This is a genomic window from Pseudomonas cedrina subsp. cedrina (genome assembly GCF_001983175.1).
GTDB lineage: Bacteria > Pseudomonadota > Gammaproteobacteria > Pseudomonadales > Pseudomonadaceae > Aquipseudomonas > Aquipseudomonas cedrina.
This window is the reverse complement of sequence record NZ_MNPW01000007.1, coordinates 1-56,701: the sequence shown is the minus strand read 5'-3', so window position 1 is coordinate 56,701 and position 56,701 is coordinate 1. Positions and strand designations below refer to the sequence as shown.

The window sequence follows — 56,701 nt, the reverse complement described above, 5'->3', positions numbered from 1 at the left end:
CAACTTCGACCAATTTCCCGCGCCGGTACCGGGGCAGGGCAGCACCGCTTTTCGTTACCGCCTGAACGACGACGGCGATACGCCGACCCTGTACCTGAACTCGTTGCTGCCGGGCAAAAGCACCCTCGCGCACAACCATGAGACCTGGGCGATCATTAGTGCGGTTGAAGGTCAGGAAATCAACTACGTCTACGCGCGCAATGACAATGGATGCGAGCCGGGTTTCACCACACTGACGTTGGAAAAGGAAGTGATCGTGCAGCCGGGTACCTCGATCGCGTTCCTGGGCGAAGACCTGCATGGCATCAAGGTTGAAGGCGAGCAGGCGACGCTGCACTTCCACTTGTATGGCTTGCCGCTCGAATCGCTGAACGGCCGTTATGGCGTGGACGCGGACGGACGCATCCTCAACTACAACGCGTCGCAGATGGCGCCGTCGATCCGGGCCTACGCTTAAACCCACCGCCGACCAACTGTGGGAGCTGGCTTGCCTGGGATAGCGCCGGTGTTGCAGTAATTCTTACTTACTTTGTCGGGACTTCAATGAGCCAGACCATCACCCCAAGTCAACTGCAGCAATGGCTGTTCGACGGACAGGAAATCGCCCTGTTCGACGTGCGCGAACATGGGCAATACGGCGAGGCCCACCTGTTCCACGGGGTGAACCTGCCCTACAGTCGCCTGGAGCTGGAAGTGCGCCGCCTGGCGCCGAACCCTCAGGTGCGGATGGTGATCTACGACCAGGAGGGTGGCGAGGTAGCGGCGCGCGCGGCCGAGCGTTTACAGGCGCTGGGCTACAGCCGTGTGCAGGTGCTGGACGGCGGTGCCGACGGTTGGCGGGCGGCGGGCCTGCAGTTGTTTGCCGGTGTGCACGTGCCGTCCAAGGCGTTTGGCGAATTGGTGGAAGAGGCCAGCCACACGCCGCACCTCACCGCGCGGCAACTGGCAGAGTGGCAGGCGCGTGGCGAGCCGCTGGTGGTGCTGGATGGGCGGCCGTTCGATGAGTACCGCAAGATGACCATTCCCGGTTCCATCTGCTGCCCCAACGGTGAACTGGGCTACCGCGTGCATGAGCTGGTGCCGGATGACAGCACGCCTATCGTGGTCAACTGTGCCGGGCGCACCCGCAGCATTATCGGCGCCCAGACGCTGATTAACCTGGGGCTGAAAAATCCGATCTACGCCCTGGAAAACGGCACCCAGGGCTGGTACCTGGAAGACTTCCCGTTGGAACACGGCAGCACGCGGCGGTATGCCGACCACGTCAGCGCCGACCTGGCCCAACAGCGCCACGCCGCGCGCCAGTTGGCCGAGCGGGCAGGGGTAGTGAATGTGTCGGCGGCTCAGGTGCGCCAGTGGGCCGATGATACCGAGCGCAGCCTGTTCCTGTGTGATGTGCGCAGCGCTGAAGAGTTTGCCGCCGCCAGCTTGCCGGGCGCGCAACACGCGCCGGGCGGGCAGTTGATCCAGGCCACCGACTTGTACATCGGCGTGCGTCAGGCGCGTGTGGTATTGGTGGACAGTGACGGCGTGCGTGCGCCGATTGTCGCCAGTTGGCTGCGCCAGTTGGGGCATGAGGCCTACGTGTTGAGCGGCGGTATCGACAGTGGCCTGGCATTGCCGGTTGTGCCGCCGGTGGCGTATGAGCCGTTGCCGCTGATCAGCCCTCAGGCCTTTGAGGTGAAGGATGTCAACCTGATCGACCTGCGCCCGAGCAGGGTCTATCGCAAGGGGCATATCCCCGGCTCCCGCTGGTCAATCCGTTCACAATTGAAAACCGACCATCGCCCGTTGGTGCTGGTGGCGGACGATCCCGCATTGGCGGCGTTTGCCGCCGAAGGCCTGTCGGCACAGTTGCTCGACGGCGGTTTCGCTGCCTGGGTCGCCGCTGGCCTGCCGGTGAGCCATGACCCGCACACCCCGCCCGATGCACAGTGCATCGATTTTCTGTTCTTCACCCATGACCGCCACAGCGGCAACAAGGACGCTGCACGCCAGTACCTGGCCTGGGAAATCGGCTTGCTGGCGCAGATGAGCGAAGCGGAAATCGCCAGTCTCAAGCCGCTGGCCGCGCCCTCGCGAGTGCGTACCCGGCTGGTCCATGCGGCACGCACCGGGAAAGGCCAGGGCGGCCGCGCAGTCAACGTGCCGGTCACGCGGTTGAGCACGGTGCTCTTCGACAACCTGGCGCAGATGCGCGACGCCCGCGCCCGCCGTGACAGTGAGCGGGTGCTGAGCTATGGCGCGCGCGGCAACCCGACCTCCCACGCTCTGGAGGACTTGGTCACCGAGCTGGAAGGTGGCTACCGCACGCGTCTCTACGGCACCGGTCTGGCCGCTGCCGCCCAGGTGTTCCTGGCGTACCTGCGCCCCGGTGATCATGTGCTGATCACCGATGCGGTGTATTCGCCGGTGCGCAAGTTGGCCCGCGAGTTCCTGCGACCGTTTGGTATCGAAGTGAGCTATTTCTCGCCCGATGGCCAAGGGCTGGAGGCGCAACTGCAAGCCAATACCAAGCTGGTCTACGCCGAAGTTCCGGGCTCGCTGCTCTATGAGTTGTGCGACCTGCCGGCGATTGCCGCCCTGTGCAAGCCACGCAATATCCTGCTGGCCGTGGACAACACCTGGGGCTCGGGCTATCTGTACCGACCGCTGGCGCTGGGCGCGGATATTTCCATCATGGCCCTGACCAAGTACCTCGGCGGCCATAGCGACGTGATGATGGGCAGTGTCTGCACCACCCAGGCGGCCTGGCCGGCGCTGGGCAGGATGAGCGATACCTTCGGCAACGCCGTGAGCGCCGACGATGCCTACCTGATCTTGCGCGGCGCCCGTACCCTGGCCTCCCGCCTGGATGTGCACGAGCGCCAGGCGTTGGACATTGCGCTGTGGCTACAGGCGCAGCCCCAGGTCAAGCGCGTGTTCCACCCGGCGCTCCCCGCGCATCCGGGGCATGCGCTGTGGCGCCGCGACTTCACGGGCAGCAATGGGTTGCTGTCGTTCGAGCTGGCCAATGCCGACGCGGGCTCTATCGAGCGCTTTATCGATGGCCTGCAACTGTTTGGCCTGGGCGCTTCCTGGGGTGGCTATGAAAGCCTGGTCACCGTGGCCGATACCCAGGACCGCGACAGCGCGGCGGACCGGGCGCTGAACCCGGTGGTACGCCTGCATATCGGCCTGGAGGACGTGGCGGCGTTGATCGAGGACCTGCAACGCGGGTTTGCCGTCGCAGGCGGGGTTTTCGACGCCGTTCTGTGACCGACAGGTTCTGTAATAAAAACGCCATTGCACTGGGGATTGGATTCACAACGGGCTATTTTGGTGCATCTCAATAACTAGAGTAGCCATGGATGAAATACCAACCCTTCAGCCGCACCTTGATTGCCACAGCCCTGGTGTTGACGGTCAGTGGTGTGCAAGCCGCTTCCCAGGCCCCGGTGGCCGGTGAAAACGGCATGGTGGTGACGGCCCAGCATCTGGCCACTCATGTGGGCGTCGATGTGCTCAAGGCCGGCGGCAATGCCGTTGATGCGGCGGTGGCCGTGGGTTATGCGCTGGCGGTGGTGTACCCGGCGGCGGGTAACCTGGGCGGCGGCGGTTTCATGACCGTGCAGTTGGCGGACGGGCGCAAGACCTTCCTCGACTTCCGAGAGAAAGCGCCGCTGGCCGCCACCGCCAATATGTATTTGGACAAGGATGGCAACGTCGTCGAAGGCCTCAGCGCCAAGGGCCACCTGGCCGTCGGCGTGCCAGGCACTGTGTCGGGGATGGAACTGGCCTTGAGTAAATACGGCACGCTCAAGCGCGCCCAGGTCATCGCCCCGGCCATCAAGCTTGCGGAAAACGGCTTCGCCCTGGAGCAGGGTGATATCGACCTGCTGCACACCGCCACTGGCGAATTCGAGAAAGACAAGGACATGCGCGGGATCTTCCTGCACAACGGCCAACCGATGCAGGTCGGCCAGAAGCTGGTGCAGAAGGACCTGGCCAAGACCCTCAAGGAAATCTCGGCCAAGGGCAGCGACGGCTTTTATAAAGGTTGGGTCGCCAAGGCCCTGGTGGATTCCAGCCAGGCCGGCAAAGGCATCATTACCCAGGCTGACCTGGACAAGTACAAGACCCGCGAGCTGGCGCCCATCGAATGCGACTACCGTGGCTACCACGTGGTTTCGGCGCCACCACCGAGCTCGGGCGGTGTGGTGATCTGCCAGATCATGAATATCCTTGAAGGCTACCCGATGGCCGACCTGGGCTATCACTCGGCCCAAGGCCTGCACTACCAGATCGAAGCGATGCGCCACGCCTATGTGGACCGTAACAGCTACCTCGGCGATCCGGATTTCGTGAAAAACCCGATCGAGCACCTGCTGGACAAAAACTACGCGGCGAAACTGCGCGACGCCATTGACCCGAAAAAGGCCGGTGACTCCCAGGCGATCAAGCCCGGTGTGTCGCCCCATGAAGGCAACAACACCACCCACTATTCCATCGTCGACAAATGGGGTAACGCGGTTTCGGTCACCTACACCCTCAACGACTGGTTCGGCGCCGGCGTGATGGCGAGCAAGACCGGGGTGATCCTCAACGATGAGATGGACGATTTCACCGTCAAGGTCGGTGTGCCGAACATGTATGGCCTGGTCCAGGGTGAAGCCAACGCCATTGCGCCGGGCAAGGCGCCACTGTCGTCGATGAGCCCGACCATCGTGACCAAGGATGGCAAGGCGGTGATGGTGGTGGGTACGCCAGGTGGCAGCCGGATTATCACCGCGACCTTGCTGACCATCCTGAATGTGATCGACTACAAAATGAACATCCAGGAAGCGGTGGACGCGCCGCGTTTCCACCAGCAATGGATGCCGGACACCACGAACCTTGAGACCTTCGCGGTCAGCCCGGACACCCAAAAGATCCTGGAAAGCTGGGGCCACAAGTTTGCAGGTCCCCAGGACGCCAACCACCTGGCGGCGATCCTGGTGGGCGCGCCTTCGCTGGGTGGCAAGCCGGTGGGTAACAACCGTTTCTATGGCGCGAACGACCCGCGTCGCAACACCGGGCTGTCGCTGGGCTACTAACGGCTGAAGTGGGCAAAACCTGTGGGAGCTGGCTTGCCTGCGATGGCGGCGGGTCAGTCAGCAGTTGTGTGATTGATACAACGCCATCGCAGGCAAGCCAGCTCCCACAGGTAGCGCCGTGTCAGGGCTGCATTAGTCGTTTTACGGCTGAAAACGCCATGGCGCGGCGCTCTTCCCAATCCCCCCCGATGACCAGCACCGCTTGCCGGTGCTGCTGCAGCCACGCCAGGCTGTCCTGGAAAAACGCGCGGCGGTCGGCCAGTTCGGGTTGGCAGCGTTGCCCGTCGGCCGTCCACTCCACATCTTCCGGCGACAGCAGCAGGTGCAGGTCGTACTGCCGCGCCAGCAGTTCGCTGTCGAGCCATGCGGGGCAGTCGCCGAACAGGGTCTGGCTCCAGAGTTTGTTGGCCAGCAGATGCGTGTCGAGGATCAACAGGTCGGGGTGTGTGGCGCGAGCCTCGTCTTCCCAGGCCAGTTGGCCACGGGCGATGGCGGGGATGTCGGCCAGGGTGGTGTCACGTTGATGATGATCGATGAAATGACGCACATATTCACCGACCATCAACCCGCCGAAGTGTGCCTGCAACTGCGCCGCCAGCCAGCTTTTACCGCTGGATTCGGGGCCGGCCAGTACCACCACCTTCATGCCTGCAACGCCGGGTCGGCGCGCCATTCACGCCAGCCTTGCACGGCGATCACGGTGAACAGCGCGTAGAGCGCGGCGGTGAGGTAGAGGCCTTTGTAGAGGAACAGGCCGACGAAAATCACGTCCACGGCAATCCACAACGGCCAGCATTGCACGCGCTTCTGCGCCATCCACATTTGCGCCACCAGGCTGAAGCCGGTGAGGGCGGCGTCGAGCCAGGGCTGGGCGGCATCCGTCCAGTGGGCCATGGCGGCGCCGAGCAACAGGCTGCCCAGGGCGCCCGCCGCCAGGCTGGCGATGATCGCCGGCACGCCGAGGCTGGTGACCTCGCGCCCTTGCCTGACGGCACCGGCGCGGGTCCATTGCCACCAACCGTAGACTTGCAGCGCGGCGTACACCACTTGTAGCAACATGTCGGAATAGAGTTTTACGTCGTAGAACACCCAGGTGTAAAGCAGCACCATCACCAGGCCGATGGGCCAGCACCAGGGGTTCTGTTTGACGGTCAGCCACACGGCGATCACCCCCAGGGCAGCGGCGAAGAGTTCAAGCCCGGACATGGTGGTTCCTCGGGACGGTGGGAGAGGGCGCAGATTGTAACCAAAGAAAGGTGGAGGTAGGAATGATCGTTCCCACGCTCTGCGTGGTAATGCATCCCGCGACGCTCTGCGTCACAGCCTCAAGCGCGGACGCGGAGCGTCCCGAGCGGCATTCCCACGCGAAGCGTGGGAACGATCCCACATTCAGACCTTGAACTGGCGCAGCAGCCCATCGAGCTGTTCGCTCAGGCCGCGCAACTGCGCGCTGGCCACGCTCGACTGCTCCGCCGCCAACGCCGTGCTGTGGGACAGACTGGCAGCCTGGGTGACGTTCTGGTTGATGTCTTCCACCACGTGGGCCTGCTGCAGGGTGGCGCTGGCAATCGAGGCGTTGAGGCCATTGAGATTGCGCAAGGCCTGGCCGATGGCGGTGAGGCTGGCCCCGGCCTGGCCGGCCTGTTCGATGGTCAGTTGCGATGCGCTGTGGCTGTCGCTGATCACCTTGACCGCCGCTTCCGAGTGACCTTGCAGGCGTTCGATCATGCCCTGGATCTCGGCGGTGGACTTTTGCGTGCGCTGGGCCAGCAGCCGTACTTCATCGGCGACCACGGCAAAGCCACGGCCTTGTTCGCCGGCGCGTGCCGCTTCAATCGCCGCATTGAGGGCCAGCAGGTTGGTCTGGTCGGCAATCGAGCGAATAACTTCAAGCACACTGCCTATCTGGGTACTTTCAGCGGACAGGGTACGGATCACGTCCACCGCGTTGCTGATGGTGCCGGAAAGCTGGTCGATCTGCTGCAGGCTGCCGTCGATATTAACCTGGCCCTGTTGCGCCTGGGCCTGGGCATCACGCATTTCGCTGGCGGCGTGTTCGGCGTTCTTGGCCACGTCTTGCACGCCGTAGGTGACTTCGTTGATCGCAGTGGCCACCAGTTCCATCTGCTGGGACTGCTGCTGGCTGCGGTCGTGGGCCTGGGTCGCGTTGTTGCCCAGCTCCTGTGACGACTGGCCCAGGGCGTTGGCGCAGACCTGCAACTGGCCGACCACCTGGCGCAGCTTGGCGGTGAAGCTGTTGAAGTGTTGCGACAGTTGGGTGACTTCGTCCTGGCCGTGGGTGTCGAGGCTGCGGGTCAGGTCGCTTTCACCGCTGGCGATATTGCCCATGGCATTCACCGCGGCCTGCAACGGCCGCACGATGCTGCGGGCGATCAGCGACACCAGCAAGGCCATCGCCAGTGCGATGCCCAGGCCGATAAACGAGGCTTTCCACACCTGCGCGCTGAACTCGGCCTGCACATCATCCACGTACACGCCGGAACCGATAATCCAGCCCCACGGCTCGAACAAGTGGATATACGAGGTTTTCGCCACCGGCGCGTCGGCGCCCGGTTTCGGCCAGCGGTAGTTGACGATGCCGGCGCCCTTGGCCCTGGCCAGGCTCACGAACTCGTTGAACACCGCAAAGCCGTCGGGGTCACGGATCGCCGAAAGGTTCTGGCCGTCGAGCTTGGGGTTGGCCGGATGCATGATCATCACGGGCGTGAGGTCGTTGATCCAGAAATAATCGTCATGGTCGTAGCGCAAGCCACGCACCGCACTCAGGGCTTGCTTCTGGGCGGCGTCGCGGGTCAGCACGCCGGTGGTTTCGAGGCCGTGATAAAACGTCAGGATCCCGCTGGCGGTCTCGACCACGTATTGGGTCTGCTGGCGCTTGGCCTGGTACAGGTCCGCATGGATCTGCTTGAGCATCAGCAAACCCAGGGCCAGCAGCATCAGCACGGCGACTATCAGGATCAGCCAGAGGCGCCGGCTGATCGACATATTGCGCAAACTGTTCATCGTCCTGTCACTCCGTGCTTTTTATAATTGTGGGCGCTGCATCGACTTTTCCGCCTTGTCTGATAGGCTTTCGGCCCGTATTCGGAAAACCTGAGTACTGTCTGATTTTTCACAAGATTTTTTGCCGGTCAGGGTTGCCACCCAACACCATGTCTTGTCGTCAGTGAACCATTAAAAAGATCAACGAGGCTTGCCGTGGAGCAAGACCTTAGGGGGAAGCATGGATTTTTGGACCGCCATTCAGGCAGTGATTCTGGGCATTGTGGAGGGGCTTACCGAGTTCCTGCCGATTTCCAGCACCGGCCACCAGATCATCGTCGCCGATCTGCTCGACTTTTCGGGCGACCGCTTCAACGCGTTCAATATCATCATCCAGCTGGGCGCCATCCTGGCGGTGGTGTGGGAGTTTCGCGGCAAGATTTTCGAAGTGGTCAAGGGCCTGCCGACCCAGCGCAAGGCCCAGCGATTCACCGCCAACCTGCTGATCGCCTTTATGCCGGCGGTGGTGCTGGGGGTGATTTTTGCCGACGTGATTCACCACTATCTGTTCAACCCGATCACCGTCGCCACCGCCCTGGTCGTGGGCGGCGTGATCATGTTGTGGGCCGAGCGGCGCGTGCATCAAGTGCACGCCGAAACCGTCGATGACATCACCTGGAAAGACGCGCTCAAGGTCGGCCTGGCCCAATGCCTGGCAATGATTCCGGGCACCTCGCGTTCGGGCTCGACCATTATCGGCGGCCTGTTGTTCGGGCTGTCACGCAAGACGGCCACCGAGTTCTCGTTTTTCCTGGCGATGCCAACCATGGTCGGCGCGGCGGTGTATTCGGGCTACAAGTACCGTGACCTGTTCCAGCCGGCGGACCTGCCGGTGTTCGTTATCGGCTTTGTGACCTCGTTCATCTTCGCAATGATTGCGGTCAAGGGCTTGCTCAAGTTCATCGCCAGCCACAGTTACGCCGCGTTTGCCTGGTACCGCATTGCGTTTGGCCTGCTGATCCTGGCGACGTGGCAGTTCGGCTGGATCGACTGGGCGGCCGCCAAGGCATGACGATCCAGCACCCGCGCCTCAAAGCGCTGATCTTTGTGCTGCTATGCGCGGCGCCGTTGGTGGGGGCGGTGTTGGTGTGGCAACGCGGCGAAACGCTGATCCCGCTGGCGGCCTATGGGGTGGTCAGCCTGGTCGCGTTCTTCCTTTACTGGAGCGACAAGCGCAAGGCCCGCACCGACAGTTGGCGCACCCCGGAAAACATCCTGCACGCCGTGGAGCTGGCGGGCGGCTGGCCTGGGGCGTTGATTGCCCAGCAGGTGTTCCGGCACAAGACGCGCAAGGTGTCTTACCAAGTGCTGTTCTGGGTGATCGTGTTGCTGCACCAGGTGTTCTGGCTCGACCAGTTGTTCCTGGGCGGCACCTTGTTATCCGTGCTCTAGCAATAACCCGACCTGCGTGCGCTTGGGCAGTTTGCTCACCACCAGTTGGTGCGAGCGCTGCAACAAGCCACGCAGTTCCTCGGCGCCCAGCGGGTAGGGTGTGTTCATGATGATCCATTGTGCGCGGGCCAGGTACGGCGCCGGGTGGATGCCCGGTCGATCGACGTGGCCGAGGAACAGGTCCTTGTCGACCTTGAACGCCAGCGAGTCACCCCGCAGGTTTTGCAGGGCGAACATTTTGTTGCCCGCAATCGAAAACACCCGCACACCGCCCCATTTGTAGTCTTCCCGCGCACCGGGCAGGCTGAGGCAGAAGGTGACGACTTGCGCTTCGCTCATGCTCATAACTGGCGGTCTCCGCAGCTTTTGAAGCCTTCTTCCAGGTAGTCGATCCAGGCGCGAATCGCCGGCAACACACCGCGTCGATGCGGGTACACCGCCTGGAGCCAGCCGCCCGGCAATGACCATTCGGGCAGCAGTTGCACCAGACGGCCGCTGGCCAATTCCTCTTCGCAATACATCATCGGCAGCACTGTAAAGCCCAGGCCCATGATCGCGCTGGCCTTGCGCACGATGAAGTCGTCAATGCCCAGGCGCGCCTCCATCGCCAGGTCATGGGAGTTGCCTTGCGGGTCGAGCAGGCGCACGTGGACCATGCGGTCGGCTTCCAGCGCGCCGAGGATTGGCAATTGCTTGAGGTCGTCGAGGCTGTCGATGCGGCGCCCGCGCATGAATTCGGGGCTGGCGACCAGCGCGGTCTGGGCCTGGCGCAGGCGTTTGGTCACCAGCAGCGGGTCTTCATCGCCCAGCTCACGCACCCGCAGCGCTACATCGATCCCTTCGGCGACCAGGTCCACGCGGCGATTGACCAAGGTCATTTCCAGCTGCACCAGCGGGTGTGCCGCCAGAAACCCGGCCACCAGCTCCGGCAGGATGTGCTGGGCCATGCCCACCGGGCAACTCACGCGCAGCCGCCCGCGAGGCTCGCTGGACATGCTTGCCACGGCTTCATCGGCCATTTCCGCCTCCAGCAGCATGGCCTGGCAATGGCGCAGGTAGCGCTCGCCCACGGCGGTGAGCGTCAACTGGCGGGTGGTGCGTTGCAGCAGCCGCGCGCCCAGGCGTTCTTCCAGCTCGGCGATGCGCCGCGACAGCCGCGACTTGGGAATCCCCAGCAGCCGCCCGGCCGCCGCGAAGCCACCGGCTTCGACGACTTTGGCGAAATAGTAGAGGTCGTTGAGGTCTTGCATGCGGGGCCTATTGTCCTGTGAGTGGGACAAACTATCGCATTACAGCCAGCTTATCGACCATTGGTTTCATGCGTAGCATCACCACCATCTGATCGCCACTCGCGATCCCACCTCGGAGACTTGCTCATGAAACTGTTGCACATCGATTCCAGCATCCTCGGCGACAACTCGGCTTCCCGTCAGCTCAGCGCCGGCGTGGTCAAGGCCTGGCAAGCGGCGCAGCCGGGCGTGGAAGTGACCTACCGTGACCTCGCCAGCGAAGGCATCAACCACTTTTCCGGCGCGACCCTGGGCGCGTTGGGCACCGCTGCGGAGTTGCGTGACGCCGCGCAACAGCATGAGGCCGACCTGAGCGCATCGTCGCTGGCCGAGTTCCTCGCCGCCGACGCCATCGTCGTGGGTGCGCCGATGTACAACTTCACCATCCCGACCCAGCTCAAAGCCTGGATCGATCGCATCGCCGTGGCCGGCCAGACCTTTCGCTACACCGAAGCCGGCCCGGAAGGCCTGTGCGGCAACAAGAAGGTCATCATCGTCTCCACTTCCGGCGGCCTGCATGCCGGGCAAGCATCCGGTGCTGCCCATGAAGGCTACCTGAAACTGCTGTTCGGCTTCCTCGGCATCACCGATATCGAAATCGTGCGCGCCGAAGGCCTGGCCTACGGTGACGAAGTGCGCAGCAAATCCTTGAGCGACGCCAACGCACTGATCAACGAGCAATTGTTCGCCGCCGCGTAAGGCTTGTGTAAATTCAGCCCTCCCTCGGTTTCAATCTGAAGCCGGGCGCCTAAACTCTGTATCCTGCTCGCTGAACGCGAGCGGCGTACGGAGTTTTTTCGTTTGCTCACGGTCTTGTTTAATGTGGCCCAGGTTGTGCAAGCATGGGTGTGCACCTGGGGCTTTTCTTTCGATTGGTCGGTTATCACGCAGCAAAGGTGGACATCCTCATGATGCGTCTTTGTGCAGTCATGGTTCTTTCCCTGCTCGGCGGCCTGGTTTCAGTGCACGCCGCGCCCGCGCCGCACCCGCATTGGAGCGTGGGGTTCCATCGCATGACGTTTCTTGATCCGCTGGACCTGCAGCCGATGAAGGCCGTCGCCTTTTACCCCTCCACCGGCCTTGAGCACACCACGCAACTGGGTGCCTATCATGTGGCCGCCAGCGAAGACGCCAAGATCGCCATCGGCCGTTTCCCGCTGTTGATGCTGTCCCACGGCAACACCGGCACGCCACTGGCCTTGCATGACCTGGCCACGTCCCTGGCGCGCAAGGGCTTTGTGGTGGTGGCCGTGCTGCACCCTGGCGACAACTACAAGGACCATAGCCGCCTGGGCACGGTGAGCAACCTGTATGGCCGGCCGATCCAGATTTCCGAGGCGATCACCGCCACTTTGGGCGACCCGATGCTGTCGCCGTTCGTCAACGTCAACCAGGTGGGCGTCATCGGCTATTCCGCCGGCGGCGAAACCGCGTTGATCCTGGCCGGTGCCAAGCCGGACTTCAACCGCCTGCGTCGCTACTGCCAGGAACGTCCCGAGGATCGCGATGCCTGCACCACCAAGGGCGAACTGGTCGTGGATCGCGACGATCTGCAGCCGCAATCCGACCCGCGTATTCAAGCCTTGATGCTGATGGCGCCGCTGAGCCTGATGTTCGGCCGTCACACTTTGGCCGACGTGCATGTGCCGGTGCTGCTCTATAGCGGGGATGGCGACAAATTGGTCGCTGTGGACAAGAACGCCGCCGCCCTGGCGCGCAAGCTGCCCGAACCGCCGGACTTCAAATTGCTGGCCGGGGCAGGGCACTTCGTGTTCATGGCGCCTTGCGACAGCGATCAACTGGCGGCGATGCCGGCGATCTGCACCGATGCCGATGGGGTCGACCGCGAAGGGATCCACCGTGACCTGATCTCCGAGGCCGGGCGTTTTTTCAGTCAGACCCTCGGGCAATCCACCCGCGCCGGTCTGCAGACGGCGGATCAGTAAGCGCGACGCTTGAGCAACAGGGTCACGCCCAGGGCGGTCACCGACAGCAGCGCCGCGCAGAAGAAGATCCAGCTGTAGCCGAGGTTCAGGGCCACGGCCCCCATCAACGGTCCGGCAATCGCCAGGGCCAGGTCAAAAAACACCGCATACGCACTCAGCCCCGCGCCACGGCTGCTGGCCGGGACTTGCCTGATGGCTTCCACGCCCAGCGCCGGGTACACCAGCGACAGGCCAAAGCCGGTCAGCCCGGCGCCGATCAACGCCACCCCGGTCGACGGCGCCAGCCAGAGCAGGGTGAGGCCGAGTGTCTCGATGCTCATGCAGGCAATCGCCGCGCGGAAACCACCGAAGCGGCTGATCGCAGAGATAAACACCAGCCGCGACAGGATGAAGCACACGCCAAACACCGTCAGGCAGTACGCCGCGCCGGCCCAGCCGCGATTGAGGTAGTACAGCGTGATAAAGGTGGTGAGGGTGCCGTAGCCAATCGAGGCCAGGCACAGGCTGGCGCCGAACGGTGCAATACGCCCGAACACCGCCCGGAACGGCAACCGCTCGCCGCGCACCACCGGCACCGACGGTTTGTGGCGGATCAGCACCAGGCCCAACGCCGCCAGCACAGAGAGTGCGATGCCCAGGCTGTTGTAGCCGTACTGCGCCACCATGACCACGCCCAAGGGGGCGCCAATGGCGATGGCGCCGTAGGACGCGATGCCATTCCACGAAATCGACCGTGCGGTGTGCTCGGCGCCAACCTGGCCCATGCACCAACTGATGGTGCCGACGCCGATCAAGCCCTGGGCCACACCCAGCAGCAACCGTGCGACGATCAGGATGCCCAGGCTCAACGACGGCAGGCTTTGCGCCAGCGTGGCGAACAACGTCAGCACGCCACTCACCAGGATCCCGGCCAACCCCAACACAATCGCACGCTTGGTGCCGACGTTATCCGACATCCTCCCGGCCATCGGCCGGCTGAGCAGGGTGGCCAGGTATTGGCAGCCGATGGTGACCCCGGCGACTACGGCGCTGAAGCCCAGTTGCTCATGCACATAGCCTGGGATCACCGCAATCGGCAGGCCGATGCAGATGAACGCGATGAAGGTGTAGAAGACGATGGAAACGATCTGCAGGGTGATCGAGATTGAACTGGGGGTGGCGGCAGGCATGGGCATTCGTTCGCGGGCGGGCGGTGAGGGCATCATGGCATAACCCGCCTTCCTGTAGGAGCGAGCTTGCTCGCGAAGAGCTTGAGGGCGCCGCCGTAAATCAGGTTTCCCGCGTTATCGTTGACGTTTTTCGCGAGCAAGCTCGCTCCTACAGTAGATCAATGCGCAGATGCAAAAAGCCCCGTCACACCGGACGGGGCTTGTTCTTGTCGCTTGCAGCTAAAAGCTATTGGCTGCCTTTAGAACACCACGCCTTGGCTGCGCAGGTAATCGTCATAAGTGCCGCTGAAGTCGATCACGCCACTTGGGCTCAGCTCGATGATGCGGGTGGCCAGGGACGATACGAACTCGCGGTCGTGACTGACGAAGATCAGCGTGCCCGGGTAGTTCTCCAGCGCCAGGTTCAGCGCTTCGATGGATTCCATGTCCAAGTGGTTGGTCGGTTCGTCCATGATCAGCACGTTCGGCTTTTGCAGGATCAGCTTGCCGAACAGCATGCGGCCTTGCTCACCGCCGGAGATGACCTTGACCGACTTGAGGATCTCGTCGTTGGAGAACAGCATGCGGCCCAAGGTGCCACGGATCACTTGCTCGCCTTGTGTCCACTGGCCCATCCAGTCGAACAGGCTCATGTCGTCTTCGAAGTCGGAGGCGTGGTCCTGGGCGTAGTAGCCCAGTTCGGCGGCGTCGGTCCACTTGATGCTACCGGCGTCCGGCGTCAGCTCGTTGACCAGGGTGCGCAGCAGCGTGGTCTTGCCGATACCGTTCGGGCCGATGATCGCCACGCGCTCGCCGGCTTCGACCTGGAAGCTGAAGTCCTTGAACAGCGGTTTGCCGTCGAAGCCCTTGGCCATGCGATCGACGATGACCGCCTGGCGGTGCAGCTTCTTGGTCTGTTCGAAACGGATGAATGGGCTCACGCGGCTCGAAGGTTTGACCTCGGCCAGTTGGATCTTGTCGATCGCCTTGGCACGGGAAGTGGCCTGCTTGGCTTTCGAGGCGTTGGCCGAGAAGCGGCTGACGAAGGACTGCAGCTCGGAGATCTGCGCTTTCTTCTTGGCGTTGTCCGACAGCAACTGCTCGCGGGACTGGGTCGCCACGGTCATGTACTCGTCGTAGTTGCCCGGGAACAGGCGCAGCTCGCCGTAGTCCAGGTCAGCCATGTGGGTGCACACGCTGTTCAGGAAGTGACGGTCGTGAGAGATGATGATCATCAGGCTGGAGCGCTGGGTGAGGATGTTTTCCAGCCAGCGGATGGTGTTGATGTCCAGGTGGTTGGTCGGTTCGTCGAGCAACAGCACTTCGGGATCGGAGAACAGCGCCTGGGCCAGCAATACACGCAGCTTCCAGCCTGGGGACACTTCGCTCATCGGGCCGAAGTGTTGCTCCAGGGGAATGCCCAGGCCCAGCAACAGCTCACCGGCACGGGATTCGGCGGTGTAGCCGTCCATTTCGGCGAATTCGGTTTCCAGCTCGGCCACGGCCATGCCGTCGTCTTCGCTCATTTCCGGCAGCGAATAGATGCGGTCGCGCTCGGCCTTGACCTTCCACAGTTCTTCGTGGCCCATGATCACGGTGTCGAGCACGGTGAATTCTTCGTAGGCGAACTGGTCCTGGCGCAGTTTACCCAGGCGTACGTTCGGCTCCAGCATGACTTGGCCACCGGACGGATCAAGGTCGCCGCCGAGGATTTTCATGAAGGTCGACTTGCCGCAACCGTTGGCACCGATCAAACCATAACGGTTGCCGGCGCCGAACTTGACCGAGACGTTCTCGAAGAGCGGCTTGGCGCCGAACTGCATGGTGATGTTAGCTGTGGAGATCAATTACTTTACCTATCAATGAGTTGCGAGCGTGGCGGCAGGAGCCTTCAGGCATGCGTCAACAGCGACATCAAGGCGCGAAACCCGGTCGCTGAGCAGAAATTTTGGATGTGTGTTGGAATTTGGCGCGCATTGTCGCATATGTCAGGCGACAGTTGTATGTCGAGCGAAGGAAGGTTTCGCCAGGGTCTCCGGCATCGCCAGCCATAACAGCGCCAGGGCCAGCGCCGCAACGCCGGCCAGGGTCAGGAAGGCCGCGTTGTAGCCGGCCTGTTGCACCACGAAACCGGCCAGGCTGTTGCTCAGCGCCGCGCCCAGGCCAAAGACGGTGGAAAGGGCGCCCAGGCTGACGTTGAAGCGGCCGGTGCCCTGGGTCAGGTCCTTGACGATCACCGGGAACAGCGCGCCGAAGATGCCTGCGCCGACGCCATCGAGCAGTTGCACGGCCACCAGCCAGTACGGGTCGCTGGACAAGGTATAGAGCACGCCGCGCAGCGGCAGGATCATGAAACCTGCCATCAGCAAGGGTTTGCGCCCCCAGATGTCGGCCTTGAGTCCGACCAGCCAGGCGATCGGCACCATCACCAATTGCGCGGCGACGATGCAGGCGGACGTCAGCGGCGTGGCCATCTGCAGGTTGATCCGGGACAGCTTCTGGCTGACCAGCGGCAACATCGCGGCATTAGCCAGGTGGAACAGGGCGCAGCAGATGGCAAACAACAACAGCGGGCGGTTCGCCAGCAACACACGAATGCCGGAAGGTTGTTCATGGTCGGTGTGATGGGCCGGGTCGAAGCCTCGGGCCACGTCATGGTCGATGGCCTGGGCCGACACGCAACTGATCGCGACGATACTGGCCAGCGCCATGAACGCCATCAGGTAGAACACCACCACGGGACCGAACAGGTAAGCCAGGCCGCCGGCCAACAGTGCCGCCACGGCATTGCCGGCATGGTTGAAGGTTTCGTTGCGCCCGGTACGGCGGGTGAAGGCGCGTGGGCCGGTAATGCCCAGCGAAATCGCACTGATCGCCGGCGCGAACACAGAGGCGGCGACGGCGCTGGCGGCCTGGGTCAATGCCACCAGGCTGAACGAACTGACGAAAGGCAGCAGCAGGCAACTGCCGGTTACCACGACGGCGGCCAGTGCAATCACCGCGCGCTTGCTGCGCGTGCGGTCGATCAGCGCGCCCGCCGGCCCCTGGGTGAGCAACGCGGCGATACCCGCCAGGGTCATGACCACGCCGATACTCGCCGGGTCCCATTGGTGCACGGCCAGCAGGTAGATGGCGAGGTAGGGGCCGAGGCCGTCGCGCACATCCGCCAGGAAGAAATTCAAGCTGTCCAACGACAACGCATTACGCAGGTCGGAGTGTCTGGCCACGGCGAGATCTTCAGAAACAGCGTTCAGGGGCTGAACACTCAGTGCGTTAATGACCCGCAAGCCCTGGGTTAAGTTTCGCGCGCGTCTCGGGGTTTTAATCTGCGGGCACTTGGCTTATTTTCTGAGCCCCGCTTTATTGAATATCCGGAGACGCAATGGACATGCCCTCAGCCCGACAGGCGATTGCCAGCAACAAGGACGCCTGGGACCAATCCGCCCACCTGCACACGACCACCGACACCTGGAACGCGCTGCGCAACAGCGTGAGCGACCCTGGCTTTTCATGCCTGGACCCGACCCTGACCGGCTTGCTGCAAGACATCGGCGTGGCCGGCAAGGACGTGGTGCAGTTGTGTTGCAACAACGGTCGTGAAACCCTCTCGCTGTTCGGCCTGGGCGCGCGCACCGCGGTGGGCGTCGACCAATCCCAGGGTTTCCTGCAACAGGCCCGTGAACTGGCCGCGCTTTCACCCCATGAGGCACAGTTCATCGAGAGCGATATCCACCAATTGCCGCAGGCGTTGCAGGCACGCTTCGATATCGCCTTGGTGACCATCGGCGTGCTGGGTTGGATGCCGGATGTGGCGCTGTTCATGCATCATGTTGCGAGCACCTTGAAACCCGGCGGTACGCTGGTGATGTACGAAACCCATCCGTTCCTGTAAGTGTTCGATCCTCGCGCGCCAGACCCCTTTCGGCCGGCCAGCTCCTACTTCCAGCGCGAGCCCTTCGTGCTGCAGGAATCGATTGTCTACGAAGGCGAAGGCGAAGGTGCCGGCCCCACTTCCTATTGGTACGTGCACACCCTGGGCGACGTGATAAATGCCGCCATCTGCGCGCAGTTGCAGATCGGCCACCTGCAGGAGTATCCCCATTCCAACCGCGAAGAGCTGTACGACCGCTACGAGCACCAGCCTGCGCAATTGCCGATGTGTTTCACCTTGACCGCCACCAAGCGTCCCGACTGAGACGGCTTTTTTCCAGGCGGAAAAATCCCGCCAGGAGCGACAGGCTAAGGGATCCACTGGAGTAGGTAGGCATCACCCTATAGACCGGAAAGTGAAGACGTTGGGAAAATACGCTCGCAAGTCGGATGGGGCGCCGATCAACCGCGACGCACGAAGGTGCGCATTGTTTGACCTGGGCCAGTACTGAATGCGAGCGGCCTGGGCATGCTTTCATCGGCGGCAATGAACACGAACTCATCGCCATCGAGGCGATAACTGGCCGGCAAGTGCTTGCCGACGTCATCGCCCATGGCGTCGACCCAGGTAATGCGCTTGGGCACGGTGCTGCTGTCCAGGTAAAACCGGCCGGCCAGCAATACCTCGCCATCGACGGTCTTCACTTCGAAGCGGTCGCCGGTGATAGTCGTGATGGCGCCAGGGGCAGTGTGGGCATCGACCGGGTTGAGCACGCCACTGTCTTCAAGTGAGGTTTGCTCCCAGGTACCTTGCAGGGCTTGAAAATCCGGGTCTTGAAAGGATGACATATAAGTTCCTTGTGACTACGGGGCCACAGGGGCACCAGATATAGGGATTGCTGCTGTTTACTTATTCTGCGGTTCTATTTCAATTACAAGCTATTGAGCTATTTTGCAGGATTTGGGAAGCGCTTCGCATTGGTCTGTTAGACGCGCTGATTATCGGGCTGGAATGACACCGTGTCATTAAAGTGAATTGTATTGCTGGTAGGTACCTCTACCGATTGTCGCGCCGGCCGAACGTGTCCGTTGTTGATTCGGTCATTATTTCTTGTGCGTGATTTTAAATAATGGATATCAACTCATCAGGGTATGAACTTTGAGTAACGCTCATCAGCTACATCAAGCTTTACCGTCGGATGAAATCGATCTCTTTGAGCTGTTCGGTGCCATCTGGAAGCAAAAGAAGCTGGTCATGGGTTGTACGCTCCTCGCCGGCCTTCTGGGAGTTGGCTATGCGTATCTGGCACCCAAGGTTTATCAGGTCAGCAGCGTGCTGCGCCCCGCCGCAATCAATGAGCTGGACGCCCTTAACCGCTCCGAGGTCTACAAGTTACCGCCGGCCGATGCGCTGGCCAAAGTTGCCGCGCAGTTGGACTCCTATGAAACCCGGCTAGGCTTCTTCAGGGCCAACCCCGGACTGTTCGGGGCTTTCCAGCAGCCGGGGCGTAGCCCGGAACAAAGTTTTGAGGCATTCAACAATAACGACGCTCACCTGGTGGTACCGGACCCCAAGAATCCGGACTCGCTCAACAATTACATCCGTCTGGAAATGCAATATCCCAGTGGCGTTGACGGGGCGGCAATTCTCAATGGGTTCGTGACCTACGCCATCACGCAGCAACGCGACCAAGTAGGCGCCGATCTCAAGGTCATCGTCAATAATCGCCTCAATGAACTTAAAGGCAAGATCGATGCGGCGCGCGCCAACTATGAAACGGGCAAGGCCTCGAGAATCGCCAAGTTGTTGGAGGCCGATGACGTCAAGCGTGCTCAGTTGCAAGACGAACTCAGCGCCTTGCGCCTGCAGATGCAAGCGCAACGTACCAGCCGCCTGGCCGAATTGGACGAAGCCATTTCCATCGCCAAGTCTATTGGTATTAAATATCCCACCACGCCTTCCGCGATGGCGGCCGAGGCGCGTACCGGTTCCGGCCAGGTGATGCGCACTGAAGTGACCAACCAGGCGATCCCTTTGTACTTTCTGGGCACCCAGGCGTTGGAAGCCGAGCGGGCCGCGCTGGCGCGGCGTACCAATGATGACTTCACCAACAACCGTGTTGCTGAAATCGGCAAGGAGTTGCGCATGCTTGAGGTCAACCGCGAGGTGGAAGTACTCAAGAGTCGCAAGAGTGAAGACATATTCCTGCAAGACGTTGAGCCTCTCTGGGCGGAGCAAGCGCGACTGCGAAGCCTGAATATCGACATGAGCGCCTTGAAGCTTGTAACTGTCGACAGGCAGGCCCAGGAGCCTTCGAGCCCGATCAAACCAAAGAAAACCTTGATCATCGCCTTGAGCCTGGTGGCAGGGCTGATGCTGGGGGTATTGATGGCCTTAATTTGGCATTTCGTCCAGGCGCGGCGCCAAGCCGGACCATTTTCCGCACAGGATGAGCGTCGGTTGCCACACCGATAGGCACAGCTGAATCTTTGTCCGTAGTGAGCGGGCTTGAATCGTCGCACCGCCCCCCAGCGCGGGACGAGCCCGCTCACTACAGCGTGCCCTGAAGTGCGTAGATGTCTGTGCCCGCCGAACACAACCACACCGCAGTTTTTCACAATTCTTGATTAACTTTTGGTTACAACTTATGGCTAAATAACTGCACAGGGCACGCGCCGGGTTGTCACTCAGCCGGTCGTGCCGATTGTGTGAATTGTGATTTCAGGTACTGCTATCCATACCTCGGCCGTTGTGGGCACGCAGGAGCAACCTGTTTTCTTCTGACGTGTGACGACATCTCTTGAAGCTCATCATCGTTGTTCTCTACCTTGCCTCGATCACGTATGTACACCTGCGTGGCCGGGTGCGGCACAAGCTGGGCCGGCAGCTCAGTGATCATTCGACTTTCCTGGCACCGATCAACTGTTTCCTCTACCTGTTCTCCAAGCTGCCCAGCCGACCTTATCTGTCGCCCAGCGACTTCCCCGACCTGAGCCCGCTGCAGGAGCATTGGGAGGACATTCGCCTGGAAGGCCAGAACCTGATGCGTGCAGGTGAAATCAAGCGTTCGCAGCAATACAACGACGTGGGTTTCAACTCGTTCTTCAAGTCCGGTTGGAAGCGCTTTTATCTGAAGTGGTACGGCGACAGCCATCCGTCAGCGATGAAGCTGTGCCCGCGCACCACTGAACTGGTGCAGCGTATCGGCTCGATCAAGGCCGCGATGTTCGCCGAGCTGCCGCCAGGCTCCAGGCTGGTGCGCCATCGCGATCCTTATGCAGGCTCGTACCGCTATCACCTGGGCCTGGACACACCCAATGATCCAGGCTGCTACATCAATGTGGATGGCGAGCATTACTACTGGCGCGACGGTGAGGCCGTGATGTTCGACGAGACCTACATTCACTACGCCGAAAACACCACGCAGCACAACCGCATCATCTTGTTCTGCGATATCGAACGCCCAATGAAGTACCGCTGGGCCGCGGCCTTCAATCGTTGGTTCAGCCGCACCGTGATGGCCGCGGCGGGTTCGCCCAACGATGCCGGCGACAAGACCGGCGGGCTCAACCGCGCGTTCGCTCGACTGTACAAAATCCGGTTGCGCGGCAAGGCGCTCAAGAAGCGCAACCGCGCACGGTATTACCTGGAGCAGTGGGCATTCTTCGCCGCGTTGCTCGCGATTTTCCTGCTGATCTGAGCCTGACCAGGGCGCCATTCACTCAGGCGGTTGAGCGCCCAGTTTGTCCCACATTTTTTGGCTGATTTTTTGGCGGTTGGCATACCCGGCCCAAGGATCGGCCTTCAAACCGTTCAAGCGCTCCTGCAGGTTGGCGACTGTCCACTGCTGGGCGCCGCTCAGCCCTTCGAGTTCCTCGCGACTGACCGGCACCGACACCGGCAAACCAGGGCGTGCGCGCACGGAATACGCCGCTACGGTACTGGCGCCCCGCGCATTGCGCAGGTAGTCGATAAATATCTTGCCCACGCGGTTTTTCGGCCCCGACGTGGCGGTAAAGCGCTCGGGCAATCGCTCGGCCATGAACTGCGAGACAGCCTTGGCGAAGGCCTTGACGGTGTCCCAGTTATCGCGGCGCGCCAATGGCACGACCAGGTGCAGGCCTTTACCGCCGCTGGTCTTGACGAATGTCTGCAGCCCCAGTTCGTCCAGTACCGACAGGGTCAGTTGCGCCGCTTCCACCATGGCTGCCCAGGGCAGTGCCGGGTCTGGGTCGAGGTCGAGCACAAACAGGTCCGGGGTTTCGATTTTGTCGGTGGTGGCGCCCCAAGTGTGCAATTCCACGGTACCCATCTGCACGGCGCCGATCAACGCGCGGGGGCTGTCGATTTCCATCAGGCGTGCATGGCCAGGATCAAGCGCCGGGTCCAGTTGCTTGATGTTGGGAATGGCCAGGCGTTCCGAGTGTTTCTGGAAGAACTGCTCGCCTTCGATGCCTTCCGGTGCCCTGAGCAGTGCAACGGGGCGATGCACCAGGAAGGGCAGAATCGATTGGCTGATGCTGTCGTAGAACTGCGCCAGTTGCTGTTTTTGCGTGCCGCTTTGCGGATCGATCACGCGGTCCGGGTGAGTGATCTTCACATCGGTGTCGGGTTGCTTGGCTGCTTTCATGGATTTGGCCGTTCGCGGTTGCTCATGAATGATCTGCGCGGCCGGTTTGTCGGTGCGCAGCGCGACAAACGCCGCCTGGCGGATGACGCCTTCGCGGGTCCACTCGGCGAATTGCACTTCGCCCACCAACGTCGGTTCCACCCAATGCACGCCATGCGTCTGGGCGCTGGTAAGCGGTTTCCCCAAGGGCGAAGCCTTGCGTTCAAGCGGCGTGAGTTGCGCGTAGATCGAGGTGAGCGCGGCTTGATCAAACCCGGTGCCCACGCGCCCGGCGTACACCAACCCGGAATCGTCATTCACGGCCAGCAACAGCGCGCCGAAACCACTGCGCGAACCCTTTGGCCGGGTGTAGCCGACGATCACGAATTCCTGGCGCAAGCGGCACTTGAGCTTGACCCAATCGGCACTGCGGCTGGACACGTACGGACTGCCCAGGCGCTTGCCGATCACGCCCTCCAGGGCCAGGTCGAAGGCGCTTTCGATAATGTCCCGGTGGTGAGCGGTAAAGGCTTCGGAGAAACGCAGCAATTTGCTTTTGTTGGCGCCCAAGGCCGCCTTGAGGGCGGCGCGCCGTTTCTCGACAGGCGCCTGGCGTTGGTCCTGGCCATTGAGGAACGGTGCATCGAACAGGTAGTAGACGATGTCCAGGCTGCGCCCGATATCAAAGGCGTTCTGCAGCGCCTGAAAGTCCGGCAGGCCGTCGCCGTTCAGGCTGACGACCTCGCCGTCGAGCCAGCTGTCCTTGAGTTTGAGGGCCTGCAACGCCTTGGTTTGGCGCGGCAGGCGTTCGGTCCAATCGTGACCGTTGCGCGTGAACAGGCGCACCTCGCCGTCGCGAATGCGCGCGAGCATGCGATAACCGTCGTACTTGACCTCATATTGCCAGGCGCCTTCCGGTGCGCGGTCAACCAGCGTGGCCAATTGCGGGGTGAACTGCTCGGGCAGGGCCGCCGTGTCTTTCCGGGCTCTGGCTCGGGGCCTGGGCTTGCTGGCCTGGGCAATCTGGTCATTGGGCTTTGGCATGGCTTAGGAGGCCTTGTTGGATTTCTTCGCGGCGGGCTTCTTGGTCGGTTTGCCTGCCAGGCTGCGCTTGAGCAGTTCCGTCAGGTCGATCACATCGGCCGACTTGCGCTCCTCGGTGTCATTGCCGGTTTCAACGTCCTCGATCTTGCCGGCCTTGGCCTTCTTGGCCACCAGCGCCATGATTTTTTCCTGGAAGCTGTCGCGGTATTCGTCGGGCTGCCACTCGGCGCTCATGTCTTCCACCAGGCGCTTGGCCATGTCCAACTCACCTTTGGCCAGGCTGGGTTTGGTCACGTCGCTGCCCAGTTCCAGTTCGTCCAGGCTGCGCACTTCGGCCGGCCAGCGCAGCATCACCAGTACCAGCGCCGATTCCAGGGGCATCAATGCCGCCAGGTGCTGCTTGGTATGCAGCACTACGTTGGCCAGGGCGACTTTATCGGTTTTTTTAAGGGTTTCCCTTAGCAGTGCGTAGACCTTGCCGCCGCGTTTATCCGGAGCGAGAAAGTAAGGCGTATCGATGTTCTGCAACGGGATCTGATCGCTGGCGACGAACCCGATGATTTCGATGGTCTGGGTCGATTTGGGGTGAGCCGCGCGAATTTCCTCCTCGCTGATCACCACATAGCGGCCTTTCTCGAACGCCACGCCTTTGACGATGTTTTCCTTGGTGATCTCCTTGCCGGTGGTCTTGTTGATGCGCTTGTAGCCCACCGGGTCCATGCTGCGCTTGTCCAGCCAGTCGAAGTCGACACCTTGGGAGGAGGTGGCCGAAACCAGCGACACCGGGATATGCACCAGGCCAAAACTGATGGCGCCTTTCCAGATTGCTCGAGGCATATGTGCGATTCCTTGAGTAGGGGCTGAGTTCTGGTGACTCGGACGCTGCGGGAAAAGTTTCCGCGGGCAGATGCGCGGACAGATCGTGTTACACCTGATGAGAAACTATTTAGTGTCGAAAGCCGAACCCAGGGCGTAGCGTGTTATCGAAAGCACGTACTCCTCGCCCCAGAGAGACTTTGTCATGAACAGTTGCAGGCGTCACATTGCAGCGCTGCTGTTGGGCCTGGCCCTGGTGCCGGTGGCATGGGCACAGAACCTGCCCGGCAACACCCACAACAACGCCAACAACGGCCCGATTCACCGGGCCAACCCCAACAGCATGCAGGGCACCCAGCCCAACGCACCGGCCATCCGCGGTATCCAGACCGGGCCGACCACACCCAGGCCGACCCTGGAGAACCGCGGTATCGGCAACGGTTACCCCCAGCGCGATGCCGCGCCCAGCCGTCCGGCCACCCAACCCAGAACCCCCACCTATGACGCCAGCGGCAATCGCCGGTAAGGACCCAGCCTTATGTTCCTACGCAAAACCCTGCTAGCCGCGCTGTGTGCAACCACACTGCTGCCGATGACCGCCGCTTTCGCCGCTGACGTCCAGCAGTTCCCCAGCGAACAAGGCAGCATTACCGCCACCCCGATCGCCAAAGGCCTCGACCACCCGTGGGCGGTGGCCTTTCTGCCGGACAAGCAAGGCTTCCTGGTCACCGAGCGACCCGGCCACCTGCGCTTCGTCAACCCGGACGGCAAGCTCTCCGCCCCGCTGACAGGCGTGCCCGAAGTGTGGGCCAAAGGGCAGGGCGGTTTGCTGGACGTGGTGCTGTCCCCGGACTTCAAGCAGGACCGCATGGTCTACCTGTCTTACGCTGAAGGTGGCGGCAAGGGCGGTACGGCCGGCACTGCCGTAGGCCGTGGGCGCTTGGCGGCTGACCTGAGTGGCTTGAGCGACTTCCAAGTGATCCTGCGCCAGGAGCCGAAGCTGTCCACCGGCAATCACTTCGGCTCGCGCCTGGCCTTTGACCGCGACGGCTACCTGTTCGTGACCCTGGGAGAAAACAACGACCGCCCCACGGCCCAGGACCTGGACAAGTTGCAAGGCAAGGTCGTGCGCATCTACCCGGACGGCCGCGTGCCGGATGACAATCCCTTCGTTGGCCAGCCCGGCGTGCGCCCGGAAATCTGGTCCTACGGCCAGCGCAACCCTCAGGGGCTCGCGCTGAACCCCTGGAGCGGCACGGTCTGGGAAAACGAGCACGGCCCGCGCGGCGGCGATGAGGTCAACATCATCGAGCGCGGCAAGAACTACGGCTGGCCATTGGCAACCCACGGCATCAACTATTCCCTGACGCCAATTCCCGAAGCGCAGGGCAAGACAGTGGAAGGCACGGTGCCGCCTCATCATGTCTGGGAAAAGTCGCCGGGTATCAGCGGCATGGCGTTCTACGATGCGGATCGCTTCAAGCCCTGGCAGCACAACGTGTTTATCGGCGCACTGGTCAGCCAGGAGTTGATTCGGCTGCAGTTTGATGGCGACAAGGTGGTCCACGAAGAGCGATTGCTGGGCGGCTTGAAAGCGCGGATCCGCGACGTACGGCAGGGGCCGGATGGCTTTTTGTATGTGCTGACGGATGAGGATAACGGTGTGTTGTATCGCGTTGGGCTGAATCAGGATTAAGCGGTATTTACCCTTTTGTAGTGAGCGGGCTTGCCCCGCGCCGGGGGGCGAAGCCGCCCTAACCGAGTCGCCGCCGAGTAACAGATAAAACCGAGTCGCCTGGTTTGGGGCGGCTTCGCCCCCCAGCGCGGGGCAAGCCCGCTCACTACAGGCCGAGTTCTGAAAGCCCTGGATGCTCATCCGGGCGTCGGCCCAGCGGCCAGTGGAACTTGCGCTCGCTTTCCTTGATCGGCATGTCATTGATGCAGGCGAAACGGTTGGCCATCAAGCCATTGGCGTCGAATTCCCAGTTTTCGTTGCCGTAGGAGCGGAACCAGTTGCCTGAGTCGTCGTGCCACTCATAGGCATAACGCACCGCGATGCGGTTATCGGTGAAGGCCCATAATTCCTTGATCAATCGGTAATCGAGCTCCTTGGCCCATTTACGGGTCAGAAAGCCTTTGGCCTCTTCGCGGTTATGCGCGAATTCCGCACGGTTGCGCCACTGCGTGTCGAGGGTGTAGGCCAGGGACACGCGTTCCGGGTCGCGGGAGTTCCAGCCGTCTTCGGCCAGGCGCACTTTTTCGATGGCCGACGCGCGGGTAAACGGCGGCAAAGGGGGGCGTTTTTCTGCGGTCGATGACATGGGGCAGTTCCTCCAGATTAAAAATTTTATCGAGCGTTGTGTTGGGCCGTGCTTTCAAAGTGCCAATAAGGTTCGGGCCATGCATTGCGCGTTATCGGCGGCGGTCGGGTCGCCCATCACCAGGGCGACGGTAATGGCGCCATCGATCAGGATCAGCAACTGCGCGGCCTGCCGTTCGGGGTCGGGGCTGCCATGTGCTTGACAGAGTTCAAGTGCGTACTCGAACAGTTTCTGTTTATGGGCCTTGGCCAGCAGGCGTACCGGGTTCTGCGGGTCGCCGGTCTCGCCGCTGGTATTGATAAAGGCGCAGCCACGGAAATCGGCGGTGCCGAACCAGGCCTTGAGGGCGCTGAACAGCGCCAACAGGCGCTCACCCGTGCCTTCGCTGCGTTCCACCTCATCGCGCAGCCACTGCAGCCAACGCTGATCGCGGCGTTGCAGCGCGGCGATCACCAATTCATCTTTGTTGGCGAAATAACGGTAAATACTTTTTCTCGAGACGCCGGCGGTTTTCACCAGCAAATCCATGCCGGTGGCGGCGATGCCATGGCGATAGATCAATTTTTCGGTGACGTCGAGGATAATGTCGCGGGTTTCATTGCCGGTCTGCTCGTTCATGTTGCGCACAGTAGAACGATCGTTCTTCTTGGTCAACCCCTCTTTTGCCGACCGCGCAGCGAGACCTGGGCACCCCCATGGTGTAAGCTCGGGACTTCCTCGGATTCGACCCATTGCGAGCCTTATGCCGTCGTTCTTCAAACGCTCTCTGTTGCCCAAACTGCGCGGTTTCCCCCTCACGCCCGAGGCGCTCGAGGTGCTGTCTGGCGCCGACGCGTATCGGCGCTGCCTGCTGGAAAAAATCGCCCAGGCCACCCAACGCATCTATATCGTCGCGCTGTACCTGCAGCAGGACGAGGCGGGGCAGGAGATCTACGATGCGCTGCACGCCGCCAAGGCTGCGCGGCCGCAGTTGGACATCGTGGTGGTGGTCGATTGGCTGCGGGCCCAGCGCGGCTTGATCGGGGCGGGCAAGCAGCCGGGCAACAGCGCCTGGTATCAGGCCATGACCGAGCAACACAGCACCGAAGTGCCGGTGTACGGCGTGCCCGTGCAAACCCGCGAGCTGTTTGGCGTACTGCACCTCAAGGGCTTTGTGATCGACGACACGGTGCTTTACAGCGGCGCCAGCCTGAACAACGTGTACCTGCACAAGTTCGACAAATACCGCTTCGACCGTTACCACCTGATCCACAACAAACCGCTCGCCGACTCCATGCAGCACCTGGTGGAGCACGGCCTGGTTGCGTCCAAGGCCGTGCATCGCCTGGACCTGCCGAATCCGCCGACCACCCGCAGCCTGCGCAACGACATCGGCGACCTGCGTAGCCGTCTCAAGCACGCGGCCTACGACACCACGGCCGGGCAATTGCCCAATGGGCATCTGTCGGTCAGCCCGTTGCTCGGGGTAGGCAAGAACAATCCGTTGAGCCGGGTGATCCTCGAACTGATCGCCAGCGCCCGGGATCAACTGACCATCTGCACACCGTATTTCAACCTGCCGCTGCCGGTGACCCGTGAAATCAACCGGGCCCTGGCGCGCGGGGTGAAGATAGACATCATCGTTGGCGACAAGACCGCCAATGACTTCTATATCCCGCCGAGCGAGCCATTCAAGGTGATTGCGGCACTGCCCTACCTGTACGAAATCAGCCTGCGCCGCTTCGCCAAGCGCCATCAGCCGATGATCGACAGCGGCCAGTTGAACCTGCACCTGTGGCACGACGGCGACAACACTTACCATCTCAAGGGCATGTGGGTCGACCAGCGTTACACCTTGCTCACCGGCAACAACCTCAACCCACGGGCGTTCCGCCTCGATCTGGAAAACGCCTTGCTGATCGACGACCCCCAAGGCCAGTGGCTCGAACCGCGGCGCACCGAGCTGGCGCAGATTTTCCAGCACACCACGCGCATCGAGCGGTACCTGGACTTGCAAACGTTGCCGGATTACCCGGAGGCGGTCGGCAAGTTCCTGCGCAGGGTCAGCCGGGTGCGGATCGAACGGTTGCTGTACCGCATCCTGTAACTACCCCTTTCAACGCCTGACAAATCCTTGTAGTGAGCGGGCTTGCCCCGCGCTGGGGGGCGAAGCCGCCCTAATACAGTCACCGCCGAGTTACAGATAAACCGAGTCGCCTGGTTTGGGGCGGCTTCGCCCCCCAGCGCGGGGCAAGCCCGCTCACTACAAGTTCTTACTGCGTCCTCAAAGCGTTTAGTTCAAGCCCAACTTGCCACGCAACATCGACAAATCTTCAGCCAGGGTGTTGACCGGGCCTACCAGGGCCTTGCGGTCGTTTTCCTTGACCTTGTCGTAGGTCTCGAAGCCGCCGTCCTTGGTCTTGTACTTGGCCAGGACCTTGTCCACGCTGGCGAAGTTCTTGTCGACCTTGGCCAGGAAGGCTTTGTCTTGCTTCTCGATCTGGCCACGGAACAGGTCGACGATTTTCTTCGCGCCGTCGATGTTGCCCTGGAAGTCATACAGGTCGGTGTGGCTGTAGCGGTCTTCTTCGCCGGAGATCTTGGTGGCGGCGACTTCCTCAAGCAGGGCCGCGGCGCCGCCGACGACTTTTTCCGGCGGGAAGGTCAGGCCGTCGACGCGGGTCTTGAGGTCGTTGACGTCGGTGTTGAGCTTGGCGGTCAGCGTTTCCAGGCCCTGGGTGCTGTTCTGCGAGAACAGTGCGTATTCGATGCGGTGGAAGCCGGTGAAGTCTTCGGCGGTCACGCCTTTCTCGTGGTCATCCACGCGCGAATCGATGGACGCGTCGAGGTCGCTGAACAGCTCGGCGATCGGCTCGATGGATTCATAGTGTACGCGGGTCGGCGCGTAGAGCTTTTTGGCGGTGGCCAGGTCGCCTCGGTTGATGGCATCGGTGAAGGCCTGGGTCTGGGTGACCAGCTCACCAATTTCTTCGGTGACGTAGATCTTGTAGTCCGACACCGGGCCTACCAGGTCCAGCGGCGCGGTCGCGGCGAAGGCCGCCAACGGGGACAGGGTGATTAACAACGACAACGCAATAGTCGACTTCTTCATGGGACGGTATCCGCTCTGAGGGTTGTTTTAGGTATTGGCAGGGGTGTGAAGGTGCGTTGGGGCCAGCAGTGTTCGCCCGATGAAATCATCCGGGCCCGTGACCCCCGGCAAACTGAAGAAGTACCCACCGCCAACCGGCTTGAGGTATTCCTCCAGGGGCTCGCCGTTCAGCCGGGTTTGCACGCTGATAAAACCTTTCTCCAGATCGGCCTGGTAGCAGATGAACAACAGCCCCATGTCCAGCTGACCGTTTTTGTTGACGCCATTGGAGTAGTTGAACGGCCGACGCAGGATCAGGTTGGCCTGGGTCTGCGGTGTGCGTGGGTTGGCCAGGCGGATATGGGCATCGAGCTTGGTCAACTTGCCTTGCGGGTCCTTGCTGTAGTCGGGCACCTGGCTTTCTTTGTCGCCGTCCATGGGCGCGCCGCTGGGCTTGATGCGGCCGATGATGCTCTCTTGCTCTTGCAGCGGGGTACGGTCCCAGCGTTCGACGAAGTTGCGGATGATGCGCACGGCCTGGTAGCTGCCGTTGGCGGCCCAGGCCGGCTCGTCGCTGCCAGGCTGCACCCACACAATCTGGTTCATCGCCTTGTCGTCGTTGGAGTTCGGGTTGGCCGAACCGTCGCGAAAGCCCAGGAAGTTACGCGCGCTCTGCGCAGGCTCTCCAGGCTTGGCCGGCGCCTGGGGCGGCACGCTGCCTTCCTGCTTCCAGCGCACCAGGAGCAGGTCCGGCAGGTTTTTCACGATGTCGCGCAGGGCGTGGATATTGGTGTCGGGGGTGTTGGAACTGAACTGCAGGCTCAGGTCGCCGTGGCACTGCGCCGGCTCCAGCGCATCGTTGGGAAAGCCGACCATGCGGATCAGGCGCTTGGGCTTGGCGGCGGCAAGGCCGAAGCGCTCATCGAACAGCGACTCACCGACCGACACGGTGATGGTCAGGTTGTCCGGCGTGACCACCGGGCCCAGAATCCCGGAGTCGGTGGGCGGCAGTTTCGGGTCCACTTGCGGCACGGTGCCGCCGGTCATCAGGAACGCAATGCGTTCGTTCAAGGTGCGGAACAGGCGCTCCAGGTCTGCACGGTCGCTGGCCAGCACATCGAATGCCACGACCATGCCGCAGGCCGGCCGCGGGGTCACGATGCCGCTTTGGTGGCGGCCGAAAAAATCGTGGTGGTCCTGGGTTTTGTCGCTGCGCGGTGCGGTAGTCACTTGCTCGGCTGCGGCCGCCATGGCCGGGCAGGCCAGGCTGCCGCCGGCAATCGCGGCACCGGTGGCGGCCATGCCCAGCAGGACGCGGCGGCGCTGGAGATCAAACTGTTTTGAATCGCTCATGGGTGCGGTCGTCTTCACTGCAGGCCGGAAAGGCCAAGGGCGGGGTCGATTCCATCGAATGCAACGGCCAGAGCCTTGGCCTTGTCGGCGATCTGCTTGCGCTGATCGGCGGTCACGCTGTCGTAGCGGCTGTACTGGCCGTCGACTTTCAAACCCTCCAGTTCGGCGTCGAAGGCCGCGAGTGCGCTGTCGATGTTCGTTAACAGGTCGGCGGCGGACTTGGTCAGCAGCGGGCGCATCAGGTCGACCACCTTGTGGGCGGCTTGCAGGTTGCCGGCGAAACCATTCAGGTCGACGTGGCTGTAGCGTTCCTCTTCACCGCTGATGGCGCGTACCTCGGCCAGGCTGTTGAGGTTGCGCACCACGATGCTCACCAGTTGCTCGGGAGGCAGGGGTTGGGCCAACAGTTGCCCTTTGAGGGCAGTGACGTCGGTTACCAACTGCTGCGCAATCGGGGCCAGGCCGTCGAGGCTGCGTTGTTGGAACAGGCTGTATTCCAGGCGGTGGAAACCACTGAAGGCCGGGTCCTGTTCGCGCTTCTCGAAGTAGTCGGCGCGCGCGTTGATCGCATTGTCCAGCTGTGCCAGGCGTTGCGAGGCGGGGGCGAGTCGCTGGTAAGCCTCACGTGCCGGTATGTAGAGCGTTTGTGCCTGGGCCAGATCACCCGCGTCGATGGCGTGCTGCAGGGCGGTCGCGGCCTTGATCAAGGCACTGCCCTGGCTGCTCAAGTACACGCGGAACTCAGACAACGGGCCGATAAACGCCACCATCGACGGCTTGGCCTTGGCCTGGGCGTCGGATGCGGCAGTCGGCGTCACGTGCAAGGTGCCGCGCGGGTTGCTCAACAGGCCGCAGGTGATCGCATAGTCGCCCGGCAGCAGGTTGGCGTTGATCACCTGGCTCAGGCCCGGGGCAATGTTTTCGCGTTCTTCGACCACCAGCACGCCGTCGAGGATTTCCCATTCCACCGCGCGATCGGAGCGGTTGATGATACGGAAGCTGGCGCGGCCGGCTGGCACGCTCAGCTCATTCGGCTCGCAGGCGTGGCCATGAATGGTCACGGCGATTTCATCGCGGTTGGCCTGGCGTTTACCGGCCGCCAGTTGCGAGGCGTAATAGAACAGGCCGCCGGCGGCGATCATCACGACCACCGAGCCCGCCACGGCCCAGCGCAGGGCGCGGGGCGGTGGCGCCGGTTGAGGAGTTGGGTTGGACAAGGTGCGGTCCTTACTGAGTGGAAACGGAAGAGGGCGTGGCGCCAGGCTTGGGCGGCGCGGCGGGCAGGAAGAACATCACCAGGGCCACCACCAGGTAAATCAGGTAGGCGCCGAGCGTGCTGAGGGTGGGGGCTTCCTGATAGCCGAACATGCCGGCCAGCACCGAGCCCAGCGGGCTGTCCATGGGCAGCGCGGCGCTGAAGTCGAAGAGCACGGTTTGCCAGTGGTTCCATACCCCGGCTTCGTGCAGCGCCTGCACCGAATTGGCCAGGATGCCGGCGGCCACCACAAGGATGAACAGGCCGGTCCAGCGGAAAAACGCGCCCAGGTTCAACCGCATGCTGCCGGTGTAAATCAGCCAGCCGACGATGACCGCCAGGATCAGGCCGAGCAGGGCGCCCATCGGTGCGCCCGGGCCTTCGCTCTGCTGGAACACCGCCAGCAGGAAGAACACGGTTTCCAGGCCCTCGCGGGCCACGGCGAAGAACACCATCAGGATCAGCGCGGTGACCTGGTGCCGGGAACCCGCCAGCGCCTGATCCAGGGATTGGTGCAGCGAATGCTTGATCGACCGCGCCACCTTGCGCATCCAGAACACCATCGAACTGAGAATGCCCACGGCGACCAGGCCGACGATGCCCTCGAACAGCTCCTGCTGTTTTTGCGGAAATTCGGCGCTGACCAACTCAAGCCCGCCACCCACCAGCAAGGCCAGCGCGGCCGCGAGAAATACGCCGACCCACACGGCCGGCATCCACTGGCCGCGGCCGGTCTGCTGCAGGTAGCTGGCGATAATGCCGACGATCAATGCGGCTTCAATGCCTTCGCGCAGCATGATGAGAAAAGGAACGAGCATTCGGCACCGCAGCAGAACTAGGTAGGGTGCTAAGTTGTAACATAATGATACTCATTGCTAAACGAGAAATATTGACTTTAGCTGAACGCAGGCTGAACGGCGGGCAATCGCGCAACGCCTACTCTTTTGCCGCATGACTGCCTAAGATGGCGGCATTTCCCGCTACACAGGGCACGGACCGCGCCAATGCCGGACAAAGACACCATCTCCATCCACCTTGTGCGCGAAGCCTTGTTGCAAAGCTGCGCGCCCGGTGCAGCCAGTGCCGAAGTGCTGTACAAGGCCGGTATCGATCCCCGACGGTTGACAGAGCCCACCGCGCGCGTGCCGGCCACGACCTACGCACGCCTGTGGCGCCTGCTGGCACGACGCACGGATGACGAATTCTTCGGCATGGACCCGCGCAAGCTCAAGTCCGGCAGCCTGGCGTTCCTCTGCCGCGCGGCCATTGCGCAACCGACCCTCGCCACCAGCCTGGAAACCGGCCTGGGGTTCCTGTCGCTGATGCTTGAGCAACTGCCCGCGCAACTGGTGCGCCAACAAAGCCTGGCCGAGATCGTATTGCTTGAGCCCGAGTCCGATCCCCGTCGCGCCTTCACCTACTTTACCTACTGGATGATTGTCCACGGTGTGGCCTGTTGGCTGGCCGGGCGGCGCATTCCGATCCTGGCCATCGAACTGCGCTGCCCGAGACCGGACTTTTGCGACGATTACCAAGTGATGTTCTCCGACAACCTGCGCTTCGACCGCCCGCGTACCCGCATGATTTTTTCCGCCGACTGCCTGGACTTGCCGATCAAGCGCAGCGCCGAAGAACTCAAACGCTTCCTTGCCCACGCGCCGGCCAACATCCTGGTCAAATACCGCGACCCCGACAGCCTGGCCAACCGTATCAAACACGACCTGCGCCACATGCCCCCCGACACCTGGCCGGAAACCGAAGGCCTCGCCACCAGCCTGTGCATCTCCGCCTCGACCCTGCGCCGCCGCCTGGCGGAAGAGGGCCAGACCTATCAGGGCCTCAAGGACAGCGTGCGCAAGGAGCTGGCGATTGTCTGGCTGGCGGAAGCGCAGATCAGCTTTGCCGAAATTGCCGAGCGGCTGGGGTTTGCCGATACGAGTTCGTTTTATAAGGCATTTCGCAAGTGGAGTGGGTCGAATCCGGGGCATTATCGGAGTTTGATTTTGAATGAGGTTGCGCGCGTTTAGTCCTAAGTTTGAAGATCAGAGATATAGACACCGTCGTCCTTCATAAAAGTCTGAAGAGCTTTCCCGCAACTTTTTAGGAAGCGAGCGGCTACTCGTGTGTGAAAGGTCATGCATAGTAATGGCGTGGTTCTCGCCGATGTTCACTGGGTTCTAGTTAAGGTGCAGCAGTGAATAATCAGTATGATCAATCATCATCCGTCTTTGAGGAACGCCTATGGGAAATGAAGCTTGTGATTGCTTTGTTGCATGCGTCGCATGCTGAGGATTTGATCATTTATTTATGAAGGTGAATTTATGAGACGTCTTATTGCATTGCCATTTGCTTTATTGCTGGGGTTGTCGTTTCAGGTATCGGCTTTGTGCTTGAATATCTCGGAGAGTTATAGCGGCATCATAGAGGGTGACATGCAATCAACAGCGCATGGCCCATTCACTATAACTTCTGCCGGTGGGTGTTCTGGAGCAAATATTAACGCCATGGTTTCTGCTGGCGGCTCCGGGCGTGCGCCTCTGATTTCAATCGAGCGAGAATCAGGAGGAGGATGGAGCCCAGTAGCGTCCAGCATAGGAAGTAGTGTTTCTTATGTGGGGTCGTTCGGTACGTATCGAGTTAGGCTAAAAAACCCTGACGCTATTTCAAAAGCCTATTCGGGAAACGTTAGATACAGTCGATAACCGGGGGGCGGTGTGCCAGGAAATGCTCTGGCACACCGTATTCCCGGCTCAAACAAACTCGTCTACCGCTAGGGTGTTTTTTGCAGAGTTGGCAAAATAGGCCAGCGCATTGATTGCCTGATTCGCACTTTTCATTCCCCCTAAAATGTAAGTGACGCTTTCTTGAGTCGAGTAGCGGTCGGTGCTGAAATACGCTAATTGGTCTTCGTATGTTTCACTGAAAAGAGCGATGGCGTTAAATTTGACGTCCTGTTTTGTTTGGTGACCATTTTCGTCGGATGCACCATCTCCTGATATAAACATCCCGAAAGTATTTACATCGATCAGGTCGGCCTCATACAGTCTGCGGCCTACTTTTTTAAGCTCATAAGTGCTAATGGACGTCATATCGTAATCCTTCAGAAACGCTTTAAGGTCAGCTATTTTTTCCTGCTGCTTAAGCTTCAGTGTTTCCGCCGCCTTGGACTCTTCCGTCAGCGTAAAAGCATTCGTCACCATCGCTGGATTTCTGATCACGCGAGCATCGGTTTGCTTCGATAACGCGGTCGGGGTGGTTGTCACTTGCATATCCGTCTCCTGCCTAGAGTAAGAACTACACCCCGGTTATCGACGCCCCGCATCCCAACATTAGCGTCCCAAAGCAGTTTCAGATCCCTCTGACAGATATGCCTGAATAACTTGCAGGCAACTTCCGAACCATCATCCCTGTAAAGCACCAAGCCAAAAAAAAAGCCCCGTGACCGAATGGCTCACGGGGCTAAAAATTGGCTGGATGCGACCAACCAAAGGAGCTCTTTACTTCACTTGGCGGTTGCCACAACCGTGTCCGGCTGCCAGCCGCCTCCCAACGCTTTGTAGATCGCGACAATCCCGCGATACAGATCCACTTCGGCCTGGGCCTGGGAATCCTCGGCGGCCAGGCGTTCGCGCTGGGCGTCCAGCAGCACCAGGAAGTCCACGGTGCCTTCGCGGTAGCGGATCGCGGCCAGGTCGGCGGCGGCGCGGCTGGACTCACTCTGACGAATCAACGAGACCAGACGCTGCTGGCGTTTGCCGTAATCACTGAAGGCATTTTCCGATTCTTCCAGCGCCAGCAGCACTTGCTGCTCGTAGGTTGCCAGGGCGCCATCCGCCTCGGCGTCCGCGCCGCGCAAACGCGCGCGCACGCTGCCCAGGTCGAAGGCTGCCCAGGTGATGCTCGGGCCAAGGGCCCAGGCGTTGGCGGCGGACGAGCCGATCTGCGAGCCACGCCCGGCGGTAAAGCCGAGGAAGCCGCTGAGGCTGACCCGAGGGAACAAGTCAGCCTTGGCTACGCCGATGCGCGCAGTGGCAGCCGCCAGTTTGCGTTCGGCGCTGAGGATGTCCGGGCGACGTTGCAGCAGTTGTCCCGGATCACCGATCGGCAAGGCCTTGGCGATGGCCGGCAGGTCCTTGGGGCTCAGGTCTACGCTGAGCTTGTCGGGACGCTGGCCGAGGAGGGTGGCGATGCGGTTGCGCTCGCGCACTTGTTCGGCTTGCAGTTGCGGCACGCTGGCTTCCACCGCGGCGAGGCGTGCGTTGGCGCGCTCCACGTCGAGTTGGTCGCCCACGCCGGCATCGCGCAGGCTTTCGGTAATGGTGCGTGAGTCCTGCTGGTTCTTCAGGTTGTCCAAGGCAATGCGTTCACGCAGTTGCGCGCCGCGCAGTTGACCGTAGGCGTCCACCAGCTCCGCGATCATGGTCACTTGCAACTGGTACAAATCCGCTTCGGCGGCCTGCTGGTCGGCGTCGCTCGCTTCCAGGTTGCGCTGGATGCGGCCGAACAGGTCCAGTTCCCACGCCATGTCCAGGCCGAGGTCGTAACGCTCGGTCTTGACGCGGCGGGTGGTCTGGCCGGGGATCTGGCCCTTGCCCTGGTCACTGCTGACGCGGCTGGTGATGGTCGGCATGGCGTCGTTGCTGGCGTCATCGCGGATCGCACGCGCCGCCCGCAGACGGGCAAAGGCTACACGCAGATCACGGTTGCCCTGCAGCGACTGAGTCACCAACTGGTTGAGGGTAGGGTCCTCGAACTGCTGCCACCAGATGCCTTCGAACCTGGCGTGATCGTATTGCTTGGCATCCGCGGCGGCGGTGATATTCGCCGCCTCCGGGGTCTGGCTTTTGTAGTCCGGGCCCACGGCACAGGCGCTCAGCGCCAGGACCAGCAAGCTCGGCATAAACACTTTCACACTCATTGCTGTGTCTCCAGCTTCAAGGCCTTGGCTGCTTTGCGCGCTTCCTGGCGCTCCACATAGCGACGGATCAATACGTAGAACACGGGTGTCAGCAACAGGCCGAAGAAGGTCACACCGATCATCCCGGAGAACACCGCCACGCCCATGGCATGGCGCATCTCGGCACCGGCACCGCTGGACAACACCAGTGGCACCACCCCCATGATGAAGGCGAACGAGGTCATCAGGATTGGCCGCAGACGCAGACGGCAAGCTTCCAGTACCGCCGCCAGCGGATCGAGGCCTTCCTCCTGTTTGTCCTTGGCGAACTCGACGATCAGAATCGCGTTCTTGCACGCCAGGCCCACCAGTACGATCAGGCCGATCTGGGTGAAGATGTTGTTGTCGCCGCCCGAGATGATCACCCCGGTAATCGCCGACAGCAGCGTCATCGGTACGATCAGGATCACCGCCAACGGCAGGCTCCAGCTTTCGTATTGGGCGGCCAGTACCAGGAACGCCAGCAGCACACAGAGCGGGAACACGAACAGCGCGGTGTTGCCCGAGAGGATTTGCTGATAGGTCAGGTCGGTCCACTCGTAGGTCATGCCGTTGGGCAGTTCATCCTTCAACAGTTTTTCGATCGCGACTTGGGCCTGGCCGGAGCTGTAGCCCGGTGCGGCGTTGCCGTTGATCTCAGCGGTGATAAAGCCGTTGTAGTGCATCACGCGGTCGGGACCCGAGGTGTCGCTGACCTTGATGAAGGTCGCCAACGGGATCATCTCGCCTTTGTTGTTGCGCACCTTCAGTTGGCCGATCTGGTCGGAGTCCTGGCGGAACTGCTGCTCGGCCTGCACGTTGACCTGGTAGGTGCGCCCGAAGCGGTTGAAGTCGTTGGCATACAGCGAGCCCAGGTAGACCTGCAGGGTGTCGAAGATGTCGCTGATCGCCACGCCATGGGTCTTGGCCTTTTCACGGTCGATGGCGGCATCGACCTGGGGCACGTTGACCGTGTAGCTGGTGAACAGCCCAAACAGCTCCGGCACGCCGCGGCTCTTGGTGATGACGTTCTGCACTTCTTTGTATAACTCGTCATAGCCGAGGTTGCCACGGTCTTCGATCTGCAGGCGGAAGCCACCAATGGTGCCCAGGCCCTGTACCGGCGGCGGTGGGAAAATCGCCATGTAGGCTTCTTCGATGTTGCTGTACTGGCCGTTCAGCGCACCGGCAATCGCACCGGCGGACATGCTCGCGTCTTTGCGCTCATCGAAAGGCTTCAAGGTCACGAACACGATGCCGCTGTTGGGGCTGTTGGTGAAACCGTTGATCGACAGGCCAGGGAAGGCAATCGCGCTTTCCACGCCGGGCTGTTTCAGCGCGATGTCGGACATGCGCTTCATCACGTTTTCGGTGCGGTCCAGGCTCGCGGCATCGGGCAATTGCGCGAAGGCCACCAGGTATTGCTTGTCCTGGGCCGGGACGAAACCGGTCGGGGTGTGGGCAAACCCGAAGAAGGTCAGCACCATCAAGCCGGCGTACACGAACAGGGCAATGCCGCTGCCGCGAATCACTCGGCGCACGGTACCCACGTAGCCATGGCTGGCTTTTTCGAAAAAGCGGTTGAAGGGGCGGAACAACCAGCCGCCGAAGATTTTGTCGAGAAACCGCGAGAAGCGATCCTTCGGTGCGTCGTGAGCGCGCAGCAACACGGCAGCCAGGGCAGGGGACAGGGTCAGCGAGTTGAAGGCCGAGATCACCGTCGAGATCGCAATGGTCAAGGCGAACTGTTTGTAGAACTGCCCGGTCAAGCCACTGATAAAGGCGGCTGGAATGAACACCGCGCACAGCACCAGCGCCGTGGCGATGATCGGCCCGGTCACTTCACTCATGGCTTTTTCAGTCGCGGGGAACGGCTCCAGGCCCAGCTCGATATTGCGTTCGACGTTCTCCACCACCACGATGGCGTCGTCCACCACGATGCCGATGGCCAGTACCAAGCCGAACAATGACAGGGCGTTGAGCGAGAACCCGAACAGGTGCATCACCGCGAACGTACCGATCAACGACACCGGCACCGCCACCAACGGGATGATCGAGGCGCGCCAGGTCTGCAGGAACAGGATCACCACCAGCACCACGAGAATCAGCGCTTCGAACAGGGTGTGCACTACCGCTTCGATGGAGCCGCGTACAAAGATCGTCGGGTCATAGGCGATGCGGTAATCCATGCCCGCCGGAAAGCCCTTTTTCAGCTCGGCCATCTTGCTGCGCACATCGTTGGAGATGTCGATGGCGTTGGAGCCGGGACGTTGAAAAATCGGAATCGCAACGGCCGGCTGGTTATCGATCAGCGAGCGCAGCGCGTACTGGCTGGAGCCCAGCTCGACGCGGGCGATGTCCTTGAGGCGGGTGATTTCACCGTTGGCGCCGGCGCGAATCACAATATTCTCGAACTCTTCCTCGGTGACCAGGCGCCCCTGGGTATTGACCGACAACTGGAAGCTGGTGTCGCTCGGTGCGGGTTGCGCACCCAGGGCACCGGCCGCCACCTGGCGGTTCTGCTCACGGATCGCCGTGACCACATCGGTCGCGGTCAGGTTGCGCGAAGCGGTCTTGTTCGGGTCCAGCCACACGCGCAGGGAGTAATCGCCCATGCCGAACAACTGCACATCGCCCACGCCGCCGAGCCGCGCCAACTCATCCTTGATGTTAAGGATCGCGTAGTTGGACAGGTACAGCATGTCGTAGCGCTGATCCGGCGAGGTCAAGTGCACCACCATGGTCAGGTCAGGGGAGGCCTTGTCCACGGTGATACCGATGCGCGTCACTTCCTCGGGCAGTTTTGGCTGCGTGCGGGTGACACGGTTCTGTACCTGTACCTGCGCATTGTCCAGGTCGGTGCCCAGGGCGAAGGTGATGGTCAGGGTCAGCTTGCCGTCGGCGGTCGACTGCGAGGACATGTAGAGCATGTTCTCGACGCCGGTGATCGCCTGCTCAAGCGGTGCGGCCACGGTTTCACCGATGACCTTGGGGTTGGCGCCCGGGAAGTTGGCGCGGACCACGACGGTCGGCGGCACCACTTCCGGGTATTCGCTGATCGGCAACTGGAACAGCGAAATCGCGCCGGCGATCAGGATCAACAGCGACAGCACCGCTGCGAAGATCGGCCGCGAAATGAAGAACTTGGAAAAATTCATCTTGAGTCGTATCCCTTAACCGCGTGGAGTCGCGCTGCTGGCCAGTTTGGGCGCGGCTTTTTGCGGCGCCACCTGTTCCAGGTTGCTCGCTTCAAGCGCTTGTCGTTGTTGGGCCAAGGCGGCGAGGGTTTCCTGGCTGGCCATCGGGATGGTTTCCGGAGCGACCGGCGAGCCTGGACGCGCACGCTGCAGGCCCTTGACGATCACGGTGTCATCCTTGGTCAGGCCGCTGCGCACGATGCGCAAACCTTCGATCTTCGGCCCCAGTTCCACCGAGCGATAGGCCGGCTTGTCGCCGTCCATCACCAGCACGAACTTCTTGCCCAGGTCGGTGCCCACGGCTTCATCGTTGATCAGCACGGCGGAGTAGGTGCCGCTGCCGACCAGCTTCAGGCGTGCGTACAGGCCTGGGGTGTATTCGCCCTTGCTGTTATCGAACACGGCGCGGCCACGGATGGTGCCGGTGGCCGGGTTGACCTGGTTGTCGATGAAGTTCATCTGGCCCAAGTGCGGGTTGCCACTTTCGTTGGACAGGCCCAGGTACACCGGCGTGGTTGCACCGCGACGGCCTTGGCGGGCCAGTTCGGTGTACTTGAGGAACACGCGCTCATCGGCGTCGAAGTAGGCATAGACCTTGTCGGTGGAGACCACGCTGGTCAGGGCGGTGACATCGGCGGTCACCAGGTTGCCGGCGGTGATTTCGGCACGGCTGACACGGCCGCTGATCGGCGAGGCCACGCGGGTGAAGCTCAGGTTCAGCTTGGCTAGGTCCAACTGCGCCTGGATCCCGGCGACGGCGGCGCGGGCTTCCTGGGCGGCGGTGGTGCGCGAGTCGGCCAGTTCGGCGGAAATCGCATTGCTCTGGCGCAGGCGTTCGCCACGTTGCGCTTCGTTATCGCTGCGGCTGGCGGCGGCCTTGGTTTGGGCAAGCTGGGCTTCAAGGCGGCGCACTTCGGCCTGGAAAGGACGTGGGTCGATCTGGAACAGCAGGTCGCCTTTCTTGACCAAAGCGCCTTCGGTAAAAGCGACTTGGTCAATCTGGCCGGAAACCCGTGGGCGGATCTGCACGGTCTCCGGGGCCTCCAGGCGACCGGTGAATTCATCCCACTCGTTGACCGGTTGTTCCAGCACCTTGGCCACGCTGACCTTGGGCGCCGGCATGGCGGCCGCCTGGTCCGGGGCCTTGCCGCATGCGCTCATCACCGCCACGGCCAGAATCGCCAGGGGTAAGCGCAAATAGTTGAATGACTGTTCCATGAGGTGCATCCGCCAATGTATTTGAGATGGGCGGATCATGCGCGGCGATGTGCTATGTCACGAATCGAATGAAGCAAAGGTAACTATCATTCGGAATGATATAAGCGCGAGATTAGCCCTCTAGCCTGGGGGTTTCGTTAGGGGGCTATCAATGGGCGTGATAACAAAGGACTGTTATCGGTTGCGCAACAGTGGTGCGTTTCTCACTTATGCAGTATCGCCTGGTGAATATCCTGCAGCGCCATGATGCGCTGCGCGGCATTGAGCTTGATGGCTTCCTTGGGCATGCCGAACACCACGCAACTGGCCTCGTCCTGGGCCACGGTGGCCGCACCGGCATCGAGCATTTCCTTGAGGCCCCGGGCGCCGTCGTCGCCCATGCCGGTCATGATGATGCCGGTGGCGTTCTTGCCGGCAAACTTGGCGACCGAGCGAAACAGCACATCCACCGAGGGGCGGTGGCGGTTGACCAGCGGCCCGTCGATGACCTGCGCGTGATAAAAGGCGCCGCTTCGCGTCACCATCAGGTGTTTGCCGCCGGGAGCGATCAGGGCCAGGCCGGGGAGTATGCGGTCGTTGTTGCGGGCCTCGCGCACCTCGATCTGGCACACGCTGTTGAGGCGTTCGGCAAAGGACGCGGTGAATTTCTCCGGCATGTGCTGCACGATCACCATGCCCGGGCATACCCTTGGAAGCGCCGTCAGTACCGCTTCCAGTGCCTGGGTACCGCCGGTGGACGTACCGATGGCGACGATGCGTTCGGTGGTCTGGGCCATGGCCTGGCCGTTGGCGGCGGGCAGGATCGCATCGGCGCTGAGCTTGCCCGCCGGCGCAGGGGCGGGCATCGGTCGCGCACTGCGCTTGCCCAGGTTCTTCACGTTGGAATGGGCGGCGGCGCGGATCGCCGCGACCAGCTCGGCCGCCGACTCGATCAGGAAGTTCTTCAACCCGGTGGTGGGCTTGGTGATGATCTCCACCGCGCCGGCCGACAGCGCCTGCAGCGAGGTCTCCGCGCCTTTCTGGGTCAATGAGGAGCAGATCACCACCGGTGTCGGCCGCTCACTCATGATTTTGCGCAGAAAGGTGATGCCGTCCATGCGTGGCATTTCTACGTCCAGCACGATCACATCCGGCCACTCGCGGGCGAGTTTGTCCATGGCGAAAATCGGGTCGGAAGCCGCGCCCATGACGTGGATGTCCGGCGTGTCGTTGAAGATCGCCAGCAGCACCTGGCGCACCACGGCCGAGTCATCGACCAGCAATACACTGATTTTTTTCGAAGGCATTGTTTTCAAGTATTCCCATTGGTTGATGCCGGACCCAGACGTTGCCGTTCCACAGGTCGAACACAATAGTGCGATAACCGGTGCTGCCCATGTCCTGGGCCGCCAGGTGCAAATGGTGGTGCTCGGCCAGGGCCAGCGCTGCGCGGATATTCAAGCTGGCCACATTCTGGTGCTGCTCAGCGGGGAACATCTGGCCGCCGCCGAACGCCTTCACCTGGTAATCCTGCGGTCGCGTGCCATGCACGCGCGTGTGCCGCAGCAACAGCTCCAGCGCTTCGTCGCCGTATTTGCCATCCAGCGGTTGATTGCTGCGCAAGCGCGCCGGCAGCATGAAGTGGCACATGCCGCCGATCAGCCGTTGCGGGTGCCAGAAGGTGAACGCCACGCAGGAGCCGAGCAGGGTACGCAGGCGCGTCGGCCGCGTGGCGAAACTGACCTGGCCAGGCGCCAACACCACTTCGGCCACACCGAGGGGCTTTTTCATGGCTTGTGGTAGATCGACGGCGCCACCAGCTTCAAGGTGTCATTGACCCCGTTGAGGCTTTCCGAGTGACTGATGATGAAATAGCCGCCGGGCTTGAGCAGCGGCAACAAACGGGCGACCACCTGGCGCTTGGTCTGCTGGTCGAAGTAGATCATCACGTTGCGCAGGAAGATCACATCGAACTCGCCGAGCGCGGGCAACGGCTCGTTCAGGTTGACTTGCACGAAGCTGACGCGGTTGCGCAAGGTCTTGTCGATCAGGAAGGTGCCTTCCTGGCGGCCGATGCCCTTGAGGCAGTACTTGGTCAGCAGCGGCTGGGGCAGGGTGCCGGTGCGCTCCATGGAGTAATGCCCGTTGCGCGCCTTGGCCAGCACCTGGGTGCTGATGTCCGAGCCGACCACTTCCCAGGGCGTGGTGCCCAGGCTCTCGGCCAGGGTCATCGCCAGGCTGTAGGGTTCTTCGCCCGAGGAGCTGGCCGCGCTCCATACGCGAAACACTTTGCCCGGCGCGGCCTTGGGCAATACCTGCTGGCGCAGGAAGTCGAAGTGCTTGGGCTCGCGGAAAAAGTAGGTTTCGTTGGTGGTCAGCAGGTCCAGCGCGACCTGCAGCTCGCCCTGGCGCTGGTCGCTCATGATCAGCTTGAAATAGTCCCCATAACTGTTCAGCTCATAGTGCTTGAGACGCTTGGACAGGCGCCCGGCCACCAGGGCTTTCTTGGCCGGCGACAGGTTGATGCCGGCCGCGCGGTACAGCCAGGATTGGAATTGGCCGAATTCACGGTCATCGAGTGCGGCGGCGTCTGACATGGTCGGGCCTCAACGTGGGTCGAGGTCGAGCGTCGGCACCTGGGCGCTGTCGGCCAGGCTGGACATTTCATCGATGGACAGCACTTTGGCCACCTCCAGCACAATCACGAACTTGCCGTCGACCTTGGCCATCCCGCCGATGAAGTCGGCGCGAATCCGCGCGCCGAAGCTGGGCGGGGGCTCGATCTGCGTCGCCGGGATCTCCTGCACGGCCGAAACCGTGTCCACCAACAGCCCGATGTCCTGGGGCCGGCTGTCTTCGCTGCTCGCTTCGATGATGATCACGCAGGAGCGCCGGGTAATCGGCGAGTTCGCCCGGCCGAAACGCGCCGAGAGGTCCACCACCGGTACCACGGCGCCGCGCAGGTTGATCACGCCGCGCACGAACGCGGGCATCATCGGCACCACGGTCAGGCTGCCGTATTCGATAATTTCCTTGATGCCCAGGATGCCGATGGCGAACATCTCGCCCCCGAGCATGAAGGTCAGGTATTGCGCATCCTCATCGGCCGCCACCGCGGTATGCCGGGTAGTCATCAGTGCACCCATGTCATTCTCCCTGTAAGCCCGCATTGATGTTCAACATCAGAAACGGGTGAATTCCGATTCGTCCGGCGCGCTGGCCATGTTGTAGGCGAACGCCTTGCGCGCTGGCTGCGGTGCAGGGCGCGGTGGTTGGCGGTTTGGCTTGCTGCCCGGGTTCTCCAGGTTGCTGCTGTTAACCGCGGCCCTGGGAGCGGAGTCGAGTACGAAGAAGCTCATCGCTTGTTGCAGTTGCTCGGCCTGGCTGCTCATTTCTTCGGCGGTGGCGGCCAGCTCCTCGCTGCTGGAGGCGTTCTGCTGGGTCACCTGGTTGAGTTGGGTCATGGCCGTGTTGATCTGCGCGACACCGGCGGCCTGTTCCTCGGAGGCGGCGCTGATTTCCTGCACCAGGTCGGAGGTCTTGTTGATCGATGGCACCATTTCGTCGAGCAACTTGCCGGCCTTCTCGGCCATGTCCACGCTGCTGGACGACAACTCGCCGATTTCCTGCGCGGCGACCTGGCTGCGCTCCGCCAGTTTGCGCACTTCGGCGGCCACCACGGCAAAGCCCTTGCCGTGCTCGCCGGCCCGTGCCGCCTCGATCGCGGCGTTGAGCGCGAGCAGGTTGGTCTGGTAGGCAATGTCATCGATGATGCTGATGCGCTGGGCGATTTTCTTCATCGCCACCACGGTCTGCTGCACCGACTCGCCGCCGTCGGTGGCTTCCTTGGCGGCCTTGCTGGCCATGCCATCGGTGACCTTGGCGTTCTCGGTGTTCTGGTTGATGCTGGCGCTCATCTGTTCCACCGACGCGCTGGTTTCCTCGACGCTGGCGGCCTGTTCGCTGGTGGCCTGGCTCATCGACTGCGCGGTGGCGCTGACTTGCTCCGAGGCGCTGGCCAGGTTGTCGGCGGCGTTGCGCACTTCGCCGATGATCAGCGCGAGTTTGCCGACCATGTTGCGCATGGCGTTGAGCACCATGCCGGTTTCGTCCTTCGAGCCTGACGCGATAGGGGTGTTGAGGTTGCCTTCGGCCAATTGCTCGGCGGCGGTCGCGGCCAGCCGCAGCGGGCGGGAAATGATCCGCGCAATGAACAGCGCCAGGCCCAGGCCGATCAGCAGCGCCGCGCCCAACACCACGATGATCAACAGACGAGAGCTTTCATACAGCGCCGAACCCTTGTCACCGGCCACGGTGGCGCCGGCGTCGTTGAGTTCGACCATTTTTTGCAGGCGGCTGGTCAGCTCATCGAAGTGCACCTTGGAGTCGCCGCGCAGCACGCCGCGCGCCTGGGCTTCCTGATTCTGGCGGGACAGCTCGAACAGTTGCTGGCTGGACGCCAGGTAAGCGCTCCAGGCGCTCTTCACGCCGGCCAGGAGCTGGCGGTCTTCGTCGTTTGAAATCAGTTGCTCGTAGGTGCCCAGCCTTGTGTCGAACTGCTGGCGGGCCTCGGCGGCTTCGCGCTCGGCCTGGGCTTTTTCCTCGGCGACTTCGGTGCTGAGGCTGCGGTTTTCCTTCAAACGATAGTTGGCGGCAAAAAACCGCATGCCGGCCGCCGCGCGCATCGACGGCATCCAGTTGCCCCTGATCTCCTGCGCCGCATTGTTGACGGCGCCGAGCTGGGCGATGGCGAACACGCCCATGACCGCCGTCAGCGCCAGGACCACCAGGAATGAGCTGATCAGCTTGGTGGAAATTTTAAGATCGTAGAACCATTTCATCAGGGAACCTCCATGGAAAAGCAAATACGTCAGCGAACGACGACCGGGGACGATTGAGGCGCCAGGGGCGTGCGGGCTTCTTGTTGTACGATTTGGTTGAGCAGTGCCGGTATATCCAGGATCAACGCCACCGCGCCGCTGCCCAGGATGGTCGAGCCGCTGATGCCGCGCAGCGCGCCGAACAGCTTGCCCAAGGGTTTGATCACGGTCTGGAACTCGCCGAGCAGGTCATCCACCACCAGCCCGGCCTTGTGCTCGGCGTAGCGCACCACCACCACATTCTGGCGGCGGGCCGCCAGGCCTTCGTGGCTGAAGTGATCGCGCAGGTGCACCAGCGGCAGCACTTCTCCGCGCAGGTCCAGGTAGCCCTGGTTGCGGCTGGACTGGCGCTGGCGTTCATCCAGCTCGATGCATTCCTGGACCATGTCCAGGGGAATCACGTAGGTGGACTGGTCGATGCCCACCAGGAAGCCATTGATGATCGCCAGGGTCAGCGGCAGGCGGATGCGCACCACGGTGCCCTGGCCCGGGTGGCTGTCGAGGTCGACGGTGCCGCGCAACAGGGTGATATTGCGCTTGACCACATCCATGCCGACGCCGCGCCCGGAGAGGTTGGTCACCGCCTCGGCCGTGGAGAAACCGGCTTCGAAAATCAGGTTGTAGATTTCCTGGTCGGTGAGCACCGCGCCGCTGGCGACCAGCCCGCGTTCCTGGGCTTTTTCCAGGATCCGTTCGCGGTTGAGCCCGGCGCCGTCGTCGGCGATCTCGATGACGATGCTGCCCGAGTCGTGGTAGGCATTCAGGCTCAGGTGCCCCTTGGCGGACTTGCCGGCGGCCAGCCGTGCCTCGGCGTTTTCGATGCCGTGGTCCATGGCGTTGCGCAGCAGGTGCATCAGCGGGTCGCCGATTTTCTCCACCACGGTCTTGTCCAGTTCGGTCTCGGCGCCGCTGATGATCAGGTCGATGTCCTTGCCCAGTTCCTGGCTGACATCACGCACCACGCGGCGAAAGCGGTTGAACGTGTCGCCGATGGGAATCATGCGCAGGTGCAGCGCGCCATCGAGGATCTCTTCCACCAGCCCCGATACGGTCGAAGTGGCTTCCTGCAGCGGGTCGTTGTTGCACGACCGCGCCAGCAGGCTCGCACCGGCGCTGGCGATCACCAGCTCACCGACCAGGTTGATCAGCTCGTCGAGCTTGTCGGCATTGACCCTCACGTAGTTGCCGTCCCGAGGCTTCTCACTGGTCGCGGCCGCGCGTTGCGGCGCGGGCGGGGCGTATTCGGGGTGGGCGACCAGCTCGGTCGCGGGGCCGGCAGTGCTGTCGCAGGCTTCGTCGACGGCGCTGATGACCACTTCACAGTCGTCACGCACAAAGTCGAACACTTCGTTGAGGGTGGTGTGGCTGGCTGGCGAGCGCAGGTCGATCTCGAACCCCAGGTAGCAGCTTTCCGGGTCCCAGCTGTCCACGGCGGGAATGCCGTCGGTCAAGGTGGTGACCTGCAACAGCGTGCCCAGGGTGTCGAGGTAACGCAGGAAGGACAGCGGGTCCATGCCGTTGCGAAAGACGTCCACGCCGAAGCGCAGGGAAATATGCCAGAGCACATCGGCCGCCGTGTCGTCGTCCACCACGGCGATTTCGACGTTGGCGGTGGCGGTGTGCATCGGCTGGTAGGCACTCAGCGCCTCGCGCAACGCCTCACCGCGTTCCAGCGCGGCGGGTGTCAGGGCCTCACCGCGGCTGGCGACTACGTCAACCAGTTCGAGCATGTGGTCGCCGCACTTGAGCAGCAGCGCGATCAAGGCGGCGTCCACCGCCACACTGCCGTCGCGCAGACGGTCGAGCACGTCTTCGACGATATGGGTAAAGCCCACGATCGGCGCCAGGCCGAACAGCCCGGCGGAGCCCTTGATGGTGTGCGCGGCGCGGAATATCGCGCCGATGGCATCTTCATCGCCGGGCTCGCTCTCCAGTTGCAGCAGGGATTGCTCCATGGCCTGCAGCAGTTCGCGCGCCTCGACAATAAATGTCTGCTGTGCCTGATCGAGATTGATGCTCACCTGGACCTTCCTTGTCGATCGTTGAACGGGCTGTGACGCGGGCTAAAAGGCGCCGTTGCGACACAGTTGCAAAGCTTGCGCGACCGCTTGGCTCTGGCCGGCCAGGCTCAAGGCCGTGCCGGTATTGCCCGCTTCGCGCTGGATGACCGCCAGCAATTGCAGGCCGGCACCGTCCATTTCCGTGACCTGGGACAGGTCCAGCTGCAGGCGCGGCGCCGCGCCGATGTGTGGCAGCAGCGCGGCGGCCAGCTCGGCCACCGTATAGATGGTCAGTTCGCCGTCGATGCCGACGTGGGCGGTGTCGTCGAGTGTTTCGCGGGTGATCGGCATGCAAAACTCCTTGGCCGCAATCAGGGCAGGATCAGCTTGGACACCGCCGCCAGCATCTGCGCCGGCTGGAACGGCTTGACCACCCAGGCCTTGGCACCGGCGGCCTGGCCTTCGGCTTTCTTCGATTCCTGGGACTCGGTGGTCAGCATGATGATCGGGGTGAACTTGTAGTTGGCCAGTTTCTTGACCTCCTTGACGAAGGTGATGCCGTCCATGTTCGGCATGTTCACGTCGCTGATGATCAGGTGCACCTTCTGCCCGGTGAGCTTGTTCAGGGCGTCCCTGCCATCGCTGGCCTCGATCACGTCGTAACCGGCGCTTTTCAAGGCGATACCAACCACTTGCCGAACGCTGCTGGAGTCGTCGACCACTAATACATTCTTCGCCATGAGGGGCTCCCTAAAAGAAAGTGATGTCTTGAGAATTCTGTTGCGCTGCCGCTTCGCCATGGTGGGTGCGGCGCTGCTCGTCGGTGGCGTAGGTGGACTCCATGCGTGCCAGCCACTGCCGGGCATCGATGGCCACCGGTGCATCCGGTGACTGGCTGGCCTGCTGCAGGTGTTCATGCAGGGCGTGCATGTTGTCGCGCACGTGACTGAGGATCTGGCTGACGCGGTCCTGGAACTGCAGGTTGACCAGCACCTCGGTCATCTCGTCGCGAATCCCGTAGCTTTCCTGCTTGAGCAGGTCGGCGGACTCGGCCAGGTGACCGGTAATGTTCTGAAAACGCTCGAGCACCGACTGGATGCTTTGCTCGGAGGCGGCCACCGAGTGGCTGTCCTGGTCGGCGCTGCTGGAAGCCGCCTGCACCAGCTGGGTAATCGCGTTATTGATGATGTCGACCTTGGCCGACATCTGCTGGCCGGTCTCGCTGGACTTGCTCGACAGGCTGCGCACCGCATCGGCCACTACCGCGAACCCGCGACCGGCTTCACCGGCCCGCGCCGCCTCGATGGCCGCATTGAGGGCGAGCAAGTTGGTTTGGGCCGCGATGGCCGCGACATCGGCCGCCATGGTACGCAGCTCACTGGTGTAGGCGGTAAGGCCGCGCACTTGGGACAGGGTCTGGTCACGGCTCGATTGAGTGGCCTTGAGGGAGTCGATCACCTGGCTCAACTCGCTGTCGCTGCGGGCCAGCACCTTGAGCGCCCCGTCGGCCGCCTGGCCATCCAGCTCGCCGGCGGCTTGCTGCGAGGCGTGTACGGTGTCCTGCAGCCGTGCGGAAATCCCGGTGAAGCGGTTGGCCAGGCTCACAATGGCGTCTTCGGTCAGCTGGCGCGAGCTTTCCACGTGCTTGGCCCAGATCGGCATGGCGCCGAGCAATACTTCATCGAGCTGTGCCCGTGAATCCAGGCTGGTTTGCCTGGCCTGGGCAATCGAAGGGTCTTCCAGCACCAGGGCATGCACCACCGCCTGACGTTGGGCCCGCGTATTCAAGGCGCATGCCCCGAGGCCGACCAGCACCAGCAGCACGCAGACGGCGAGATTGGCCGGGGAAGTGGACTGCACGAGGATCCAGGCCACGGCGGGAACGACCGGGAGTAGAGCGAACCAGAGAAAACGCGGTTGAGCGGAAAGGGCGGTACGGCTGGTTTGACTCGGCGTCATGAGTTCGGTCCCTGAACGATGTTGCGGATATAAACAACATAGGAGTTATCCGCCCCATTCGCCGCAACTTTAGCCCTGCCTGGCGCCTTCCGTCTGGTTTATGACGGCTACGTTACCTTTACTCCACTGTTTCAACCCGCGCCGGGGTACGAATGAAGGTACGAAACACGTGATCCCACAGCGGTGAGGAGACGCCGAAGTTTTTTTCGATGCCTTGGCGGTGATGCAGATCGTGATTGGCAACCAGGCCCGGAATGTACGGATACGCCCAATGCTCGGGACGGTGCATCACGTAGTGCACCGAGATGTAATAGAAGTAGCCGGTGACCGCACCGACAAACGCCGAGGTCAGGCCCGTGTACCAGGCCAACAGCAGCAATGCGGCAAAGGTGGAGCTGGTTTTCCAGCTCGACACCCCGATGTATGCCAGTACGTCAATGTGATGGGTCCAGTGCTCGCGGCGGTACAAGGAGTGGAACAGAAAACGGTGCGCCGAATACTCCACCAGCGTCCAGGCCAAGAGGCCGGCAAACAGTTGCCACGGGTCAAGGGGGGCCAGCCAGAGCGCGAAGCCGATGAACAACGGAATGGTGAAGAAATCCAGGTAGTACGCGGCCGACGACATCAGCCATTTGTTCGAAGCCGCCATGTGCGGGTCTTCCTCGAGGTGCGAGCAATGGGGAGCTAGGCCGGAGTGTCCCCGGCGGCGTGGAGATTGCCCATTGATTCACGCCGTTGCAACAGCTCAATCCGCTGCGTCGGCACCAACCGGCGCAAGGTGGTGTACAGCGCCCGGGTTTCCAGCAGGTTCCAGACCCGCAACATGGTTTCCAGCGCATCCAGAGGCTTGCTGATGAAATCCCGCGCGCCGAGGGCCAGGGCGCGCAGGCGGGTGTCGCGGGTGGCGTCGGCGGTGAGTACCAGGATCGGCAGGTATTCGCCGTCGGGAATGCGTCGGTTGAGCTGTTCCAGCACCGCGAAGCCGTCAAGCTCGGGCATGTGCAAGTCCAGAATCACCAGGTCCGGTTCGAAACTGTTGAACAGCTCCAGGGTGCGCAGCGGCTCGGTGCTGCTCAGCACGTTGGTCAGCCCCTCGCGCGCCAGCAGTTGCTCCACCAGGTCGAGGTTCGGGCGTTGGTCGTCGATGATCAGAATGCGCAGGTCGAGGTTCACACAGGCTCCGGGAAATACTGGTCGAGGTGGGCAAGAAACGCCGGGATATTGATGGGCTTGCTCAGGACCGCCGTCGCGCCTGCTTCCTGCAAGGCTTGACGGGTGAGGTCGCTGGCGTCGGCGGTGATCATCAGCACCGGGGTTTGGCGGGTAGTCGGCGAGTCGCGCAAGCGTTGCAGCACCTTCACGCCGTCGATGTCCGGCAGCGAAACATCCAGCAGGATCAACTGCGGCCCGTGCTGGGCGGCCAGGTCCAGGCCCAGTTGGCCTTGCATGCTCGACAGCAGCTTTATGCCTGGCCGGCGTTGCAGCAGGGTTTCGAGCAGCGCCAGGCTGGAAAGGTTGTCTTCGATGCACAGTACCTTGCCCAGGAAGGCGCGAACGGCGGGGGCAGGGCGCGTCAACGCGGTGTCGATGACGGGCGCGGCGAGAGCCACGGAGCCCGGCACGCGCACGAACGGCAGCTCCAGGGTAAAGCGCGAGCCGACACCGGCCTGGCTGTGCACGGTCAAGCGGCCGTGCATGTTTTCCAGCAGGCTTTTGCTCAGCGCCAGGCCCAGGCCGCTGCCTTCCACATTCGGGTCGGCGCCCAGACGCTCGAACGGCGTGAACAGTTGCCCCAGGCGATCGGCCGCAATGCCCTGGCCGGTGTCGCACACCGACACTTCGATGCGTGGCCCGCTGATACTGACCTCGATGCTCACCTGGCCTTCGCGCTGGTTGTATTTGATCGCATTGGACAGCAGGTTCAGCAGCACCTGGGTCAGGCGTTGGCGGTCGGCAACGATACCCGTGTCCGCCGCCAATACCGGCAATGGCTGCACGCGGATACCCGCGTCGGCGGCCATGGGCGACACCAGCGTCAGCGCCTCTTGCAACACGCCCGCCAGCGGGATCGGCGCGATATTCAGCGCCAGGCTTCCGGCTTCGATCTTGGCGATGTCCAGCACCTCGTTGATCAACGTCAGCAGATGCTGGCCGGCGCGCAGGATATGCCCGACATGGGCCTTTTGCCCCGATAGCGCATCCATTTCCAACAGTTGCGCAAACCCCAGGATCGAATTGAGCGGTGTACGCAACTCGTGACTCATGCGCGACAGGAACTCGCTTTTGGCGCGGCTGGCGCGCTCGGCTTCTTCGCGGGCGGTGCGCAAGGCGATCTCGGCGGCGCGGCGGTCGGTAATGTCGCGGGTGATCTTGGAGAAACCGCGCAGCGCCCCGGTGCCGTCGTACTGCGCAGTGATCACCACGCTGGCCCAGAAGCGCGTGCCGTCCTTGCGGCAGCGCCAGCCCTCTTCGGTGTAGTCACCATTGCGGGTCGCCTCGCGCAGGGCCATGTCCGGGTGCTGCGGGCATTCGTCGGGTAGGTAGAACAGCGAGAAATGCTGGCCGATGATCTCCTGCTCGGTGTAGCCCTTGATGCGTTCGGCGCCGTTGTTCCAACTGGTGACATAACCTGCGGTGTCGAGGGCGAAGATCCCGTAGTCCTTGACCCCGTCGATGATCAGCCGCAAGCGTTCCTCGTTGTCACGCAGCGCGCGCTCACGTTCGGCCAGCAGCAACCCGGCCTCCACCAGGCGGGTGCCCAATTGGCCGATCTCATCCTGTTCCGGTGGCTGCGCAAGCAAGGGCTGGCCCAGTGCCAGGCGTTGCGCATTGCGCTGTACATTCTGCACCCGCGCGACAATGCCCTTGGACAGGAACAGCACCGCGACAATGGCGCCGAACAGCCCGCAGATCGCCGCCAGCCAGGTGGACAGCAACAAGCGTTGACGGGTCTCGTAGGCCGCGGTACTGCGCTCGGCCAGCAACGAAGCCTCCAGGGTCAGCATGGTGCTGATGTGTTGGCGCAAGGCATCGAGGATGTGTTTGTTGCTGATCAGGATGGCGCTGATCGATTGCGCGCTGGCGTGGCTGTCGTTGAGCATCTCTTCAAGCCCGTCGGCCTTTGCGTCGATCAGCGGCTTTATCGCGTTGAGCTGTTCACGCACCCGCTGATCGCGCACGTTGCGGTCGAGCCGCAACAGCGCGGCGTCAATCTGCGGCCTGGCGTTGCGGTAACTGGGCAGGAAGTCTTCGCGGCGGGTCAGCAGGTAACCGCGCACACTGGCCGCCGCTTCCGCGAGCAAGGTGTGCACGGCCTGGATATCGCCTTGCACGCGCAACACCCGGCGCACATCTTCTTCGGCGCGCGCGGTCTGGCGCTCGGTGGTGTAGATCAGTACCAGGGACAGCAACAGCACCACCAATGGTAATGAAATGACCACCAGCGCCTTGCCGCGCAGTGGCAGGTCGGCCCAACGCCGCTTCATGGTTGCGCCACCAGGCCCAGGGCGATCCCGCGCACGGCGGCCTGGGTGCGGTCGGCCGCGCCGAGCTTGCCGATCACCCGCTCTACATGGGCTTTGGCGGTGCCGGTGGTAATTCCCAAGTGTTCACCGATGGCGCGGTTGCTCATGCCGTTGGCGACCAGGCCAAGCACCTGGCGCTCCCGTGGGGTGAGGTGTTCGCTGGGGGCCGCGCCGCTGGCCTGGCGTTCGGTCATGCGCCGCAACAGGCGCGCGCTGACCGCGGTGTCCAGCGCTTCGCCACCGGCGGCCACGGTTTGCAGGGCCTGGATCACCTCGTCACGGCTGGCGTCCTTGAGCAAATAGCCGACCGCCCCGGCGCTCATTGCCGCTTCCAGGTGATCGGGGCTGTCGTCCATGGTGAACATCACCACTTTCACCGCCGGCAGGCGTTGCTGCAGCAGGCGTGCGGCGCCCAGGCCGTTGAGCACCGGCATGCGGATGTCGAGGATGACGATATCCGGCAGCAACTGTTCGCACAGGTCCACCGCGTGCTGGCCGTCACGGGCCTGGCCGACCACCTCAAACTGCGGATGACCGGCGAGCAGCGCGACGAAACCCGTACGCGTGACTTCATGGTCATCGGCCAGGACCAGGCGCAACACGGGGCTCATTGCGCGGCTCCGTTCACGAGGGCAGGCACGCTGGCCTGCACCTGGGTGCCGCCGCCGACCACGCTGACACAGCTGAAGCGGCCGCCCAGCAGGCTGGCGCGCTCCTGCATGGTGGCAAGGCCCACATGGTCCGCCCCGTCCCGGTGCGGGTCATGTGCGAAGCCCTTGCCGTTGTCATCGACTTGCAGGATGGCCGTCTCGTCGCGCAGTTCCAGGGTCAGCGCTACCTGGCTTGCCTGCGCATGTTTGAGCACGTTATTGATCGCTTCCTGGCCGATCCTGAACACAGCGATCTCCACCGAACTGGGCAGCCGTGCCGCACAGTGCGAGCGCCACAGCACCTGGATACCGGCATCACGCAGGCGGTCGGCTTCTTTGTCGAGGGCCTTGAACAGGCCGAAATCATCCAGCACCGTGGGGCGCAGGCCCGCAATCAGTTGTCGGCCTTCACCCACAGAGTGTTGGGCCAGGCTGAGAATCGCCTGCAGGTCCGCGGCCAGAGCATCCGGCAGCGTGGGGCAGCGGCCGGCAAACCCTTGCAGCCGTTGATGCAAGCCGGCGAGGGTCTGCGCCAGGCCGTCGTGCAGGTCGTAGGCCACGCGTTTGCGTTCATCTTCCTGGGCGCGAAGCAAGCGGTTGACCAGGTCGGACAGCGTGCGGTCGCGGGCCTTGAGCGTGGTCAGCAGCCGCTGGTTTTGCAGGTGTGCGGCCAGCAGCGTGGCGAGCAATTGCAGGGATTCGCTGTCTTCATGCTCCGGCGCGCGCAGGCTGACGCTATTGCCCAGCACCAGCACGCCAAATGCCTGGCCATCACTGCCGCGCAATGGCACCTGCAGCACGCTGTGCGGCGGCTCGTGCCAGTGTGGCGTACGCAGGTCGCGGTCGGCGAGGGTAGCCAGGCGGGCGATGTGCGCGGGGCTGCCATGGCGCGCGGTGACACTCGCGCAGCCCTCGGCATCCCATTCCTGCAGCAGGCCGTGGTCCATGGCGAGGAATGCGCAAGCCCTGGCAAGCACGCGTTCGCGCATGGCCTGGGGCGGCAATTGGGCCAGTTCCTGCCCGGTATCCACCAAGAGCCGCAGGCGTGCCGTGCGGCTTTGCGATTGACGAAAATGCGCGCGCATGGCCAAGGCGCTGCCGGGATCTGGAGGAGTGTTGTGCATGGTGAACGTTCCGGTCGCAAGGACGCTTATTAGACCCTGACAGGTACCCTGGGCGCTATCTGCCATATGGCATAGGCAAATGCCTCCAGTTGGCCGATGGCGCGCGGCGGGCAGCTTGGCAAAGTGGGCTCACCGACCACCACTGGAGTTTCGCCATGCAATTCAAACCCGCTGCAATCGCCCTGATGTTTGCCTTGAGCGTACCCTTTGTCCAGGCTGCCGACACGAGCCCCTATGTCTACCGTGAAGTGGCCCAGGCCCCGGCGAATGTAAAAGACCGTGAGATTGCCGGCCTGTTCGACCGTTGGAACAGCGCCCTGCAGACCGGTAACGTCAAGTCGGTGGTGGACCTGTATGCGCCTGGCGCGGTGCTGCAACCCACCGTGTCCAACCAGGTGCGCACCACGCCCGAGCAGATCGGCGACTACTTCGACCACTTCCTGGCGCTCAAGCCGGTGGGGCAGATCAACTACCGCGAGATCCGCCAACTGGGCAGCAACGTGGCCATGGACAGCGGCGTCTACACCTTCACCCTGACCGAGGCCAACGGCCAGGTGCGCCATGTGCAGGCCCGCTATACCTTCGTCTACGAGCAGGTGGGCGGGCAGTGGAAGATCCTCAACCATCACTCCTCGGCGATGCCTGAGGTGCAGGCCAAACACGCGAAGCAGTGAGTTTGCCGGCGAGGGCTTTTTGCCGCGCGGGCTTGAGTTTCTCGAAGACGCAAAAAAAGGCCAAGTTCGGGTAGTGTTGGTCAGAGCAGGACGCAATGCTCAAAGCAACGAAGATCAAATGTGGGAGCTGGCTTGCCTGCGAAGACGTCGGCCCAGCAAACATTGATGTTGACTGGCCCACTGAAGTGCGCCCCAGAAGTTGGACACCCATCCAACTCCAGGGGCTTTTTCATGAGCAAGTACACTACGCAGTTCAAGCTATCCGCCATCACCGCCTTCCTTGAACGAGGTCGGGGCTTTCGCCGTAT

General features: G+C 62.3%; 49 protein-coding genes and 2 pseudogenes (1 of these 51 cut by a window edge). 15 read left to right on the top strand and 36 right to left on the bottom strand.

What is annotated here, in order from left to right:
- The 3 genes from BLL36_RS15795 to ggt all read left to right on the top strand — a co-directional run.
- Positions 1-457 carry the 3' portion of a cysteine dioxygenase family protein gene (locus BLL36_RS15795; protein ID WP_076952322.1) on the top strand. Its footprint begins 140 nt before the window's first position, so 457 of the gene's 597 nt are visible here — the last part of the coding sequence; the start codon falls outside the window, past its left edge; the stop codon is at positions 455-457.
- Between the two features lie 86 nt (positions 458-543).
- A complete protein-coding gene (gene metC / locus BLL36_RS15790; protein WP_076952321.1) occupies positions 544-3,258 on the top strand; it encodes a cystathionine beta-lyase in 2,715 nt (904 codons plus the stop codon).
- Between the two features lie 92 nt (positions 3,259-3,350).
- Complete coding sequence (ggt, locus tag BLL36_RS15785) at positions 3,351-5,075, top strand: gamma-glutamyltransferase (RefSeq protein ID WP_076952320.1); 1,725 nt, start codon at positions 3,351-3,353, stop codon at positions 5,073-5,075.
- Positions 5,076-5,196: 121 nt separating this feature from the next.
- Here ggt and BLL36_RS15780 read toward each other — a convergent pair whose 3' ends face one another.
- The 4 genes and pseudogenes from BLL36_RS15780 to BLL36_RS31695 all read right to left on the bottom strand — a co-directional run.
- On the bottom strand, positions 5,197-5,721 hold the full coding sequence (locus tag BLL36_RS15780; protein ID WP_076952319.1) for an AAA family ATPase: 525 nt from the start codon (positions 5,719-5,721) through the stop codon (positions 5,197-5,199).
- A complete protein-coding gene (gene pnuC, locus BLL36_RS15775; protein WP_076952318.1) occupies positions 5,718-6,281 on the bottom strand; it encodes a nicotinamide riboside transporter PnuC in 564 nt (187 codons plus the stop codon). The genes BLL36_RS15780 and pnuC overlap by 4 nt, the downstream gene beginning before the upstream one ends.
- A gap of 183 nt (positions 6,282-6,464) precedes the next feature.
- Positions 6,465-7,199 carry a methyl-accepting chemotaxis protein gene (locus tag BLL36_RS31700; protein ID WP_394329493.1) on the bottom strand — a complete coding sequence of 245 codons (735 nt, stop codon included), beginning with the start codon at positions 7,197-7,199 and terminating at the stop codon, positions 6,465-6,467.
- 120 nt (positions 7,200-7,319) lie between these two features.
- Positions 7,320-8,009: pseudogene (locus BLL36_RS31695) on the bottom strand (cache domain-containing protein); the annotation flags it as partial.
- Between the two features lie 310 nt (positions 8,010-8,319).
- Between BLL36_RS31695 and BLL36_RS15765 the strand changes: the two are divergent.
- Together BLL36_RS15765 and BLL36_RS15760 are read left to right on the top strand one after the other, a co-directional pair.
- The gene (locus tag BLL36_RS15765; RefSeq protein ID WP_076952316.1) at positions 8,320-9,150 is read left to right on the top strand and encodes an undecaprenyl-diphosphate phosphatase; all 831 of its coding nucleotides are present in this window, start codon (positions 8,320-8,322) and stop codon (positions 9,148-9,150) included.
- On the top strand, positions 9,147-9,530 hold the full coding sequence (locus BLL36_RS15760) for a DUF1294 domain-containing protein (RefSeq protein ID WP_076952315.1): 384 nt from the start codon (positions 9,147-9,149) through the stop codon (positions 9,528-9,530). The genes BLL36_RS15765 and BLL36_RS15760 overlap by 4 nt, the downstream gene beginning before the upstream one ends.
- Here BLL36_RS15760 and BLL36_RS15755 read toward each other — a convergent pair.
- Positions 9,516-9,875, bottom strand: a complete 360-nt coding sequence (locus BLL36_RS15755; RefSeq protein WP_076952314.1) for an MmcQ/YjbR family DNA-binding protein — start codon at positions 9,873-9,875, stop codon at positions 9,516-9,518. The two genes, BLL36_RS15760 and BLL36_RS15755, sit on opposite strands and share 15 nt — an antisense overlap.
- Positions 9,872-10,780: a LysR substrate-binding domain-containing protein gene (locus BLL36_RS15750; protein ID WP_076952313.1), complete on the bottom strand. Its 909-nt coding sequence runs from the start codon at positions 10,778-10,780 to the stop codon at positions 9,872-9,874. The genes BLL36_RS15755 and BLL36_RS15750 overlap by 4 nt, the downstream gene beginning before the upstream one ends.
- A 126-nt stretch (positions 10,781-10,906) precedes the next feature.
- On the opposite strand from BLL36_RS15750, the gene BLL36_RS15745 reads away from it, so the two are divergent.
- Complete coding sequence (locus tag BLL36_RS15745) at positions 10,907-11,518, top strand: FMN-dependent NADH-azoreductase (RefSeq protein ID WP_076952312.1); 612 nt, start codon at positions 10,907-10,909, stop codon at positions 11,516-11,518.
- 209 nt (positions 11,519-11,727) lie between these two features.
- A complete protein-coding gene (locus tag BLL36_RS15740) occupies positions 11,728-12,765 on the top strand; it encodes an alpha/beta hydrolase family protein (RefSeq protein WP_076952580.1) in 1,038 nt (345 codons plus the stop codon).
- On the opposite strand, the gene BLL36_RS15735 is transcribed toward BLL36_RS15740, so the two are convergent.
- From BLL36_RS15735 to BLL36_RS15725, 3 genes are all read right to left on the bottom strand, one after another.
- Positions 12,759-13,934, bottom strand: a complete 1,176-nt coding sequence (locus tag BLL36_RS15735; RefSeq protein WP_076952311.1) for an MFS transporter — start codon at positions 13,932-13,934, stop codon at positions 12,759-12,761. The two genes, BLL36_RS15740 and BLL36_RS15735, sit on opposite strands and share 7 nt — an antisense overlap.
- A 239-nt stretch (positions 13,935-14,173) precedes the next feature.
- Positions 14,174-15,760: an ABC-F family ATPase gene (locus BLL36_RS15730; RefSeq protein ID WP_074851754.1), complete on the bottom strand. Its 1,587-nt coding sequence runs from the start codon at positions 15,758-15,760 to the stop codon at positions 14,174-14,176.
- A 141-nt stretch (positions 15,761-15,901) separates the two neighbouring features.
- Positions 15,902-17,140 carry an MFS transporter gene (locus BLL36_RS15725; protein ID WP_076952310.1) on the bottom strand — a complete coding sequence of 413 codons (1,239 nt, stop codon included), beginning with the start codon at positions 17,138-17,140 and terminating at the stop codon, positions 15,902-15,904.
- A gap of 155 nt (positions 17,141-17,295) precedes the next feature.
- Between BLL36_RS15725 and BLL36_RS15720 the strand changes: the two are divergent.
- Positions 17,296-18,108 (top strand): annotated as a pseudogene (locus BLL36_RS15720) (class I SAM-dependent methyltransferase).
- 137 nt (positions 18,109-18,245) lie between these two features.
- On the opposite strand, the gene BLL36_RS15715 reads toward BLL36_RS15720, so the two are convergent.
- On the bottom strand, positions 18,246-18,632 hold the full coding sequence (locus BLL36_RS15715) for a TIGR03067 domain-containing protein (protein WP_076952309.1): 387 nt from the start codon (positions 18,630-18,632) through the stop codon (positions 18,246-18,248).
- Positions 18,633-19,038: 406 nt separating this feature from the next.
- Here BLL36_RS15715 and BLL36_RS15710 point away from each other — a divergent pair, with 406 nt between their 5' ends.
- Positions 19,039-20,259, top strand: coding sequence for a GNVR domain-containing protein (locus tag BLL36_RS15710; protein ID WP_231998964.1), 1,221 nt, complete (start codon positions 19,039-19,041; stop codon positions 20,257-20,259).
- A gap of 325 nt (positions 20,260-20,584) precedes the next feature.
- A complete protein-coding gene (gene lpxO / locus BLL36_RS15705; protein ID WP_076952307.1) occupies positions 20,585-21,484 on the top strand; it encodes a lipid A hydroxylase LpxO in 900 nt (299 codons plus the stop codon).
- Between the two features lie 18 nt (positions 21,485-21,502).
- Here the strand turns inward: lpxO and ligD are convergent, their stop codons facing one another.
- On the bottom strand, positions 21,503-23,437 hold the full coding sequence (gene ligD / locus BLL36_RS15700) for a DNA ligase D (RefSeq protein ID WP_231998965.1): 1,935 nt from the start codon (positions 23,435-23,437) through the stop codon (positions 21,503-21,505).
- A 3-nt stretch (positions 23,438-23,440) separates the two neighbouring features.
- On the bottom strand, positions 23,441-24,274 hold the full coding sequence (gene ku / locus BLL36_RS15695) for a non-homologous end joining protein Ku (protein WP_076952306.1): 834 nt from the start codon (positions 24,272-24,274) through the stop codon (positions 23,441-23,443).
- Between the two features lie 184 nt (positions 24,275-24,458).
- On the opposite strand from ku, the gene BLL36_RS15690 reads away from it, so the two are divergent.
- The gene (locus BLL36_RS15690) at positions 24,459-24,779 is read left to right on the top strand and encodes a hypothetical protein (protein WP_076952305.1); all 321 of its coding nucleotides are present in this window, start codon (positions 24,459-24,461) and stop codon (positions 24,777-24,779) included.
- A 12-nt stretch (positions 24,780-24,791) separates the two neighbouring features.
- Positions 24,792-25,949, top strand: coding sequence for a PQQ-dependent sugar dehydrogenase (locus BLL36_RS15685; RefSeq protein ID WP_076952304.1), 1,158 nt, complete (start codon positions 24,792-24,794; stop codon positions 25,947-25,949).
- A 145-nt stretch (positions 25,950-26,094) separates the two neighbouring features.
- On the opposite strand, the gene BLL36_RS15680 is transcribed toward BLL36_RS15685, so the two are convergent.
- Together BLL36_RS15680 and BLL36_RS15675 are read right to left on the bottom strand one after the other, a co-directional pair.
- A complete protein-coding gene (locus BLL36_RS15680) occupies positions 26,095-26,574 on the bottom strand; it encodes a nuclear transport factor 2 family protein (RefSeq protein ID WP_076952303.1) in 480 nt (159 codons plus the stop codon).
- Between the two features lie 54 nt (positions 26,575-26,628).
- Entirely contained in the window at positions 26,629-27,192 is a 564-nt protein-coding gene (locus BLL36_RS15675) for a TetR/AcrR family transcriptional regulator (protein WP_076952579.1), read from the bottom strand.
- 124 nt (positions 27,193-27,316) lie between these two features.
- Here BLL36_RS15675 and pssA point away from each other — a divergent pair, with 124 nt between their 5' ends.
- Positions 27,317-28,660 (top strand): CDP-diacylglycerol--serine O-phosphatidyltransferase, encoded by a 1,344-nt coding sequence (pssA, locus tag BLL36_RS15670; protein WP_076952302.1) that lies wholly within the window; start codon positions 27,317-27,319, stop codon positions 28,658-28,660.
- A gap of 186 nt (positions 28,661-28,846) precedes the next feature.
- On the opposite strand, the gene efeO (BLL36_RS15665) is transcribed toward pssA, so the two are convergent.
- Genes efeO (BLL36_RS15665) through efeU form a run of 4 tightly spaced genes read right to left on the bottom strand, consistent with a single transcriptional unit; the run spans position 28,847 to position 33,070 of the window.
- Entirely contained in the window at positions 28,847-29,665 is an 819-nt protein-coding gene (gene efeO / locus BLL36_RS15665) for an iron uptake system protein EfeO (RefSeq protein WP_076952301.1), read from the bottom strand.
- A gap of 27 nt (positions 29,666-29,692) precedes the next feature.
- Entirely contained in the window at positions 29,693-30,997 is a 1,305-nt protein-coding gene (gene efeB, locus BLL36_RS15660; protein ID WP_076952300.1) for an iron uptake transporter deferrochelatase/peroxidase subunit, read from the bottom strand.
- Between the two features lie 14 nt (positions 30,998-31,011).
- Complete coding sequence (efeO, locus tag BLL36_RS15655; RefSeq protein ID WP_076952299.1) at positions 31,012-32,214, bottom strand: iron uptake system protein EfeO; 1,203 nt, start codon at positions 32,212-32,214, stop codon at positions 31,012-31,014.
- 10 nt (positions 32,215-32,224) lie between these two features.
- The gene (gene efeU, locus BLL36_RS15650; RefSeq protein ID WP_076952298.1) at positions 32,225-33,070 is read right to left on the bottom strand and encodes an iron uptake transporter permease EfeU; all 846 of its coding nucleotides are present in this window, start codon (positions 33,068-33,070) and stop codon (positions 32,225-32,227) included.
- A 186-nt stretch (positions 33,071-33,256) separates the two neighbouring features.
- On the opposite strand from efeU, the gene BLL36_RS15645 reads away from it, so the two are divergent.
- The gene (locus BLL36_RS15645) at positions 33,257-34,279 is read left to right on the top strand and encodes an AraC family transcriptional regulator (protein ID WP_076952297.1); all 1,023 of its coding nucleotides are present in this window, start codon (positions 33,257-33,259) and stop codon (positions 34,277-34,279) included.
- Positions 34,280-35,002: 723 nt separating this feature from the next.
- Here the strand turns inward: BLL36_RS15645 and BLL36_RS15640 are convergent.
- The 18 genes from BLL36_RS15640 to BLL36_RS15555 form a co-directional block, all read right to left on the bottom strand.
- The gene (locus BLL36_RS15640) at positions 35,003-35,521 is read right to left on the bottom strand and encodes a hypothetical protein (protein WP_076952296.1); all 519 of its coding nucleotides are present in this window, start codon (positions 35,519-35,521) and stop codon (positions 35,003-35,005) included.
- A gap of 233 nt (positions 35,522-35,754) precedes the next feature.
- The gene (locus tag BLL36_RS15635; protein WP_076952295.1) at positions 35,755-37,170 is read right to left on the bottom strand and encodes an efflux transporter outer membrane subunit; all 1,416 of its coding nucleotides are present in this window, start codon (positions 37,168-37,170) and stop codon (positions 35,755-35,757) included.
- A complete protein-coding gene (locus BLL36_RS15630; RefSeq protein ID WP_076952294.1) occupies positions 37,167-40,346 on the bottom strand; it encodes an efflux RND transporter permease subunit in 3,180 nt (1,059 codons plus the stop codon). The genes BLL36_RS15635 and BLL36_RS15630 overlap by 4 nt, the downstream gene beginning before the upstream one ends.
- Positions 40,347-40,361: 15 nt before the next feature.
- Entirely contained in the window at positions 40,362-41,603 is a 1,242-nt protein-coding gene (gene mexE, locus BLL36_RS15625) for a multidrug efflux RND transporter periplasmic adaptor subunit MexE (protein ID WP_076952293.1), read from the bottom strand.
- Between the two features lie 203 nt (positions 41,604-41,806).
- Positions 41,807-42,889, bottom strand: coding sequence for a protein-glutamate methylesterase/protein-glutamine glutaminase (locus BLL36_RS15620; RefSeq protein ID WP_076952292.1), 1,083 nt, complete (start codon positions 42,887-42,889; stop codon positions 41,807-41,809).
- Positions 42,852-43,373 carry a chemoreceptor glutamine deamidase CheD gene (gene cheD / locus BLL36_RS15615; protein ID WP_076952291.1) on the bottom strand — a complete coding sequence of 174 codons (522 nt, stop codon included), beginning with the start codon at positions 43,371-43,373 and terminating at the stop codon, positions 42,852-42,854. The genes BLL36_RS15620 and cheD overlap by 38 nt, the downstream gene beginning before the upstream one ends.
- Positions 43,370-44,179: a CheR family methyltransferase gene (locus BLL36_RS15610; protein WP_076952290.1), complete on the bottom strand. Its 810-nt coding sequence runs from the start codon at positions 44,177-44,179 to the stop codon at positions 43,370-43,372. The genes cheD and BLL36_RS15610 overlap by 4 nt, the downstream gene beginning before the upstream one ends.
- Positions 44,180-44,188: 9 nt before the next feature.
- Positions 44,189-44,728, bottom strand: a complete 540-nt coding sequence (locus BLL36_RS15605) for a chemotaxis protein CheW (RefSeq protein WP_076952289.1) — start codon at positions 44,726-44,728, stop codon at positions 44,189-44,191.
- A gap of 36 nt (positions 44,729-44,764) precedes the next feature.
- Positions 44,765-46,423 (bottom strand): methyl-accepting chemotaxis protein, encoded by a 1,659-nt coding sequence (locus BLL36_RS15600; RefSeq protein ID WP_076952288.1) that lies wholly within the window; start codon positions 46,421-46,423, stop codon positions 44,765-44,767.
- A 29-nt stretch (positions 46,424-46,452) separates the two neighbouring features.
- On the bottom strand, positions 46,453-48,483 hold the full coding sequence (locus tag BLL36_RS15595) for a chemotaxis protein CheA (protein ID WP_076952287.1): 2,031 nt from the start codon (positions 48,481-48,483) through the stop codon (positions 46,453-46,455).
- 42 nt (positions 48,484-48,525) lie between these two features.
- Positions 48,526-48,813, bottom strand: coding sequence for an STAS domain-containing protein (locus BLL36_RS15590; protein WP_076952286.1), 288 nt, complete (start codon positions 48,811-48,813; stop codon positions 48,526-48,528).
- 20 nt (positions 48,814-48,833) lie between these two features.
- The gene (locus BLL36_RS15585) at positions 48,834-49,202 is read right to left on the bottom strand and encodes a response regulator (RefSeq protein WP_076952285.1); all 369 of its coding nucleotides are present in this window, start codon (positions 49,200-49,202) and stop codon (positions 48,834-48,836) included.
- A 10-nt stretch (positions 49,203-49,212) separates the two neighbouring features.
- Positions 49,213-50,124, bottom strand: a complete 912-nt coding sequence (locus tag BLL36_RS15580; protein WP_394329492.1) for a methyl-accepting chemotaxis protein — start codon at positions 50,122-50,124, stop codon at positions 49,213-49,215.
- 415 nt (positions 50,125-50,539) lie between these two features.
- On the bottom strand, positions 50,540-51,070 hold the full coding sequence (locus BLL36_RS15575) for a sterol desaturase family protein (protein WP_076952283.1): 531 nt from the start codon (positions 51,068-51,070) through the stop codon (positions 50,540-50,542).
- A gap of 35 nt (positions 51,071-51,105) precedes the next feature.
- The gene (locus BLL36_RS15570) at positions 51,106-51,594 is read right to left on the bottom strand and encodes a response regulator (protein WP_076952282.1); all 489 of its coding nucleotides are present in this window, start codon (positions 51,592-51,594) and stop codon (positions 51,106-51,108) included.
- Entirely contained in the window at positions 51,591-53,906 is a 2,316-nt protein-coding gene (locus tag BLL36_RS15565; RefSeq protein WP_076952281.1) for an ATP-binding protein, read from the bottom strand. The genes BLL36_RS15570 and BLL36_RS15565 overlap by 4 nt, the downstream gene beginning before the upstream one ends.
- Positions 53,903-54,556: a response regulator gene (locus tag BLL36_RS15560; RefSeq protein WP_076952280.1), complete on the bottom strand. Its 654-nt coding sequence runs from the start codon at positions 54,554-54,556 to the stop codon at positions 53,903-53,905. The genes BLL36_RS15565 and BLL36_RS15560 overlap by 4 nt, the downstream gene beginning before the upstream one ends.
- Positions 54,553-55,719, bottom strand: coding sequence for a sensor histidine kinase (locus BLL36_RS15555; RefSeq protein WP_076952279.1), 1,167 nt, complete (start codon positions 55,717-55,719; stop codon positions 54,553-54,555). The genes BLL36_RS15560 and BLL36_RS15555 overlap by 4 nt, the downstream gene beginning before the upstream one ends.
- A gap of 155 nt (positions 55,720-55,874) precedes the next feature.
- Here BLL36_RS15555 and BLL36_RS15550 point away from each other — a divergent pair, with 155 nt between their 5' ends.
- Positions 55,875-56,393, top strand: a complete 519-nt coding sequence (locus BLL36_RS15550; RefSeq protein WP_076952278.1) for an SgcJ/EcaC family oxidoreductase — start codon at positions 55,875-55,877, stop codon at positions 56,391-56,393.
- The last annotated feature ends 308 nt before the right edge of the window (positions 56,394-56,701 follow it).

What these genes read in the sequence shown, in the direction of transcription:
- ligD (WP_231998965.1), bottom strand. Translation starts at nt 23,437, where the DNA reads ATGCCAAAGCCCAATGACCAGATTGCCCAGGCCAGCAAGCCCAGGCCC.
- BLL36_RS15690 (WP_076952305.1), top strand. Translation starts at nt 24,459, where the DNA reads ATGAACAGTTGCAGGCGTCACATTGCAGCGCTGCTGTTGGGCCTGGCC.
- BLL36_RS15605 (WP_076952289.1), bottom strand. Translation starts at nt 44,728, where the DNA reads ATGGGTGCACTGATGACTACCCGGCATACCGCGGTGGCGGCCGATGAG.
- pnuC (WP_076952318.1), bottom strand. Translation starts at nt 6,281, where the DNA reads ATGTCCGGGCTTGAACTCTTCGCCGCTGCCCTGGGGGTGATCGCCGTG.
- BLL36_RS15780 (WP_076952319.1), bottom strand. Translation starts at nt 5,721, where the DNA reads ATGAAGGTGGTGGTACTGGCCGGCCCCGAATCCAGCGGTAAAAGCTGG.
- BLL36_RS31700 (WP_394329493.1), bottom strand. Translation starts at nt 7,199, where the DNA reads ATGGAACTGGTGGCCACTGCGATCAACGAAGTCACCTACGGCGTGCAA.
- BLL36_RS15715 (WP_076952309.1), bottom strand. Translation starts at nt 18,632, where the DNA reads ATGTCATCCTTTCAAGACCCGGATTTTCAAGCCCTGCAAGGTACCTGG.
- ku (WP_076952306.1), bottom strand. Translation starts at nt 24,274, where the DNA reads ATGCCTCGAGCAATCTGGAAAGGCGCCATCAGTTTTGGCCTGGTGCAT.
- BLL36_RS15610 (WP_076952290.1), bottom strand. Translation starts at nt 44,179, where the DNA reads ATGTCAGACGCCGCCGCACTCGATGACCGTGAATTCGGCCAATTCCAA.
- BLL36_RS15555 (WP_076952279.1), bottom strand. Translation starts at nt 55,719, where the DNA reads ATGCACAACACTCCTCCAGATCCCGGCAGCGCCTTGGCCATGCGCGCG.
- BLL36_RS15580 (WP_394329492.1), bottom strand. Translation starts at nt 50,124, where the DNA reads ATGCCGATCTGGGCCAAGCACGTGGAAAGCTCGCGCCAGCTGACCGAA.
- BLL36_RS15750 (WP_076952313.1), bottom strand. Translation starts at nt 10,780, where the DNA reads ATGCAAGACCTCAACGACCTCTACTATTTCGCCAAAGTCGTCGAAGCC.
- BLL36_RS15710 (WP_231998964.1), top strand. Translation starts at nt 19,039, where the DNA reads ATGGGTTGTACGCTCCTCGCCGGCCTTCTGGGAGTTGGCTATGCGTAT.
- BLL36_RS15740 (WP_076952580.1), top strand. Translation starts at nt 11,728, where the DNA reads ATGATGCGTCTTTGTGCAGTCATGGTTCTTTCCCTGCTCGGCGGCCTG.
- efeO (WP_076952301.1), bottom strand. Translation starts at nt 29,665, where the DNA reads ATGAAGAAGTCGACTATTGCGTTGTCGTTGTTAATCACCCTGTCCCCG.
- BLL36_RS15585 (WP_076952285.1), bottom strand. Translation starts at nt 49,202, where the DNA reads ATGGCGAAGAATGTATTAGTGGTCGACGACTCCAGCAGCGTTCGGCAA.
- BLL36_RS15620 (WP_076952292.1), bottom strand. Translation starts at nt 42,889, where the DNA reads ATGCCTTCGAAAAAAATCAGTGTATTGCTGGTCGATGACTCGGCCGTG.
- BLL36_RS15755 (WP_076952314.1), bottom strand. Translation starts at nt 9,875, where the DNA reads ATGAGCATGAGCGAAGCGCAAGTCGTCACCTTCTGCCTCAGCCTGCCC.
- ggt (WP_076952320.1), top strand. Translation starts at nt 3,351, where the DNA reads ATGAAATACCAACCCTTCAGCCGCACCTTGATTGCCACAGCCCTGGTG.
- BLL36_RS15635 (WP_076952295.1), bottom strand. Translation starts at nt 37,170, where the DNA reads ATGAGTGTGAAAGTGTTTATGCCGAGCTTGCTGGTCCTGGCGCTGAGC.
- mexE (WP_076952293.1), bottom strand. Translation starts at nt 41,603, where the DNA reads ATGGAACAGTCATTCAACTATTTGCGCTTACCCCTGGCGATTCTGGCC.
- metC (WP_076952321.1), top strand. Translation starts at nt 544, where the DNA reads ATGAGCCAGACCATCACCCCAAGTCAACTGCAGCAATGGCTGTTCGAC.
- BLL36_RS15560 (WP_076952280.1), bottom strand. Translation starts at nt 54,556, where the DNA reads ATGAGCCCCGTGTTGCGCCTGGTCCTGGCCGATGACCATGAAGTCACG.
- cheD (WP_076952291.1), bottom strand. Translation starts at nt 43,373, where the DNA reads ATGAAAAAGCCCCTCGGTGTGGCCGAAGTGGTGTTGGCGCCTGGCCAG.
- BLL36_RS15685 (WP_076952304.1), top strand. Translation starts at nt 24,792, where the DNA reads ATGTTCCTACGCAAAACCCTGCTAGCCGCGCTGTGTGCAACCACACTG.
- BLL36_RS15645 (WP_076952297.1), top strand. Translation starts at nt 33,257, where the DNA reads ATGCCGGACAAAGACACCATCTCCATCCACCTTGTGCGCGAAGCCTTG.
- BLL36_RS15600 (WP_076952288.1), bottom strand. Translation starts at nt 46,423, where the DNA reads ATGAAATGGTTCTACGATCTTAAAATTTCCACCAAGCTGATCAGCTCA.
- pssA (WP_076952302.1), top strand. Translation starts at nt 27,317, where the DNA reads ATGCCGTCGTTCTTCAAACGCTCTCTGTTGCCCAAACTGCGCGGTTTC.
- BLL36_RS15565 (WP_076952281.1), bottom strand. Translation starts at nt 53,906, where the DNA reads ATGAAGCGGCGTTGGGCCGACCTGCCACTGCGCGGCAAGGCGCTGGTG.
- BLL36_RS15550 (WP_076952278.1), top strand. Translation starts at nt 55,875, where the DNA reads ATGCAATTCAAACCCGCTGCAATCGCCCTGATGTTTGCCTTGAGCGTA.
- BLL36_RS15630 (WP_076952294.1), bottom strand. Translation starts at nt 40,346, where the DNA reads ATGAATTTTTCCAAGTTCTTCATTTCGCGGCCGATCTTCGCAGCGGTG.
- BLL36_RS15575 (WP_076952283.1), bottom strand. Translation starts at nt 51,070, where the DNA reads ATGGCGGCTTCGAACAAATGGCTGATGTCGTCGGCCGCGTACTACCTG.
- BLL36_RS15745 (WP_076952312.1), top strand. Translation starts at nt 10,907, where the DNA reads ATGAAACTGTTGCACATCGATTCCAGCATCCTCGGCGACAACTCGGCT.
- BLL36_RS15675 (WP_076952579.1), bottom strand. Translation starts at nt 27,192, where the DNA reads ATGAACGAGCAGACCGGCAATGAAACCCGCGACATTATCCTCGACGTC.
- efeB (WP_076952300.1), bottom strand. Translation starts at nt 30,997, where the DNA reads ATGAGCGATTCAAAACAGTTTGATCTCCAGCGCCGCCGCGTCCTGCTG.
- BLL36_RS15590 (WP_076952286.1), bottom strand. Translation starts at nt 48,813, where the DNA reads ATGCCGATCACCCGCGAAACACTCGACGACACCGCCCACGTCGGCATC.
- BLL36_RS15640 (WP_076952296.1), bottom strand. Translation starts at nt 35,521, where the DNA reads ATGCAAGTGACAACCACCCCGACCGCGTTATCGAAGCAAACCGATGCT.
- BLL36_RS15680 (WP_076952303.1), bottom strand. Translation starts at nt 26,574, where the DNA reads ATGTCATCGACCGCAGAAAAACGCCCCCCTTTGCCGCCGTTTACCCGC.
- BLL36_RS15760 (WP_076952315.1), top strand. Translation starts at nt 9,147, where the DNA reads ATGACGATCCAGCACCCGCGCCTCAAAGCGCTGATCTTTGTGCTGCTA.
- efeU (WP_076952298.1), bottom strand. Translation starts at nt 33,070, where the DNA reads ATGCTCGTTCCTTTTCTCATCATGCTGCGCGAAGGCATTGAAGCCGCA.
- BLL36_RS15765 (WP_076952316.1), top strand. Translation starts at nt 8,320, where the DNA reads ATGGATTTTTGGACCGCCATTCAGGCAGTGATTCTGGGCATTGTGGAG.
- BLL36_RS15735 (WP_076952311.1), bottom strand. Translation starts at nt 13,934, where the DNA reads ATGCCTGCCGCCACCCCCAGTTCAATCTCGATCACCCTGCAGATCGTT.